Genomic DNA, 54,605 nt, shown 5'->3' with positions numbered 1-54,605 from the left:
CCATGGGGCCACAAACAGGATCACCTGACCCAAGAGCGGGGCCACCACTGGCACGGCCATGAACACCATAAGCGTCAGGGACATGACCCGCGCCATCTGCCGCCCGTCATAGCAGTCTCTGACCGTGGCGGTCGCGACCACGCGAGGTGCGGCAGACGCCAATCCTTGCGCCAGACGCGCGGCCAGCAACAACTCGAAGCTCGGCGCGACGATGCAGATCACGGTGCAGATCATATAGACCGCCACACCAGACAGCAGCACCGGGCGCCGCCCGAACCGGTCCGCCAACAACCCCATGAAAAACTGACCCACTCCAAAGCCGATCAGATAGGCCGTGATCACCACCTGTGCCCGGTTTGGATCATCAAGCATGAACCACGCGCCAAGTTGCGGCAGCCCCGGCAGCATGATGTCAATCGCCAGCGCATTCAGCCCCATGAGAGACGCAATAACGGCAACAAAGGCAGTAAAGCTCAACGGAGCGTGTTTCGGTGAAGTCGTGTGTTCGGCCATGCCCTAGCGGTATCAGGCAAAAACGACGCCGACCATAATCTTGCTGTGAGAGGAGCGTGAATAATGCGCTGTCGCGACCCGGGGCGCTGTTAATCCGGCGAGATCAGGCCAAGCCCGCGCAGATAGACCAACGTTCCCGTCTCCAGCAATTCCTCGGGGGAGAAGGGCGCGCGCTGGCCCGGCTCCCCACGCGCGAACAGCTCCACAATCCCGTGAGACAGCGCCCAGATATGATGGGAAATCATCGAGCTTGGCGGGCGGCGGTCGAGGGGCAGATGCGCGCTCAGAGCCTCTGCCGCGCCGGTCAGAACGCTCATTGCGCGATCTGCCGCCATTGACAGGTCCGCATTGCGGGAGATCGCGACGCCACTCTCAAACATGGCGATGTAATGTCCTGGATGCTGACGGGCAAAGGCGAGATAGGCGCGGCCCACCGCCTCGAATGCCGACAGGGGGGAGGGGTTGCCCGCGTCATGCGCGGCCTCCATCACGTCCGCGAACATGTCAAAGCCCTGCCGGGCAACCTCCTCGATCAAGTCCTCGCGGCCTTTGAAATGGCGATAGGGTGCGGCGGGGCTGACACCGGCAATCCGGGCGGCTTCCGCAAGGGTGAAACCCTGCGGACCCTTCTCCTCGATCAGGCTGAGGGTTGCATCCACCAGCGCCTGTCGAAGATTTCCGTGATGATACCCCTTGCGAGGTTTCTTGGTGTCCTGTCCCATAGGGGTGATATAAGCGGTCTAGAGCGAAATGCCCATGATCTCCGGCCCGCCGGTGATCTTGGGGTCAATCTGGCCAAGCGCTTTTTCGTCTTTCCCGTCATAGGGCAGCCCCAATAGGATCGTGCGGATCGCATCGAGCCGCGCACGGCGTTTGTCGTCAGAGCGGATCACGGTCCATGGGGCCGTGTCACGATGCGACGCGGCGAAGGTTTCGCTGATCGCGCGGGTGTAGTCGTCCCATTTGCCAAGGCCCTTCGCGTCAATCCAACTCAGTTTCCACTGTTTGAGCGGATCGGCCTCCCGCGCGAGGAACCGGCGCAATTGCTCCGCCCGCCCGACATTGAGCCAAATCTTGAAGAAATGGATGCCTTCATCCGCGATCATGTCCTCAAATTCCGGCACTTGGCGAAAGAAATGCGCGCGCTGTGTGGGGGTGCAAAAGCCGAACACATCCTCCACCACGCCGCGATTATACCACGAGCGGTCAAAAAGCGTGATCTGACCGGCGGTCGGCAGATGCTCGATATAGCGCTGGAAATACCATTGGCCCTGCTCGGTCTCGGTCGGTTTGGCAAGCGCCACGGTTTTGACAACACGCGGGTTCAGGTTTTCGCGGAAGCGTTTGATGGTGCCGCCCTTACCCGCCGCGTCCCGGCCCTCAAACACCACGACAACGCGCGATCCGCTGTCGCGCACCCAAGCCTGCATCTTGACCAACTCACGTTGCAGCGCGTCATAGGCCGCGTCGTAATCATCCCCATCCATCCGCTTGTCATAGGGATAGCCGGGGTCGAGCACGTCTTTCTTGCCGCCCTCGTCGATCTGGTCGCGGATATCCTTGGGGGCGTCATTGGTGAAATAGGCGCTGATGGCCCCGTCAAGCGGTTTGGTCACGGGTTCCTCCCAAGCTTTTGTCATAGAGTGGCGCGGCAGCCGGACAGGCGCAAGCGTTCAAGCGGCGCGCAATCGGGCAAAAGCGTCGAGCACGGTTTCAGGATGGGTGTGATGCGGCATGTGTCCCACCCCGTCCAGCCGCGTGAGAGTGCCGTGTGGCACCGCGCGGATCAGATGGTCGGCGTGGATGTCACAGGGCACGATGGTGTCCGCGGTGCCATGGATCATCTCGATCGGCATCGGCAGCTCGGCATAGCGCGGGATCATGCGGCGGATCACGTCTTTCAGGCGGGAGATATCGGCGGCGGTCGCGCGCACGGTCTCCCGACGCAGGGCCAGCGGTGCGCCAAGGTGGGCTGGGTATCCGTCGGGCATCGCTTGCGGGGTGAAGATGCAAGGCAGGCGCGTGCGCACGATGCGCGGGCCGATCAGCGGCGGCAGGGTCGCGGCCAGCGCGGCGCCGATGATCGGTGTGTCGAGGATTTCGTAAAGGCGGCCCGCCGATCCCTCCCATTCGTGGCTGGGGGCCGCGATCAGGCAAAGCCCCGCCACATCCTTGGGCGCATCGACCGCCCATGCCAGCGCAACCGCGCCGCCATAGCTGTGCCCCGCGATCAGGGGGCGCGACACACCGAGTGCCGCCAGTGCCGCCCGCAGCAGCGCAGCCTGCCCATGGGGATCGCCCCGCTTCGCGATGCCATCGGTATAGCCATGGGAGGGGCGGTCAAAGGCGATGACGTCATGATGCTGCGCCAAAGCGCCGGCAAGGTGAAAGGTCCAGTCCCGCAGGTTCCCATTCGCCCCGTGGATCAACACCACGGGTTGCCCGGCCCCTTGCCGCCAGTAATGCACACGCCGCCCGCCAATGGTCACAAATTGCCCTTGCGGCGGCCAGATGGCCTCCGCTCGTGTCATGTGTCGAGCCAATGGAAATCTGTGGTCTGGTAAATCTGGTTGATCCAGTTGCCATAAAGAAGATGCGCATGGCTCCGCCAGCGGTTTTCCGGCGTCTGTGCTGGATCGTCGCCGGGGTAGTAATTGCGCGGCAGGGCGATGGCAGTGCCATCGCGCACGTCACGGTCATATTCGCCCTTCAGGGTGTCGCTGTCATATTCCAGATGGTTGAACATATAGAGCGCCCGGTGCGCCTGATCCTCGACAAGGCAGGGGCCTGCGTCCTCACTCGAGACCAGAATGTCGAGGGGTCGTGTGGCGAGGTCTTCGGCACGGGTTTCCGTCCAGCGGCTGACGGGCACCACGAAATTGTCCGAAAAGCCGCGCAGATAGGGGCTTGCGGGGACGTTCACCTCATGGCGGAAGCAACCGAATTTCTTTTCCGGCAATTCGTGTTTCGGAACACCGTGGAAGTGATGCAGCATCGCCTGCGCGCCCCAACATACCGCGAATGTCGAATGCACATGGGTCTGGGTCCAGTCAAAGATCTGGCGCAACTCGTCCCAATAGCTGACCTCGGTGAAGGGCAGCAATTCGATGGGTGCACCGGTGATGATCAGCCCGTCAAATTTCTGCTCCCGCACGTCGCGCCACGGCTTATAGAACGCCTCCATATGCTCGGGGGGGGTGTGGCGGCTTTCATGTTCGCTCATGCGGATCAGTTGGAATTCGATCTGCAAGGGCGTTGCCCCGATCAGGCGGGCAAACTGTGTCTCCGTCTGGATCTTCATCGGCATCAGGTTCAAAAGCCCGATGCGCAAGGGCCGGATATCCTGCACCTGAGCACGGCTCTGCCCCATCACCATCACGCCTTCCGTTTGCAAAACGGAATAAGCGGGAAGCTGTTCGGGGATGGTGATGGGCATACGTCTGATCCTTATTTGCGGGACGCAAGAAATAGGGCGAACGGGGCAAGCGTGCAAGTCACGCGCGCGCGATGGCCTCCCCGATCAGGGCGACGAAATCCTGCTCGGTGCGCACGCTGCGCACTTCATCGGCCTCAAGCGTGATGCCATGGCGGGCCATGGCGGCATAGCGCGCCTGACGGGAGGTCAACAGCCGCCTGTACGACCAGCGGATGAACTCATCCGGGTCCACCTCAAGCTCGGTCGCGCCTGTCTCATCCTGATAGGCCTGCCAATTGGCCAGCAACTCTTGCGGTTGGTAATACATCGGCTTGGGCGCGCGATCGAAACGGCGGGCAAGTTCGTCGGCATGCGCCGCGCTTCCCTTGATCCACACTGGCAAAAGGTGTGTGGACAGCGCGCTGAGCACCGGATCATCAGGATTGTCCGGGTCCACCACCTCACAGATCGAGCCGCCCGTGTCACAGACGAAATGCTGATAGCCATAGATCGTTTGCGCCTTGTCGATGAATCTGACGGTATCGAGAAGGGCCGCGATCTCAGCCTCGCGGTGCTGATCCTGACGGTGGCAATATTCTTCAAACGGAATGCCGCCTCGCGCCGGATCACCGGGCTTGCCCAGATAGGTCGACAGCGGTGCAAGATTGTCGAACGTGATGTTGGACGCGATATAGATCGAGTCCGTCATCAGAAGTTCCCGCAGGAACGGGCTTTTCATCGCCTCCCGCTTGAAATTATCGACGATATGTTCGCCCATATAACGGGTGCCGATGCGGTAATCGACGGAGTAATGGAACCAGCCGCCCGTGTCGCGCAGCATCTGCGACAGGAACGTCTTGCCCAAGCCGGACATGCCAAACAGCGCCACGCGCCGGTGGGGCGCGGCGTGCCACGCGTCTGCGGTTGGATAGAGCATGTGTCACCTCGGACCAGATCAGCGCCCCAAGGGTTAGCGCGCGTGGCCGCGTTTGAAAAGGGACAGCACGCGCCCGTTCAACACCAAAAGCCCCAGCGCGATCACGCCAAAGCCGAGAAACGCGTTGGCTGTCAGCGCCTCACCCAGCACCAGCGCCCCAAGGGTGATCGCAATCGGCGGCATTATCAGCGTGACAAGCATCAGATTGCCCGATCCGACCCGCGCGATGATCCGGTAATAGAGCAGATACGCCCCCGCCGTGGCCGCAAGCGCATAATAGAGGATCGCGCCCCATGTCTGCGGCATCAGATCAAAGGAGGGCGTCCCGTCGAGGATGAAGGCCGCAGGCAGGGCAATCAGGCTTGAGCCGGTCAGCATCCCAGCGGCCGCCACGATGGGGGGCAGGCCGCCCAGCCGTTTGCGCGCCCAAACCCCGGCAAAAGCATAGGACAATGTCCCAAGCAGCACGGCAATCTGCCCCAGCGACGTAAGATCGAAGCCAGACAGGGCTTCCGGCCCGATCACGATGACAACCCCGCCAAAACCGATCACGACGCCCGCACCTCGGCGCAGGGTCAGGCGCTCGTCGGGCAACAGCATCGCAGCCACGGTCACGCCGAACAGGGCGGTGGTCGCATTCAGGATCGAGGTCAGGCCGCTTTCGATATGAAGCTGACCCCAGGCCATGAGGGAGAAGGGAATCACATTGTTCAATAAACCCATGACCAGCAACGCAGCCCAGATACGCCAGCCGCGCGGCACGGCCTCGCCCCGAATGAGGACGATGATCCACAAAGCAAGGGTCGCCCAGCCGACCCGGTGCGCCACCGAGGTGACGAATGGCACCTCGTCGAGCGCGACCCGGACGGCCAGAAACACTGCCCCCCAGATCAGCGCCAGAAGGCTGAGTTCAAGCCATGCGATGGTGGGGATGCGGGATGAAGCGTTCATTGGCGGACCCTAGCGGCGATTGCTGTCCGCTCACCACCCGAATCCTGCGCCGCAATGAAAAAAGCCCGCCGGGATGGGCGGGCTTTCTCCAGTTCAAATGAGACGCGGATCAGAGTTTGATCCCAACCCGGACGCCCACGGACAGCGCGCTGTTGCCGCTGAAGTTCCCGAGGCCCGCACGGTTCGCGTCGCCCAGATCGGTGTATTGAATGCCAGTGCCGATCTCGAGGTTGTCCTTGGAGTATTCCACACCGATTGCATACCCGGTCCGCCCGTTCGCCGGTGCAAAGACGCTGCCGCCGGTTGCCCCGTTTTCTTCCGGCTGCCAACTCACGCGGAAAGAGCCTGCCCAGTTATCATTGAACCGGCGGCCAACGCCGATTGCATAATCCAGACCGTCATTGGCATAGCTGACGATCGGGTTGCGGGTCGCTTGGTTATAGATCGTCGGGCGCAGTTCGTATTCCGACCAGTTGGCCCAGCGAACGGAACCGAACAGGAGCGTGTCAGCCATGATCCCGGTCTGGAACTCAAGGTTCACGGCCTCGGGATATTTGGCCTTGGCTTTGTTGGTCCCGGCAAGGTTGACGACCGCACCACCAGCACCGGCGGGCAGGACAGTCACGGCTTCGGTTGCGTCGACCTCGTGGTCAACGGAGCTGTGATAGGTAAGAGACACGCGCAGGGCGATTTCCGGCTTCTCGAACGCCGCACCCAGAACATAGCCGGCGCCTTGGCTGGTATCCGTGTCAATCGTGTAGTTGCTCGCATAGCGTGTCGCCACACCCGCACCAACAGCCGCCGCGTTCAGCGCGTTGCGGGAGATCGTGGCATCCGCACTGATTTGCTGAAGCGAAACGCCGCCATGAACGGAGAAGCCGCCGTCCATCTTATAGCGCAGAAGGCCGGTCAGGGCGAAGCTGTCGATATTGGCCTGCGTGCCGGAATAGATGGAGCCGGACGGACCATAAAGCGGGTTCGCGCCATAAGGCTCGTCAAGGATCACGGCATAGGACAGGTTCTCGTTGAAATCTGCCTTATAGCCCGCGCCGATTGCGATATAGCTGTCAGCCGCACTTCCGGTTGCCTGATTGGTCGGGTCGATCCCCGTCACATCCGGGTTGGTAAAGCTGCCGCTGAACTGCAGATACCGACCTTCTTCAAAGATGATGCTGATCGGCTGCCCGGAGCGATCCTGCCCGCCTGCGATTGCTGCTGTTGTCGTGACCGCAAGGGCCGCAACCATTGCGGTTGTCCGCTTCATCAAGTTGGGTCCCATGACCTCCCCCTATGTAAGATGCGCGCATTATTATTGCGCCTGTTTCCGTTTCTCACGCTATTTCGGGGGAGGGTCACCGGTCAACGATTGACGTAGCGTTATTGGCACTTGAACTGCGCCGTTACGTTGCGTGCAACCGCGAAAATGCGATTTGCACTTGCTAATCAATGTCTTTGAACAACTTCAGGTAGAAAAAAGCGCGCCCCGCCGATATGGGCGGGGCGCGCGAAAATCAGTCGGATCAGATCGCTAATTTTATTTCGCGACAGCGTCGATGGAGGTTTGCAGAATGCTTTCCGCTTCGGCCTTATCACCCCATCCGATGACCTTGACCCATTTGCCGTCTTCCAGATCCTTGTAGTGCTCGAAGAAATGCTTGATCCGGTCACGGGTTTTCTGCGGGATGTCCGTCAGATCCTGGATATGGGCCTGGAACGGATCAACCTTCACCACCGGCACGGCGATGAGCTTGTCATCCATGCCGCCGTCATCTTCCATCTTGAGCACACCAACGGGGCGGCAGCGGATCACGACACCGGGCTGAAGCGGGAAATCGACGATCACCAGCACATCGGTCGGATCGCCATCCGCGTGCAGCGTGTTCGGCACAAAGCCGTAGTTGCAGGGATAGAACATGGGCGTGTTGACCACCCGGTCCACGAAAACCGCGCCGCTGTCCTTGTCGATCTCGTATTTCACCGGCGCGCCGCCAGAGGCACCGCCGGTGATTTCGATCACCACATTAATGTCATGGGGCGGATTTTTGCCAGCCGGGATTGCGTCGATATTCATGGGTCTCTCCAATCATTGAGCGTTGGAGGGGCAATAGCATGCAGGTTTCAGCGGGGGAAGGTATTACGCGCGGACATTCTGTCGCCGTTGCTCGGCGCGCAGGTTCACCAGATTGGCGCTCAGGATCAGAACAGCACCAATCACCATCACCAGATTGATCGTCTCATTGTAAAAGAGATAGCCAACCAACCCGATCAGCGGCAGGCGGATAAAATCAAGCGGGGCCACGAACGTCGCGGGGGCCAGCGACAGCGCGGTCGTGATACAGAAATGCGCCGAAAGCCCCGCAACCGACACGATAACGACAAAGGGCAATCCATTGAGCGAGGGCAGCGCGATATCCCCATCATAGCCCGCGCAGACCAACGCAAAGATGGACTGCGTGACCGTCAGCCAAAACAGGATATTGAGCACAGAATGGCCGCGCTGTGTCAGCCGCTTGGTCACCATCAGGCTGACCGCGAACCCAATCGCGGAACCTGCCGCTGCGATCACGCCGCCACTGATCTCGATCTGGCCGGGTTGCGCCACCAAAAGGATGCCCAGAAAACCAATGGCCACGGCGAGGAGTCGCGCGCGAGTATACTTTTCGCCCAGAAAGATCGGGGCCAGCAGGGCGATCCAGAGCGGCGTCGTGAACTCAAGCGCAAACAATTGCGCCAAGGGGATCACGGCGACGGCGAAAAACCATAGGTTCTGTCCGGTAAAATGCCCGATATTGCGGAACAGATGCAGCGGCATGTCCCGGCGTTCAATCTCCGCCGTGCGTTTCATAGCGACCGCAATCGTCGTGATGATGACCACCCCGATAAGGGAACGGAACAGCATCAATTCAAACGTATCAAGCTCGACGGCAATCGCCCGCCCGGCCAACGCCATGGAACTGAAAGACAGCGTGGCCCCGATCATCCACAGGGCAGCACGCAAGGGGGCGGTTTTGGGCATCGGGCACTTCCCTTTCGGGCTGTGCCCGGATCACGACTTAGCTGCGCGCGCCGAGGATGCGCGCCGTCTCGATCGTCAGGATGCTCGAATCCAGACCATTTTCAAGCTGATACGCCCGGATCGCGGCACGGGTGCCGGGGCCGTTGATCCCGTCGATTTCGCCCGTATAGAGCCCACGCTCCCGCAGCGACCGCTGCACATTCGCGATGAGCGTGCCGGTTTGGTCGGTGTCGCAGACGACATTGCTCCAGACCACACGCTCGGGCCGCACTTCGACGCGCCGCTCAACCGTGCGGAAGCGGGCGGGCAGGGTGGTGGCCTCGATCCGCTCGGGCGTGTCGATCACCTCGCGCTCCACGGTTTCGATCCGTGCGGGCACGACGACTTCTTCGGTCCGGGCGGGCTGTACGACCACGCGGCGCGGCACCTGCTTGGTCACGGCGGGAATGGTCTCAACACGGGTGGTTTCTGGCGCGACCAGCTCCTCGCGGGTGATCGTTTCGAATTCCGCTGGGAATTCGATCAAGCATTGAAGCCCGCCATCCGCCGTCACCCGATTGCCAAGGAATGTCCCGCCAAGTGCCTCTGACCCGACCGGGAACACCCGGTTACAATCGCGCCAACTGCGGAACGCAGGGCGGACAGGGCGGCGCTCAACCACTGTGCGGAACTCCGCCGGGACGGTCACGGTCCGCTCGCGCGCGGGCTCCACAATCACCGTTTCCATGATGGTTTCATAGACCGGCGGGATGACGCGGAATTCGGTATAGGCTTCTTCGACGACGACCGGGATTTCCTCGGTCCGGGTGGTGGCCGGGATCACCTCAAAGGTCTGGGTGGGCGGCACGTCCACGACGCGCTCCTGCACGGTCTCGAATTGCGGTGGTTCGGTGACTTGCGCATAGCATTGGCCGGGCACCGGATCGGGCGGGCCGATCGTGTCATCGGTCACGGCCACCCGCACATCCAATTCTGGTGTTTGTGGCGTCACGCCAACGGCAAAGCCGGTGCCAGTCGGGGCTGCTGCTGCCGCGCGCGTATTGGCGAGGGCGCTGGCGGCCGCTGCTGCTGCTGCCGCGATGGACGCATCCCCACCGCCAACATTGATCGGTGCCGCCGGAGCACTGGCGGGGGTGGACGCGGCTGCTGCCGCTGCCGCTGCGGTCGCCGCTTCATTCTGGGGCGTGCCGGTTACGGCAGCAAGCGCCGCATTCGGGCCGGTTGCCACAGCGGCCGTGGGACGGGTGATCGTGCCATCCGCGTTCAGCGTGCCCTGCGCTGCTGCAAGTGCTGCGGCCGCTGCCGCGATATCCTGCTGGTTAACGGCACCGACGGTCTGATCCGCCTGCACATTCGCCAAAAGCGTAGAGAAGAAGCCGGGCCGCTCCGCCGCACGGCTGGAGGTGCGCTGGGCGCTCACAATCACGGAGACCGCCTGATCGGTCGTCAGCGGATCAAGCCCGCGTTCCTGACGCGCGGCATTCTGCTGCTCGATCAGGGCATTGAGATCGTCGATGGGGCGGGACGCATCCGGGTGCGGCTGGGCGCGCACCAATTCCGATTGGTTGAGGTTGTCCCGCTCCGGCAACACATAGTCACCGCATCCCACAAGGACACCGGCACAAACACTCGCCATCAGAATCGTTTTTATCTGCATCAGTTCTGCCCGTTACCCGCGCCGCCCGTCGACTGACATGCGCATACCTGCCCAAGCCCTGATAAGGCTTTTTCACGTCTATACGTCAACGCGGGGCGCGTATCAACAAAATGCGTCCCGAATCCAATGGGTTTCGTGTCGTTATGCTGGATTTGGCGCAACGTTCCCGCATGACGTGTATTCGGGATGGGTTACTCCCACTCGATGGTGCCGGGCGGTTTGGACGTGATGTCATAGGTCACGCGATTGATCCCGCGCACCTCATTGATGATCCGGCTCGCCGTTTCGCCAAGGAATTCATGGGAGAACGGATAGTAATCCGCTGTCATCCCATCCACGGACGTTACGGCCCGCAGCGCACAGACGAAATCATAGGTCCGCCCATCGCCCATTACACCCACGGTGCGCACCGGCAACAGAACGGCAAAGGCCTGCCAAATCTCGTCATAAAGCCCATGCTTGCGGATCTGATCGAGGTAGACCGCATCCGCCTTGCGCAGGATATCGAGCTTTTCACGGGTGATCCCACCGGGGCAACGGATGGCAAGGCCCGGTCCGGGGAAGGGGTGCCGCCCGACAAACGCCTCAGGCAGGCCCAATTCGCGGCCAAGCGCGCGGACCTCATCCTTGAACAATTCGCGCAGCGGCTCCACGAGTTTCATGTCCATCCGCTCGGGCAGGCCGCCGACATTATGGTGGCTCTTGATCGTGACGGATGGCCCGCCGGAAAAGCTGACGCTTTCGATCACATCAGGATAGAGGGTGCCTTGTGCGAGGAACTTGGCCCCGCCGATGGATTTGGCATGTTTCTCAAACACTTCGATAAAAAGACGCCCAATAATTTTGCGCTTTTTCTCTGGATCGTCCTGCCCCTCAAGCGCGTCTATGAACAGATCGGCCTCATCCGCGTGAATGAGCGGGATGTTGTAGTGATCGCGGAACAGCGTCACGACCTCATCCGCCTCATTCGCGCGCATCAGGCCGTGGTCCACAAACACGCAAGTAAGCTGATCGCCAATGGCCTCATGAATCAGAACGGCAGCAACAGAACTGTCCACGCCGCCCGACAAGCCACAGATCACCTGCTCATCGCCAACCTGTTCGCGGATCAGGCGGATCGCCTCTTCCTTATAGGCGGCCATGGTCCAGTCGCCAGTGAACCCGGCAAGCTGGGTGAATTTGCGGAACAGGCCCGCGCCGTTTGGGGTGTGATGCACTTCAGGGTGGAACTGCACCGCATAAAAATGCCGCGACGGATCCGCCACAATGGCAAAGGGCGCGTTGGGCGAGGTGCCATAGACCTCAAAACCGGGGGCAAGGGCTGTCACGCGGTCGCCGTGGGACATCCAGACCTGCTCCGGCCCGGTGGCAAACCAGCCATCCAGAAGGTCGAGATCATTTGACTGGGTGACAAAGGCGCGGCCAAATTCGGCGTGGTGGCCTGCCTCAACCTTACCGCCCAACTGCTCCATCATCACCTGCTGGCCATAGCAGATGCCAAGCACCGGCACGCCGAGCGTAAACACCTCTTGCGGGGCGCGCGGGCTGTCCGGGTCGGTCACGCTGGCAGGGCCGCCCGACAGGATCACGGCCTTGGGGCCGAATTCGGTCAGGAAAGCCGCGGTGACGTTCTGAAACGGGTGGATTTCGCAGTAGATATTGGCCTCCCGCAAACGGCGCGCGATCAACTGCGTCACCTGGGAGCCGAAATCAACGATGAGGAGGCGGTCATGGTCATGTATCTGCATGGCCGGGCTTTACCCCCACTGGTGGATTCGTGCAATGGCCGAGGCAGCGTTGTCCCCCGCATGTCGTATTTCGCTGGCAATAGTCGCAATCCTCTCCGGTTTCGCGCCGCCCGGCGCTATTGTCGGCGCCAACAAGAATACTGCACGGAGTGGCGGCAATGGATGCGATGGAACCAAGGGCAGAACGGCGCGGTCGGCGCAGCGGGGGTGGGGCTGCGCGGCGCGCGGAGCGCACGACGCACCGCATTGATTGTGCACCGGTGATCCAACGGAACATTCCCAATTACGACATGCTCTCCGACGCAGCGCTGGAGATCATCGAGGCCAACGCCGAAACGGTGTTGGAGGAGGTGGGCGTTGCCTTTGTCGACAATCCCGAGGCGCTGGATCGCTGGCGCGCGGCGGGTGCCACCGTGCTGGGGGAGCGGGTGCATATCCCGCGCGGTCTGGCGCGCAAACTATGTGAAACCGCGCCCGCGTCCTTTACCCAATATGCGCGCAACCCGGACCGGAACGTGGAGATTGGCGGCAAGTCGCTCGTGCTCGCCCCGGTCTATGGCCCGCCTTTCGTGCGCGACCTTGATGGGGGCCGCCGCTATGCCACGATGGAAGATTTCCGCAAATTCGTGAAGCTCGGCTATATGTCGAAATGGCTGCACCATTCAGGCGGCACCGTCTGCGAGCCGACGGATGTGGCGGTGAACAAACGGCACCTCGACATGCTTGAGGCGCATATGACCCTGTCGGACAAGCCGTTCATGGGCTCTGTCACCGATCCGGTGCGCGCGCGGGATTCGGTCGAGATGTGCAAGATCCTCTTTCAGGAAGAGGAGTTGAGCCGCCCCTATATGATCTCGCTGATCAACGTGAACTCTCCGTTGACGTTCGATTCCGTGATGATGGGTGCGCTTGAGGTCTATGCAGAGGCCGGGCAGGCCTGCATCGTGTCGCCCTTTATCGTGGGCGGCGCGATGGCGCCGGTGTCCGTCACCGGCACGCTGACACAAGTGCTGGCAGAGGCGATGGCGGGTATCGCCTATTCTCAATTGGTCAAGCCGGGCGCGCCGGTTGTGTTCGGGGCTTTCGTGACCTCCATCGACATGAACTCTGGCGCGCCGACATTCGGTACGCCCGAAGCGTCCAAAATCCTTTATGGCGCGGGGCAGCTTGCGCGGCGGATGAACCTGCCGTTCCGGTCCGGTGGCGGGTTGTGCGGCTCCAAATTGCTGGATGCGCAGGCGGCCTATGAAACCTCCAACACGCTGAACGCGGCATTGCTGGGGGGCGTGAATTTCATGCTCCATGCCTGCGGCTGGCTGGAAGGGGGGCTTGTCGCCTCCTTCGAGAAATTCGTGATGGATGCCGATCAGTTGGGCGTGCTGCATTCGATTGCAGCTGGCGTCGATATCTCTGAAAACGGTCAGGCGATGGACGCGATCCGCGAGGTTGGCCCGGGGGGCCATTACCTTGGCTGCGCCCATACCCAAGCGAATTTCAAGGATGCGTTCTGGCGCACCGAAGTGCTTGATTACAAACCGTTCGAGACATGGGCCGATGAGGGATCACGGTCCTCCGCCGATCTGGCGGCGGCGCGGGTCCAGCATCTGCTGGAGCAATATATCGAACCAACCCTCGACCCGGCCATTGCCGGGGCGCTCGCTGAATATGTGGCGCGGCGCAAGGGCGAGGAACCCGACGCGTTCGGTTGATCAACCGGGGGCATTGGCCCCTTTGATCGCGAGGATCAGGGCGGCAAGGGCGCGGATATGCGTCTCTGCGCGATACCCTGCATTCTTGCGCTGGCGGGCCTGTTCCAAATCAGCCTCATTTGCCACGATCCGCGCAAGCGAGTGTTTTTGCGCGGCGGGCCGTTGCGCCTGAACAAGGCTGCGGGCCGCCATCACCAACAGACGGGGGCGGCGCAGGGCGGCGGGGGACTGCTCGGTTTGGGGAAGGGCGGGGATGTAGTGCTTCATGAACAATGGCTCCTCGGGTCAGGGTGAACGGGTCCGAGTGTGCCCCGCGCGCTGGGGGTGTTGCGTGATTTCGGTCTGCTGCGCGCGGTGTCAATTCGATTTGACAGGTGTCAACTTTGCTTAAGTTATTCGTAACGATTGGCTACTAAAACAATTTTACTAAATTTGTTTTTGTGAAAGCCTGACGTGTGACGACCCCTGCTTCCCCCCACCTTCCGTCCTCCCTTGCGCAAGCAACCGAGTGCTATATCGCCCATGTTTTATTGGGCATTCCGATCCGGGGGCTGGCGCGCGCGATTGGCGTGCATGCCTCCACGATCTCCCGCCGAATCCAGCGGATCGAAGCAGAGCGTGATGATCATCTCATTGATGGCGGCCTCAGCCGCTATGGCGCGCAAACCCCTCTCAACAAGACCGACCTTTCCCATCAGGAGATCTGTGACATGGTGACCAAGACCCGGACGAAATCGACCCCCGACGAAACGCTGGTCCGTAAGGAAGCCAAGCGGATCCTGCGGCGTCTGTCGGAAACAGGCGCCTTTCTAGCGGTCTCACCGGGTATGGAAAATGCCGTGGTGCTGAAGGCCGCGGGGCAGGCGCGCCCGTTGCGGATCGGGGTGCTGGAGACCCGCATCGCGGAGGCTTTCGCGCTCAATGAATGGATTTCCTGCACCAGCAAGGGTCGCGTTCTGCAATACAAGATCACCTCGGTCGGGCGCGCGGCGCTCAAGCGGATGTTGGCAGAGGATGACCGCGCCCGTGTGGCGCGCAAGGATGATGCCTTCACCGCGCAACACAGCACCCTGTCGGATGTGGTGATGAAGGACGCGGCGGGCCATGATCAGAAACACCGCATCAATCTGACCGAAAGCCCCCTTGGCGCGCTTGCTCGCCGGGTGGGTAAAGCAGGTGATCCGTTCCTCAGCATGGAGGAGGTCGCCGCCGGGGAGATGCTGCGTGATGACTTCGAGCGGGCGCAGATGGGTCCGCGTGTGGCGCAGAATTGGGAACGGTTCCTAACCGTCGCCACGCCGGGCAGTGCGGCGCAGGGCGGCAACACGCTCTCTGGCCCCGTCGCCGCGCGGGAGGCTGTGGGCAACGCCCTGTCCGCGCTTGGGCCGGGGCTGTCGGATATTGCGCTGCGCTGCTGCTGCTTTCTGGAAGGGATGGAGACAGCTGAAAAGCGCCTCGGTTGGTCCGCCCGGTCCGGCAAAGTGGTGCTGAAATCGCGCTCGGCCGTTTGGCCACCCATTACGGCAACCGTATGCCGGGCTAGGCCTGCGACAAAGGGAAATGTTGCGGCGCACAACTTTGCGCGTTATATTGGTGCATCGCAACATTTCCGATTGGACGGACCCATGATGCACATGATGACTTTCGACGCGGCCGCCCTGTTGCCGCAAAAGGACGAAACCCTGCTGGAATACTGGCTGAGCTTTGCGCCAGTGGCCCCGCTGATGGGTGTGGCCTATCGCCCGGCGAAACTCTGGTCGCTCCAGTCCGACGCGCCCGCCGTGAGCGCCCCGATGCCAGCAGCCACCACGCGGGTGAAAGACCCGGTGGAAGAAGCCGAAGTCGTGGCGAAGGAGACGGCTGAAGCCGTCGCGGAAACCGTCGCCGCACCCGCACCCGCCCCCGACGCTGCGCCAGAAGCAGCGCCCGCACCAACCGCCGCTGACAGCGACCTGACCCGGATCAAGGGGATCGGGGCGAAGCTTCAGGCGGAATTGAACACGCTTGGCCTGTTCACCGTCGCCCAGCTTGCCGAATATACGGACGCACAGATCGCGGCGCTGAGCGAAGGGATGACCTCCTTCAAGGATCGCCCCCTTCGTGACGCATGGGTTGCGCAGGCAAAAGAGCTGATTGGCTGATCTAAAGGCCCGAAGCAGTGCTCCGCTTCGGGCGACACGCGATCACGCTGCGGCGATGATCGCCCCGAAATCGGCGGCCTTCAGTGATGCGCCGCCGACCAAACCGCCATTTACGGTCTCAATGGCGAGAATCTCCGCCGCATTGCCCGGCTTCATCGACCCGCCATACAGCAGGCGCATCGCGTCCGACCCGGTCAGTTCTGCCGTTTTGGCGCGTAGGGCGTCGTGCATCTCCGCAATATCGTCGAGCGTTGGGGTGCGGCCGGTGCCGATGGCCCAAACAGGCTCATAGGCGATAACGGTGTTCTCCGCCGTGGCCCCGTCGGGCATGGACGCTGCGGTCTGGCCCAACACGACGTCAAGTGCGCGGCCCGCGTCACGCTCCGCCTCTGTCTCTCCCACGCAGACGATTGCGATGAGGCCCGCGCGGTGGGCGGCTTCCGCCTTTGCCTTGACCTGAGCGTCGGTTTCAGCGTGATCGGTGCGCCGCTCGGAATGGCCGACGATGACAGCAGCACCCCCGGCATCCGCGATCATTTCAGCAGCGATATCACCAGTATGCGCGCCCGAGGCAGCAGCATGGCAATCCTGCCCACCGACCATAATGGGCCCCGCGACCTCCGCCATGGCGGCGATCAGGGTTGCGGGCGGGCACAAAAGGATGTCGCAATTTGGTGCGGACAAACCGTCACGCAGGGCCGTCACCTCGGCAAGGGCCGCGTTCAGCCCGTTCATTTTCCAGTTTCCAGCGATCAGCGTGCGGGGCGCGGCCATGATGCGTCCTTTCGGTAGGGTGGGTTTGCCCTGTTAAACCGAGTGCCGCGGATAAGCGCAAGCCCGTCAGGGTCGCAGCTTGACCGCTGTGCCGGAGGCCACGAGGAAGAGCATCCCGCCACCGCCCTGAAACTCCGAATAATCAAGATCAACACCGACCACCGCATCCGCGCCCATCGCGGCGGCCCGTTGGCGCAATTCGCGCAGGCAATCCTGCCGCGCCTCGATCAACACATTCTCGGTCGTGGTCGACCGCCCGCCAAAAATATCGGTGATGGAGGCAAAGGTGTCGCGGATGATGTTCATCCCCTGCACGCTTTCGGCAGTGACGATGTCAATCACCCGCTCAATCTCACGCCCGGGGATGGTGGGCGTGGTGGTCAGAATGATGTCATGCATCCTGATCGGCAAACTTGATCGATTCGCCGCAGCCGCAGGCATCGACGACATTGGGATTGCGGAACTCGAACCCGCTTTCCAGAAGCGTGGTTTTATAGTCGATCTCTGTTCCGAACAGGAACATCTGCGCCATGGGGGCGATCATGACGCGCGCGCCATCCTGCTCCACCACCTCATCCAGCGGGTCGATGCTGTCCACATAATCCATGGTGTATTCCATGCCCGCGCAGCCGCCCTTTTTCACGCCGATGCGCAGGCCGGATTTGCCGCCATGCTCCATGAGCTTGCGAATCTGCGTCGCCGCCTTGTCCGTCATGGTGACGGCCTGTTTGCCGGGGATGGAGAACATGTCTCGCCTCATTCCTATTTCCTGACAAAAAGATAAGGCTTTTACCCCGAAAGGACAAGAGAAGCTCCGTTGCGCGGAACGAAACACTGCGGCATCATTGGGCGCAGAATGACATTGGCCAATCAAATCGCTGACCTGATCGACGCGCTTGCTCCGATCCCGCCCACGCCAGATGGCTGGGCGCAGGCGATGGAGGTTCTCGCGCGCTATGGCGTGACGGCGGTCAATCTGGGGGATGCGGTCACACAAACCGGTGAAATCCTTTGGATGCGCAGTTCAATGCAGGACCAGTGGCTTTCCGATTATGTGGGAGAGGGCTTTTACGAGGTGGACCCGGTCGTGGCCGGCCTGCGGGAGGGTGCATCCTCGATGGAGATGGCGCTCGGTCAGATGGCGCGGGACACGGCGGAGGATCGGCGCGCTTGGGAATTGGATCACGGGATGCGGGCCGCTGGATATGCCACGATCTTTTGCCAACCATTTGCCGGCCCGAAAGAGGGCGTCGGGCGGCTGGTGAACCTGACCTCGGACCTGTCGCGCGATGACTTCCTTGCGGGCGATCAGGACGTGATTTTGCGCACGGCAATGGCGCTTCTTGCCGGAAAGTTTGGCCCTGGGCATCTGGGGGACGCGGGTGCGGCCGATACGCTGCTTTACGCCACGCAGGACGGTTTGGCGAAAGTGGAGCGGTTGTCGGATCGGGAGCGTGATGTGCTGCGCCTGCTGGCGCTGGGTCACATGAATGCGCGGATTGCTGACCTTTTGCAGATTGCGGAGGTGACCGTCCGGGCGCATCTGAAATCCGCGCGGCGCAAACTGGGTGCTGCCACACGGGAGCAGGCTTTGGCCATCGCGATGGCGCGGGGGCTGATCACGCTTTAGCGATCACCCGCGCGGGATTGCCCACCGCCGTGGCCCCTGCGGGCACGTCGCGCGTGACCACGGCCCCGGCACCGATCACCGCATCATCGCCAATGGTCACACCGGGCAGGAGGATCGCGCCGCCCCCGATCCAGACATTGCAGCCAATGGTGACCGGTTTGCCATTCTCCAACCCCTTGTCGCGGCTGTCCGCATCGCGCGGGTGGTCGGCGGCATAGATCTGCACCTGCGGCCCGATCTGTGTTTTGTCGCCAATCGTGATCGGACACACATCCAAAAGCACACAGCCATAGTTGAAAAACACCTCAGTCCCGAGGTGTATATTATAGCCATAATCCACAAAGAACGGCGCGCGGATCGCGCAATCTGGCCCGCGACTGCCCAAAAGCGCGTCGAGGATGGGTGCGCGCAGAGCGCCGTCGCTGACAATCGTAGCGTTATAGTCCCGCATCAAAGATTGCGCACGCGCCCGATCCGCGACGAGTTCAGGATCGCCGGGGCGATACAGCGCGCCCGCGATCATCTTCTCTTTTTCGGTCATGGCGGGTTGGCTCACATGAAGCCGAGTTCGAGACGGGCCTCATCGCTGAGCATTTCCATGCCCCAGGGCGGCTCCCAAACGAGTTCTACGTTCACGGTTTTGACGCCGGGAAGCGGCTCGATCGCGTCAGCGACCCAGCCGGGCATTTCCCCTGCCACAGGGCAGCCGGGTGCAGTCAGTGTCATGATCACGCCGACATTGCTTTCGGCATCAATATCAATGGTATAGACCAGCCCAAGGTCATAGATGTTTACAGGAATTTCGGGGTCATGCACCGTCCGACAGGCCGCAACCACATCCTCATAAAGCGGATGATCGGTGCTGGATGGTTGGATGAGGGGCGCGCCCTCCATCGGGCTGTCTGCGGTCATGGCTTTGCTCCGGCTCGTATTCCTGAGTGAACATATAGGTTTTATGTCGCCAGCCGTAAAGAGAGGCTGGGCAATCCTCTCATCCGTGTTGAGAGATGCGTGCTGCCGCACGGGCGAGGTATTTATAGAAAGAAGACTGCACGGGGCTGCACCTTGTGACAGATCGGACGAGCGGATATGCCCCGGTTGAGATCAGCGAGGGCATGGAATGATAAAACGGTTTTCATTCAGCATTCACGGCAAAGATGGCGCGGCGCGCACCGGCGTGGTGCACACAGCGCGGGGCGATATCCGCACACCCGCTTTCATGCCCGTGGGCACGGCGGCAACCGTCAAGGCGATGATGCCCGAAAGCGTGCGCGCGACCGGGGCCGATATCCTCTTGGGCAACACCTATCATCTGATGTTGCGCCCCGGGGCGGAGCGGATGGCGCGGTTGGGCGGATTGCACGCCTTCATGAACTGGGACCGCCCGATCCTCACCGATTCCGGCGGCTTTCAGGTGATGAGCCTGACATCCTTGCGCAAGCTCACCGAAAAAGGGGTCGAGTTTCGCTCCCATGTGGATGGCTCGAAACATATGCTTAGCCCGGAACGGTCGATGGAGATACAGCGGCTTTTGGGCTCTGACATCGTGATGTGTTTTGACGAATGTCCGGCCCTGCCCGCGGATCGCACCCGGATCGAGGAGAGCATGCAGCTTTCCATGCGCTGGGCCGAACGGTCGAAAGAGGCGTTCGGAGATCGGCCCGGGCATGCGCTTTTTGGGATCCAGCAGGGCGGGCTGGAGCAGGATTTGCGCGGTGAAAGTGCAGCGACCCTGCAAAAGATCGGCTTTGACGGTTACGCGATTGGCGGGCTTGCTGTGGGGGAGGGGCAAGAGGCGATGTTCGGCGTGCTGGATTATGCGCCCGGCCAACTGCCCCAAGACAAGCCGCGCTATCTGATGGGTGTGGGCAAACCGGATGACATCGTGGGCGCGGTGCAACGCGGGGTCGATATGTTTGACTGCGTTCTGCCCAGCCGGTCCGGCCGGACCGGGCAGGCGCTGACCCGGCGGGGTGCGATCAACATCAAGAACGCGCGCCACGCGGAGGATCCGCGCCCGCTTGATCCCGATTGCACCTGCCCGGCCTGCACGAATTATTCCCGCGCCTATCTGCACCATGTGTTCAAAGCGCAGGAGATCATCTCCTCCATGCTGCTGACATGGCACAATCTGCACTATTATCAGGAATTGATGGCTGGTCTGCGGGGCGCGATTGCGGCGGGCGCGCTGGATGCCTTCGTCGCGGAGTTCCACGCGCAGCGGGCGGCGGGGGATTTCGAGCCGGTTTAGGGCCTATCTGCTTGCAGGCCTCTTGATCCTTCGCCACCATGCGAGGTGACGTCGCTTGACACCCCGGACGGGCGACCCCACCTGATACCTCCATGATGAGGGGATGCGGGGCTGCCGATTGCGGGGCCGGGCATCCTGCTAGGATAAGGACCAAATACATGAGTGAGAGCAGTCAAACCTTCCCCGTGCTGCCATTGCGCGACATTGTCGTGTTTCCCCAGATGGTCGTGCCGCTGTTTGTCGGGCGCGAGAAATCTGTGAAGGCGCTGGAGGAAGTGATGCGCGCGGACAAGCAGATCCTGCTTGCCTCCCAACGCGATCCGGGCGCGGATGATCCCAAGGTTGATGAGATTTACCATTTCGGCGTGCTGGCCAATGTGCTGCAACTGCTGAAATTGCCCGATGGCACCGTGAAAGTGCTGGTGGAGGGCAAACAGCGCGCGCAGATCACCGATTTTGTCGAGAATGACGCCTATTTCGAGGCCCACGCGACCCTGATCGAAGAAGCGCCCGTCGATCCCGCGACGGTGGAGGCTTTGGCGCGCGCCGTGCGCACCGATTTTGAACCCTATGCAAAGCTGAACAGCAGCATCCCCGATGAAGTCATCTCTGCGGTGGCGGAGATTGAGGACGCGGCCAAGCTCGCCGATACGATCGCAGGCCACCTCAATGCCAAGATCGCGGAAAAGCAGCAGATCCTTGAAGAAGCCGACCTCGCGGAGCGGCTGGAGAAAATCTATGGCCTGATGCAGGGCGAAATCTCCGTCCTGCGGGTGGAGAAAAAGATCAAATCCCGCGTCAAGAACCAGATGGAGCGCACCCAGCGCGAATATTACCTGAATGAGCAGATGAAGGCCATTCAGAAGGAGCTTGGCGATGGGGAAGGCGGGGAGGATGTCGCCGCCGAATACGAGGCCAAGATTGCGGAGACGAAATTCTCCAAGGAAGCCCGCGAAAAGGCCGAGGCCGAGCTGAAAAAGCTCAAAAACATGTCGCCCATGTCGGCTGAGGCCACCGTGGTGCGCAACTATCTCGATTGGATGCTGGCGATCCCGTGGGGCACGAAATCGCGCGTGAAGAAAGACCTCAACAAGGCGCAGGCGGTGCTCGATGCCGATCACTATGGCCTTGAAAAGGTGAAGGAACGCATCGTCGAATACCTTGCCGTGCAGCAGCGTTCCACCAAGCTGAAAGGCCCGATCATGTGCCTTGTCGGTCCGCCGGGTGTGGGTAAGACCAGCCTTGGCAAATCCGTGGCGAAAGCGACGGGGCGCGAATTTATCCGCATCTCCCTTGGCGGTGTGCGCGATGAAGCCGAAATTCGGGGTCACCGGCGCACCTATATCGGCTCCATGCCGGGTAAGATCATTCAGGCGCTGAAAAAGGCGAAAACGACCAATCCGCTGATCCTGCTCGATGAGATTGACAAGATGGGGCAGGATTTTCGGGGTGATCCGGCATCCGCGATGTTGGAAGTGCTCGACCCGGAACAGAACGCCACGTTCTCTGACCACTATTTGGAGGTCGAATATGACCTGTCGAACGTGATGTTCCTGACCACGGCGAATTCCTACAACATGCCCGGCCCGCTTCTGGACCGGATGGAGATCATTTCGCTCGCGGGCTACACCGAGGATGAAAAGGCGGAGATCGCCAAACAGCATCTGATCGGCAAACAGCGCAAAAACCACGGCCTGAAGGAAAAGGAATTTTCCATCACCGATGAGGCGCTGACCGCGGTGGTCCGTTTCTATACCCGTGAGGCGGGCGTGCGGAACCTTGAGCGCGAAATCGCAAAACTCGCGCGCAAGGCGGTCACCAAGATCGTCAAGAAAGAGGCGACAGCCGTGACGGTGACCGAGGACAGCCTGCCCGATATGCTCGGCGTCAAGCGGTTCAAATACGGTCTCGCGGAGGACGAGGATCAGGTCGGCGTGACGACCGGCTTGGCATGGACGGAAGTGGGCGGCGATCTGTTGTCCATCGAAGCGCTGCGCCTGCCGGGCAAGGGCCGGATGAAAACCACAGGAAAGCTCGGCGATGTGATGAAGGAATCCATCGACGCGGCAAGCTCCTATGTCCGCTCCAAGGCCCCGGAATTGGGCGTGACACCGCCCACATTCGAGAAGGTGGATATCCACGTCCACGTCCCCGAAGGGGCGACGCCAAAGGATGGCCCGAGTGCCGGGATCGCGATGGTCACCTCTATCGTGTCGGTGCTGACCCAAATTCCGGTGCGCCGCGATGTGGCTATGACCGGTGAGGTCACGCTGCGCGGCAACGTGCTGCCCATAGGCGGGTTGAAGGAAAAGCTGCTTGCGGCCTTGCGCGGCGGGATCAAGACGGTGTTGATCCCTAAGGATAACGTCAAGGATCTGGCGGATATCCCCGACAATGTGAAGGACGGGCTGGACCTGATCCCGGTCGCGTCGGTCACGGAGGTGCTGAAGGTCGCGCTGACCCGCGCACCGGAACCCGTAGACTGGACCGAGGAAATGGCGCTGGCTGCCGCCCAATCCGAGCCGGGCGCCCCGTCAGGGCAAATTGCACACTAACGTGACCGTCACGAAGACTCGCATCTCACGCGCCCCCGGTGTAAAACCCACTGGGGGCGTGATTTCATTTGCAAGAGGCAGAGTGTGACCGAAGCAGAACAGGACATCGTTGCAGATATCGAAGCCGACGCGGGGGAGGAGTCTTCTGTCCGTCGCAAGAAGGATATCGTCGATCATGTGTCGCAGGCCACGGGCCTGAAAAAGCGCGACGTGCGTGAGGCGCTTGATGCCGCGTTTGGGTATCTCCACAGCAGCCTGTTGGATGGGAAAGAGATTGCCTATCCCACCTTGGGCAAGATCAAGGTGCAGGTTCAGCGCGCCGATAGCGAGAACCCCAAAATGGTTTACCGCGTGGCTCTGAACAAAAACACCGTTCATGAGGATGATGGCGAAACGGCGCTTGATCCCGCTGAAAAGGACGCGTAAACGTCCCGCTCAGGGGCGGTTAGCTCAGCTGGTAGAGCAATTCGTTTACACCGAATGGGTCGGGGGTTCGAGCCCCTCACCGCCCACCATTTAACGCACTGAAAAATAGGCGTTTTATTTTGAAGCCAAACGCATGTACGAATTGGTTTCTGGTTCACTGAACCTATCGAAGTTCAAGATGTCTGCCGCGCCCTGTAAATGGCTCGGCATGAACCTGGCATAGGTCTTGTACGTGATGGCCGTGTTGGAGTGTCCGAGGAACTGCGACACCATCTCAATCGGGTGTCCTGCAGAGAGTAGGCGAACAGCAACCGTGTGCCTGATCTGGTGGATGTTTACTGCGTCCAGTTTCGCTCGCTTCAGGGCGCTGCGATATCCGGTTTTGATCGAATGGACCCGCTTGCCGGACCATTCCACGACGTGGCTGGTGAGGCGCGCGGGATAGGCCGTCTGCAGGGCTGCGCGGGCCATTTGGTTCATGGGAACCACGGCTCGGCCTTTTCGGGTGACGCCGTCTGGGAGCCGCAGATCAATCACGCCGCGCTCCATATCAACCCTGTCCCAAGTCAGATCTAGAATCGCGCTGACCCGTGCGCCGGTCGCCAAAAGCAGAATCACGGCCAGTTTGATGTGAGGCGAATTACATCCCTCGATCAGAGCACGCATCTGCGCATCGGTCATGGGCCTAACATCGCTGTCCGGTTTCGGGGGCATTTCTATGTGAGGTGCGAATGGGATCAGCCGTGTTTTCACAGCCCACCGCAGGGCACTCCGAAGATGCCCGAGTTCGGTATGGACGGTCCCGAGCTTTCGGCCCGATGAAACCCTTTCATGCCGATATCCTCGGCAGTCGTCGGTTGTGATTTGTTCTGGGTGGAATAGTCCAAATGTCGCCAGAACCGGCTTACCCGTTTGGCGCATTGTTCGGGCGGTGGGCTTGTCGCCCAAGTGCTCGACATAGGCCCACCAAATTGCCGCAACAGTGAGACCTTTCGGCCCGCCTGTTTCTTTCAGGTAGCGCGCACGGGCTTCTGGTTCTGCTTCCGCTCTGGTGCGTGCCTCAAGCTGATAACGCCGTCGTCTTCCTGATGGATCTGTCCAATAGACGCAGAATCCACCGCGCAGTCGTCCAATGTTGATTTGCATCGTTCATGCTCCATGACTTCGATGTACGGGATCCGAAACATGCGCCCGACTCGGAAGCCCCGTAAATCCCCGCGCTTCACCATTTGCCGGATCGTCTCAGAGGAGCAATGCCAGCGGCGCGCCAGGGTATCTGGTGTAAATGGCAGGTTTTCAGACATCACGAGAGCGCTCCTTCTCCTGTTGTGGCAGCAATTTCCATGCAGTTCTCCCGCACCAGCGCCTCGGCCAATTGTGGGCATACACTGTTGCCGCACATGCGGATTTGTTCGGTTTTAGTCAGGCACCGACCATCCGCGCCGCGTTCGATGATGTAGCTGTCGGGGAAGCCTTGGGCGCGGAACAGTTCGCGCGGTGTCAACATGCGCATTCCGATATTTACGATGGCAAAGGTCTGACCGTTGATCGTGACCGTCACCAGCCCAAACCGATCCCGCGACGTAACCTTGTGCATCGGTGCGTCCGCGCCACACGCAGGCAGGCCAGCATTACCCATCATCTGGCAGTGAGCCGTGGTTAACACCGTTATGCTCCACACCGTCGAGTAGGCGAAGCCTTTGGTTGGGTGGGTGTCATACATGGGCAAGCTTCACCTTCCACTCCAAGAGGTCGCGGTGGACAGCGACAAAAGGCCAGTCTGAGCCGCTTAGGTTTGCGCGAATGCGAAGCGTCTCAGCCTGATGTAGAAAGCCGATCCACGCCCAATTGACATCCGTGGTCGTGCCCCGCCCGGACATATGTAGCAACTCGCCCGTCTGCATATTGCGGAGGCGCACCTTGTCTCGTGCCAAAAGGTTCTGGATTGCACGGAGCTTAGGGTCAGCAAACTGCGTGGGCATAGCTAGCAACCTCGCTTGCGCCATTTGGCGCAAATCACGGACATCCCGCCGTCGTCGTCTTCGATCACGACGGCAATTCCGATGCAGTCTGGGCAATTGCCTTCATCGACAAGTTGAGGCGCACGCGCGAGGAGCTCGTGACCGCAATCATCAGAAGTTTTGGGTTCGCGCCAGCTGATCATTAGTTCATCCCCAGCGCTTCTTTATAAAGTTGCAGAACGGCTTCTTCTTCGGCGACCTCCTGCGGGTCTTTCTTGCGAAGGGCGATCAGCTTGCGCAGCACCTTGGTGTCGTAGCCACGCCCTTTGGCCTCGGCGAAGACTTCTTTCTGCTGATCGGCGATGTCCTTCTTTTCTGCGTCCAGGCGCTCGATCCGCTCGACAAAGGCGCGCAACTCCCCCGCTGTGACGCGGTATGAGCTGTCGGCGGCAGCATCAAAGTCGGGGTCCGGCTTAAGCGGCGGCTTGCCCTGCTTTCGGCGCAGCTCGTCCGTTGCGGCTTTCATCGCTTCGACCGTCGTATTGATGGAGGTTTCGCCCGCCTGAAGGGTCACAGTGTTGCTGCTCATTCGGACATCGCCTGTCGGGCTGTCCGTGCGATGGTGTCGCGCAGAGTATCGAGTTCGATGAACGCATCCGCCTGACGGCGCAATTCGTCGGATACCATCGGCGTGGCCGTCCGCAGGCTGGATATCAGCGTGATGCCGATCCCAAGATCCTGCAGGTAGTGAAGGAGGGGCAGAAAGTCGCGATTTCCGGTGCACAAAACAGCGTGACGGATCGCCGGGGCCAGTTTCATGGCGCTCACGGCAAGCTGAATGTCGGCACTCCCTCGGAGACGCCGGTTGCCGTCGTCATCCTCAAAAACGCGCGCGGGCGTCGTCGCAACGTGCCAGCCATTGTACTGCATCCAGTCCAGCAGCGGACGGATCGCGATATGGTCGTCGCCCTCGGCCATCTGTGTGAAATAGGAGGCGCGTAGCAGGCGGCCCTTCGCGCGCAAGGTTTCCAGCAGCCGTTTATAGTCGACGTCGAAATGAAGCGCGCGGGCGGTGTGGTGAAAGTTCGGGCCGTCGACAAACACCGCGAAAGGATCGTTCGGAAGAAGCATTGGTGGGGTCCAGTTCTATCGAGGTTGCGCTATGCGCCCGGCCCAAGCGTCGAAATCGGTGCGCATGGCCTGGAACGTCGCGACGGCGGTTGGATTGGAGTTGAGCGAGCGTCGGCTTTCGACGCCGCAGGTCCGGCGGATGTATTCGGCTGCTGCTGTGGCAGAGACCTCGACGTCGCGGCTGCGGGTCAACCCGAGCCGCACGGCGACAAACCGACGAAACTGGCGGTCATTGGGGAGCATCCCGGCCTGCTGAGACGCTGGAAGGCTATCAAAGCTGCGCACGGTGGCAGTGTTCACTTTCACGGTGGAGATGCCCATCAACCGCACTCCGCTTCAAACTGGCGGCGCAGGCCGTAGTCGCGCTTGATCCGATCCAATCGCTCGATGTCTGCACCGATGGGGCGAAGATCCAACTGGATACGCAGAACAGTCACGTTGTGCAGATCATGCTGAGAGGCCAGCGCACAGCGTGCGAGCGTCTGGATATCCGCTTGCAGATTACCGCCGTTTAAGAGGACGACTTTCGTCTCCGTGACGCCGTGCAATGTTGTGAAGGTGATCAACCACGATTGGTCGGGAAAGAGGTTTCGCGGGGCACAGGGTTTCCGGATCATGCTGCACCTGCCTGCGCTGCGTGTCCCAGCACCCGTTTGGCGAGACGCTTCCAATTTCCGATGGCCTCTTCCTCCGTGCCGCCAACCGCTGACACGTCATGGAGGTGCAATTCCCACAAATGGCTGTGTTCGCCGTTTGGCTGTGTGAAGGTGCCACAGCTTTCGATGACCTCGTTGCAGATCGCATCGAACTGGCCGGGTGCGCTGAGGTGATCCAGATTTGCCAGAAAGACGGGCAAGCGTTCGTGCATTCCGTTCATGCCGCGACCTCCCGCATCGAAATCAGGATTTCGGTTGCAGCGGTGCGATCACCGGGGTTCTTGGAATGGCGCAGGATATCACTGCATGCGGAAATGAGCGTGTCGTCGCGGACCGGTTGGCGCGACCGGATGATCTGATTGGCGCGGCGCAGGACGTCTTCGACATGCTTTGCGCGTGAGCGACGGCTTTGCTCCTCCCGCGCGGCGTCCCGCATACGATACTTCAGAAGCTCGGCGCTGATTTCCGGCAGAGCGGTGCCCAAAAGCGAGAGCGTCTCTGGGTCAAAGTTTCCACATTGGGCGGCGAAGTCAGGGGACGCCCACTTGGCCAGCATTTCGTCGCTGATCAGGGGTTTGGGGGTAATCGCGGTCAAGGCAGCCTCCATCGGTTTGATGGAGGTAAATGTGATGGGGGTAAATCCCCATGTCAACATAAAAGGGGGATTTTTCCCCATTTATTGGGGGTGGTGTGATTTATGCTGTATTCAATCTAAGCCAAAACCCCCACACTCGGTGGGGATTAACACGGACCTTGATCAGATATAATTTCTCCAGTGATGCTCCGAGACGATAGATATCGGTATTCCCTGACTTCGCCATTCCGCAGCCTGGATGATCTTGTTTCCGAACGAAGACTGTTTCCATGACGCAGTGGCATATTCTCCAATTACGAGGACGTTGGTCTTCTGTGCAAGGCTCCCTGTAGTGGCACCGTACTTCTGCACCGCTCTCTCGCATTCGGATCGCTTTCCAAAGGTGAAAGTACCTGTAAAACAATACCGTTGACCTTCAAAATCCAAGTTTGGCGCTGGGTCACACAGAGGAAGCGTTGTTGACTTGAATATCTCACCAGTCTCGAAATCGTTGGCTGACAGCGTGATGAGCGTATCTGTCAGGTCGCCACGTTCTTCTTCGTCAACAAATCCATCTGCATAGATATCGCGTATGCGTTCGAGCAGTTGGCCAATCATTGGGTTTGCGTGCGCTGCGTCGCTTGCAACGAGCCATTTGTGTAGAAACTCAATCTCCATATCGTTTAGTTCATTGTCGGCGACTAGTCCTCTCGCTAATCCGATAAGCTCAGTCATTTGCCTATCTGAGATCGCTTTTCCCGAAAACCTGCCGTTCCGCGCCATATCCTCTCTATCCATATCAATCATCCTACTGTTACTGCGAATTCACGTCCTAAATGCATCTTTATTGGTGCGGCCCATTTAAGCGCCATGTCGTATATCGGTGGTGTATCTGCGTGAAATGAGATTAGGTCGAAAAGCCCATCGGGCTGACCGCTGCGGCGGCGGATGAGTTTGACCCAGACCATGCCATTGGCGTCTTCAGTGACGCATCGTTTGCCTATCGCTTCTGTTGGAACACCAAGGGTATCACGGCTATAGAATAGTATATCCCCGTCTTCGTACGCGGGTTCCATGGAATTACCCTCAATCTCTACTGCAACGACACCATTTGGTGAGATTTGGGGTGGGCACGCGATACGGTAGAGGCCGCCACCTTTTGGGTAAGCATCGCAAAGCTCGACCTCTGCGCCAGCGCCAACTTTTCCGGCAACAGCGATGCTGGGTAGCGGTTCGTCATTGCGATGATAATGCCCATTCATACCGATGCGAATTATTTCATCTACAGAGCGGCCAATAGCTTGTGCAATTGAGTAGGCGTTCGAAACCTTTGGTGCGGAATTATTTCGAATAAGATCCCGAATTCCAGACTCGCCCATGCCAGCGGCCAAAGAGGTCGGCTTCATCTTTCGCCCCTCAGTTTCCATGATCATTTTGAGACCGCGCACGAATTCATTGAGCTGTTCATTTTCCATATGGGGATTTTGCCCCATCCAAGTAAGCCGTTCTATCGGGAAGTTTCCCTTGCATAAGTGGGGTAGTTTCCCCATATTGCGTCGCATGGAACAGTTCATCTCAGAAATTAGAGCTTTCTCGTCTCGGGCAGAGCGGTCGCCCCAGTCGGTGTTGCGCGCCGCAATTAATGCGAAATGGTCGACATGGGACGCGTGGGTTGATGGCAGTTCAAGCCCAACAATGGCAGTTGCAGATCGTGTGCGTAGCTACATGGCGGAGAATGAGCCGATGCGGGAAGTCGTCTGATGTCTTGCAGTCCGAAATCAATAACATGCGGGTGTTCTGTCACCCAAATAGGGGTTTGCACAGGAAACGAGGTTGCAGATGCCTGATTTCCGCAAAATCGTCCGTGCGAATATGAAGTCCCTCGTCGGTTGGTTTGGCTGCTATGACGCGGTGGCGGAAACCATCAACGCGCGCTGGGGTGACGGGGCCAGCAAGGGCACCGTGAGCAAGAAAGTCACCGGTATTCTGGATTGGACCGTGGCCGATGTGATCGCGCTCGAGGACGCCTCGAACCGCTATCCCGTGACCCGGCTGCTGGCCCGCCGCCTTGAGGATCGGCCCGCCGTTCAAGGCGGAAGCCTGTTAATGGACGGCAGCAGCATCGCCAAGGAAAGCGGAGAAGCCATCGCGGCCATCCTCGCCGCTGAACAAAGCAGCGGCGCGCACGAACGGGCGCAGGCGATCACGGAGATTGACGAAGCCATGCATGCGCTCCGTCAGGCCCGCACCCGGCTTGAATCGACCGGATCTGCGGAGGCGCATTCATGACCGCCGCGTCCACTCGCCGTTTCCCACGCGAACCAAATTGGGGGTGGTTGACGGCTACGTTTGTCGACGAAGGGGTGTTGCATGTTGAGCAGTCTTTGTCCGAGACGGCGATGCAGATCGGCTCGCGATTGGCCTATCTGGCGACGCCTTACACGCGCCTTGTGGTGGATGTTCGCGGCCAATTTGATCGCTACAAATCCTTGGACGTGGAACTGCGCACAGCGCGGTGGTCGCGGGCATTCGCGCTGCAGGGCGTGACGGTTGCGTCTCCGATTCTGACGGCTTGCTCAATCTGTCATGCGGACACCGAAAACGCCATTGATCCGCTGGATGATCCGTTTTGGGCGCGTTGGTGTCAGCCGATGCTGGAAGCCTGTGGCGCGATCGTCGTGCCGCCGATGGAGGGTTGGGCCGCTTCACGCGGTGTTTGGCGTGAGGTCAGTTGGGCGCTCCAGCATGATGTGCCTGTCTATCTGGTTGCCAAGGAAAACCCCGCCGCAGGAGCGGAAGTGCCGACATGAGGATGCACCCTGTGTTTTCAGCTTCAATCGACCGCGCTGTGCCCAGTCTTGAGCAAATTTGGCCGGAATTCGTGACGGGCAAATTTGCCGCTCTGAGCGCGATGAGAGAGGCGGGTGGGGCATGACCCTAGGCCTGACCCAACTCGACAATGCACTGGCAGTGCATTTCCGACCGGAACCATTTAGCAAAATTGCCCATCGCGAGCTAGAAGCATACCCGCTTTCTACGCCGGGGATTTGTTTCAACCCGAGTTGTTCCTGCTCGTTCGATATGTCGCGGAATTGGTCCCTTTATTGCAGTGACGCCTGCCGAAAAGTCGGTGATGCGGAGATGCGCCGGATCGGGCATAAGGCCGCGCCCGCACTGTTGGCATGGCGCATGGGAAAATATGAGAAAGAGGATGAGGCCCTGCGCGCATTGTCGCGAGCTGGACGGAACTATGTCGCGCGGCTCCAGGGCGAATGGTATCGCGACCGAATGGACCGCGTTCAGCGCAGCGGGTGGTCACGGTGACGGTCTTGCGCGCCATAAGCGGGCCGGTCGATTGGGATCATTTGCCGGAGTATCCCATAGATCCGGATCAGCGCTTGGACTCCCATGGCTTCTTGCAATGGGAGTTCCGTCGCTGGATGTCGTCTGACATGCGCTGGAACGGCACCCATGAGTGCAAATCGATGTGGTTTGAGCTGGTCAACATCGCGCATTCCGAAACACCGGTTGGCACGTTGCCATCCGACACCAAACGGCTGGCGAAGATGATCCAGCCCAATGTGGACCGCGACCATTTCGATACGCTTTGTGGTCTGCCTTATGGCCCATTGCATGGTTGGACCCACTGCCGCGTCGGTGATGCTGAAATCCGGCTGCAGCATCCTGTTGTGACGCGGATCGTCATCTCCGCCTTCGCGTCGCGGGCCAACCACGCGGCACGGGTTGAAGCCGCTTCCCTTGCTCGCCGCCTCAAACGGTTGACCGAAGACATCGCCGTCCTTGCGCCGCATTTGGCGAAGGACAGCCGGAAGGTTCGCTACGTGAACGCGGCTATCGATGAGCGTGTTACCGCGCGCGGTGGGGAGCGGCGCACGTCCGAAGACCTGCACCTCGCCATACAAGCTTGCATCGCACATGACCGGGCTGGGGGGTTCCCAAAAACGGACGATGATTAGTGTCCGCTAATGTCCGCTAACGTCTGGTTAGACACTAATGGACATTAGCGGACACTAACGGACATTCGCTGACGGTACGTTAGTGTCCACATCGATAAGGATAATGAAATTAGATAGATAAAGAAAATTACCGCTTCCGCCCAATAGCCACCGCAACGCCATTTGAGACCGGGCAGACACTGAAAAAAGAAGGCGGCATGCCATGGACAGACAGCAACAGGCAGACGGAGAAAAGCGTGTGAAGGCGGTACTGATCGACCCGCTTATGACCGAACGCGCGTTGAAGCGCCCGGCGGGTGTGACGAAGGCGCAGTTCGATGCGATGATCGAGGGGCTGACCAAACGGTTGGCCTATATGACCGAAACCAACCTTGCGGCTTTGTGCGCGCATGTGGCTGCGCGGGCCGAGGGCAAGGCGAAGAACGTTCTCCCCTCGTCGCGGACTATCTTGGAATGGGCGCGGCAAATCCAGCTGCCGCCCGATGATGGATCGCCGCTTGTTCGTGCGGTGTTTGGCCATCGGTTCGGACAGCGGGCGATAGACGAAGGATTTGCGCCGGAATTGCTTGCCTCCATCCTGCGGCGCGAAGGGTTCCCGAATGAGTTCGGCCTCGGCCAGATCGCGAAGGAAGCTGCGGTCTATGTGGATCGGATGGCGCGATTTGAGGATCATCTCGCGGGCGGTGGCAGTTTGGATCACCTCCAGCGCAAATGGTATGAGGAGCGCCGCGCCACAATCGAGCGGTGCAAGACCTATGCTGCCTTGGCCCATGCCGAAAAACAGGCGCGCATCGCGCTGGCCGCCGAACGGGCCGCGCGCGTGGATGCCGAGGTGGAGGCATGAGCATGATGGGCGAGATAACCGCACAGGACATGCAATGGTTTGCCTGCCGGGTGAAGCGCAAGCAGGTTGGCGGCATCAAAACGATACGGATCGGCGGGGAATTCGAGACCTTTCGGGATCGTCAGGGCCGGATGCGAAAGCGGCGCGTGGACGGAACGGGCAAAGCGGTGTTCCTCCCGGAGCACCTGTTGCGACGGGCGGGGTTCGAGGTGTTTTTGCCGGTGAAGAAGGTGCTTCGGCGCAAGAACCGATTTACCCCTGAGAAGGCATTGGTAGCTCAGCCACTGCTTGTCGATTGGCTGTTTGTTGGATGGCCAATTGGGGGGAGCCGCTGGGATCACCTGATGGACTTGGACGTGGTGACTGGTGTGATGGGCACAGGTGGACGCCCGGTGGAAATACCATCAGCCCGCGTGATGCAGCTGATGCGGCAATGGGGTGGCGGGATGCTTTCGCCGGAATGCGAACGCTACTTGAAGTCTGGGGTTGAGTTCAAACCCAACGACCTCGTTCGCGTTATCGCTGGACCGCTTGATGGTGTCCGCCTCCGGGTTGTTGATGTCAGCGGTCCAACGGTGAAGGCCGCGCTGGATATCTTGGGGGGAGAGATTTGTGCACAAATCCGAAGCGACCTCCTGATCGCCGATACGCCAGATGGTGGTAAATGACCCGCCGAATTGTTAAGGGGATTGACGCGTAAATTAAGAACGAGTTAAGGGTGGAATACCACTAATACCAAGTCCCTGACGGAAGCACAGTAAGTGCGATGCAGTTAAACCGAGTAGGTGGGGCACATGCCGATTGGCATGGCGCATTGTGATTTTGGCATATTGAATGCCATTAGATCGCGTACAGGATTACTCCGTCAATTGGCCCGGCTGCAAAGCGCGGGCCTTTTTTATGTTGTCACTGGCTTGATTGGGCAGAGACATCCTCCCTGTTGGACTTGGGCTGGCCATCGCGTGATTGCGAAGGTCAGCCCTTTTTCTTTGCGAGAGAGGGACAAACCCACTTTTGGACACAGGAGAACGATATGAAGACACTGATCTTTACCGGCATTCTGGCGCTCGGTGCGATGATCGCATCCGTCGCGTCTGCCCACCACGCGGACCCGCTGTTTTTTGAAGCTACCCCGGCCTTCGATCTGAGCGTCGATGCCGATCTGATGATCGAATTGGACGCCAAGCACGCGGTGGCAGCAATCCACGCGCCCAAACTCACGACGCCGGACACCAGTCTGCGCTTGATCGATAAAGGCCACACCGTTCCGGCGACCGTCTGGCGCGTCAGTCATCCCGGTGGCGAGCCGGGTTTGCACTGGCAGATCGCGCAGCCCGATGGCATTGCATTCGCTGACGTCGTCCCGCCTGACATCACGCATTGATCCACCACACTCGATTGAAACTTGGCCAGTCCGGGCAACCCGCGACTGGCCTTTTTTGTGAGTGCGGCGGCGTGGAAAGCAGACACGCAAACCTATAGGTTTGGCGTTTACTCATCAGAGACTGTGGGCAAGTGGCCGTACCTTAGCCATGACCATAAAGAAATCGAGACTAAACCGAGTATTCCGGCAAAACTAATGCGCTTAGCCCATTGAAATACTACCAGAGTGAAATTGCTAACCTCCACCCAGGTGCCTCTGTTCTCCCGGATTTGAACAAAACTTCGTCCATCCTCGATCCGCTCTCCAACAATTACGCCACCCAACCATACATGCTCAATGATCGCCGTGATAATTCCCGCCCCAATAGCCAAGAACATAAAAAACACCAAGAGTTTCTGTTGGTTGGTTCTTTTGCTTGAATTTGGCATCAATTCTTTCCGTCAAAACCTTTGAATCTCAGAGCACTGTAAATCCAGTGAGGGGGGCGCGGCAACATTCACCGTACAGTGCGGCGCTGGAGCCCGTTCATCGTGGCTCCACCGAGCGGCCCGCGCTCAACCGAACTCGGGGATGGGTATGCTCAAGATTGGCGACGTTGATGTGAAGAACTTGGCGCGGTTTGAGAACATGCTCGGAGCATTGGGAACGGACGCACCCAAGGCAATGAACAGCGCGATCAATCGCACGGGCAGTATGGCCCGCACGCAGGTCATTCGCAGCCTGTCCAAACAGACTGGCCTGCCACAAAAGACCATCCGCAAGGCGATCAAGGTCAAGCGATCCAGTTGGGACGATCTTCGGTATTCCCTGTCCGCATCGGGCGGGGATGTATCGCTCAAATACTTCAAGCCGCATGAGACGCGGAAAGGCGTGACCGCTTTCGTGCGGGGGCAGCGGCAGCTCTATGAGAACAGCTTCATGAAGGGCGGCAGTTTCAGCCGTGGGCGCGTTGCTCTGAACATGGGTGGGCATGTGTTCCAGCGGATCGGACCGGAACGGCTTGGTATTGAAAAGCTCAAATCCGGTGTCGTGATCCCAGCGGAGATGGTGGACGGCGCGAGTGCTGCGGTGTTCGAAGAAACGGTGACGGAGCATCTGCCACGCCGCTTGGATCACGAGATTGGACGGCTTTTGGGCCTCTAGATCGCCCGCAAATGACTAGGGACCGTACCCCGGATCGGGCGCACGCGGTGCGGATAGCGCCCGAGGGTTCGCCAGTCAGACGGGTTTTTGAAAGCGTGAACTCGGCGGGGCTTTGTGAACTTGTGTGTGAACTCCGGGAAGGGCTGTGAACATGGATGGGGTGCTGGTCACCAAATCGAAGTTTGCCGAGACGCTTGGCGTTGGAAAGTCTGCGGTCAGCAACTGGATTGAGCGGGGGATCATCTCGCCGGACGCTATCGTTGGGGAAGGTCGGAACGCGAAGATCAACCTTGAGGCTGCGCGCGAACAGGTTCGGCGCAACCGGGATATCGGGCAGTCGCTTGGCAATGGGATCGCAACGCGAACCACCGTCAGTCCGGTACACACGACTGCGCCGACGCAGCCAATGGGAAGCGCGGTTTCGACCGAACGCGGCGACGCGGATCCCGATAGGCCGTCGGTAAATCCGGTGCTGCCGCTCGCTGATACTATTGAGGACCAGCTGAAGCGGGCCAAGCTCGAGGAGCAGCTGCGCCGCAACAGGTTGCAAGCGGCAGAAGAAGCGTTGCGCGGTGGCAAGCTGATGTCCGCTGATGACGCCCGCGAACAGATGACGCGCGTGGCAGGCATGATGATGCAGATTTTTGAAGGCGCATTGACGGATTTTGCGGCGGCGCTGGCCTCGCAATTCGATATCCCGCAGCGCGATGCCCTGCATATGCTGAAGAACGAATTTCGCACTGTGCGCAAGACGGCCACGATGAAGCAGCGCGCGCTGGCCAAACAAACACCGACGGAGGTGACCACAGAACTGGAGTTTGATGCCTGATGTTGGATGTCGCGGTGACAAATGCGGAATGGATGCTGCACGACGTGCTGGCGGAGGTGTTCGACCCGCCGCCGCCGGTCGATTATCTGAGCTGGGCGGAGGAGAATATCGAGTTCTCCGAGCGGGAAAGCGAATTCTCCGGGCCGTATAACCGGCAGCGGTTTCGCTATTTTGATGAAATCCTCCGCGCACTCTCCCCCGATGATCAGTGTCGGGTGGTGACCTTGTCGAAGTCGGCGCAGCTCGGCGGGACGGTGCTGGCCAATATCTTCACCGGCGGGTCGATGGACATGGACCCCGGCGATTTCCTCTATGTCCACCCGACAGAGGAGAACGCCCGGCGCTGGTCGAAGATGAAGCTGCAGCCGATGCTGAAAGGCACCTCGGCACTGCGCCGCATCTTCCCGATGAAGGCGCGGGATGGACAGGACTCGGTTTTCTACAAGGAGCGCCGGGACGGGCGCGGGGCCATTCTGATCTCCGGCGCGAATTCGCCAGCCTCGCTCAGTCAGGTGTCGATGTCCCGGCAGGTTCAGGATGACCTTGCCAAATGGGACATGAACAGCGCGGGCGATCCGGAAAACCAAGCGGATAGCCGCAGCCAAGGGCGCGAGTTCGCCAAGATATTTAAGATATCGACGCCCATGGTCATTCCGGGGTGCCGGATCACCAACAACTTTGAGGCAGGATCGCAGGAGTTCCCCTACATCCCCTGTCCGCATTGCGGATACATGCAGGTGCTGGACTGGGAGAATATGCTGCAAAATCTGGATGAGGAGCATCCGGAGCGCGCGCATTTCATATGCCAAGGTCCGGACTGCGGCTGCGCGATTGAGGATCATCACCGGATGGAGATCATTCCGCGTGTGGAATGGCGAGCCTCCAACCCGAAACAGAAGCGGTATCACCGCTCCTTCTATCTGTGGTCTGCCTATTCGCCACTGCAATCCTTTGAGCGGATTGCCCGGTCATGGCTGGCCGCGAAAGGTGATCCGCCGAAAGAGCAGACCTTCTGGAATGACGTGGTCGGCAAAGCCTATCGCGTCTTGGGCGAAGCGCCGCCTTGGGAGGACATCCGGGATCGCGCAGCGGACTCGGATTATGCCCATGGCACGATCCCGGCAGGCTTTCCGATGCTGACCTGCGGCGTTGATTGCCAAGGGGATAGGGTGGAATGGCAGCTGGTCGCATGGGGGCAGAACAAGCGCCGGGCGATTGTCGAATATGGCGTGTTCAACGGACATATCTCCGATGAGCAATGCCAGGCGAAGCTGAATGGCCTGATGAAACAGGGCTTTCGCAACGCCTATGGCCGCAAGATCGAGATCGACATGCTGGCCATCGACGGCAACGCGTATACCGAAGACGTCTGGGATTGGGCGCGCAAGCATCCGTCCTCGCGAGTGATCATGGTGCGCGGGGTGCATCCGGAAGGGGCACCGCTGCTGGCGCAGGTGAAGAAAGAGCGCAACCGGCGCGGCAAGATCGTGCGTTACTCCAAGCGGTTCTTCAACTTCGCCTCATCGGTGTTGAAGATGGGCCTTTATCGGAACCTGAAGAAAACAGATCCCGAAGAGCGCGGCTTTATCGCGCTGCCAAAGGGGCTCGATGATGAGTTCTATCGCCAGCTCACAGCGGAAAGCCGCAAGGCGCAGAAAGCGAAATCCGGCTTCACCCGGTATCTGTGGGTCAAAGACCCCAACCAGAACAACGAAGGCTTGGACACGCATCTTCAGGCGGAAGCCGCGGCCATTCGGCTTGGGGTCAGGAACCTGCCCGATAGTGAGTGGGACCGCCTGATGGCGGAGCGCGAATGTCCGCCCGAAGATGTGCAGGCCGATTTTGAAGACCTGCTGATGGCAACGCGGCCAACCGAAACCAGCGCAGGCGACGCGGAACAAAGCAATGGCGCGTCAGCACCCTCGACCCGGTCACCGTCGCGGTCAAAGTGGAGAAACAGAACACGATGAGCGGGCTGATCAAACCGGACGGAACGCCTTTGCGGGCTGCAAGTCCCACGCGCGGGATGACGGCGCGCTATCTGCGGGACACGCCGAGCGGCGTCGTCGCCTCGCGGATCGCGCCGCTGACCAGCCATCGGGATGACATTCGTTATTCGTGGCGGCGGGCGGCGGGACTGGCGATGGACCTGATCCAGAATTCCGGGCGACTGAAAGGGGCGACGGATCAGGTGGTCGCGGACACGGTCGGGGTCGGATTGACGTTGTCGCCCGATCCCGACCTGACGGGCCTATCCTATGATGAGAAGGAAAAGGCGGACTGGATCAGGATCGTGAAACGGCGCTGGACGGCCTATTCCCGGAACGCTCGCGAATGCGACATGCGAGGCAAGCTCACGATCCCGCAGATGGTCGATATCGGGCTGCGGTGGTACATCGCCTATGGGGAAGTGACGGGGGTTTTTGACTTTTTTGCTGCGGATCGGCGCGCAAAATACGGGCTGGGCACGGGCACGAAACTGCGGCTCTATCCGCCCAGCCGGTTGGTGCAGGATACAAGCCAGCATGAAGGTTTGTTCCAAGGCGTGCGGCATGACGAGAATGGCCGCGCCGTATCTTATCGGTTTGAAACTGCGGTCAGCGGGCTGAAGCAGAAGCGGGATTATGCAGCTTTTGATGCCGATGGGCGGCCCTTGGTGATGCATATCTTCGATCCCATCGACTCGGAGGATGTGCGGGGGATTTCGCAATTGGCCCCTGCGTTTCGCAAACATATTCAGGCAGAGATGCTGGATGATGCGACGCTGCAAATGGCGATCTTGCAAACGGTCTTTGCCATCACCCTGACCAGCGATGCGCCCAGTCAGGATGCCTATGAGGCGCTGGAAGTGTTGCGCGATGTCGGCGGTGAGGACGGCATCGGTTACGGAAAGGAGTATCTCGATTTTCTGGGCGCGAAACTGGATCGCGCGGCGGCGACCCGGATTTCCGTGGGTGGAGATCCGCAAGTGTCCCATCTTGGCCCTGGCGAAAAGCTCACGCTGGAAACCGCCAACGTGCCGGGCAAGGATTTCGTGCCTTTCTCCAACAGTCTGGCGCGGGACACGGCGCGGGCGATTGGATGTTCTTATGGGGGGCTGACGATGGACTACACGGACGCCACCTATGCCAGCGTGCGGATGGAGGGCGCATCGCTTTGGCCCGTGGTCACCCGCCGTCGGGAGCGGATCGCGGCCCCGATGTGCCAGATGATCTATGCCAATTGGCTCGATGAGGAGATCGGCGAGGGCCGCATCCCCTTCAAGGGTGGCTACCGCGCGTTTCGGGCCAATCGGGCGAGCGTGTGCCTTGCCAATTGGCAGGGACCAGCGAAGCCCACGGCGGATGACCAAAAGTCCGCCCGCGCCTCGACGGAGCGGCTGCAGAACGGCACCAGCTCGATTGCCATTGAGACGGGCGATCTGGGCGTGGATGCGGATGCGCTGTTTGAAGAGCGCCACCGCGAACACCAGCGCTATGTGGAGGCTGGGATGCAATCGCCCTACGCGCCACGTTCAGAGCCGCAGGTGATTGAGACGGAGCCAGCGCCATGACCACGATGAAGGTTGGGCAGGACATCGTCCAAATGGATGATCCCTTTGCGATGGCGGCGGCGCTGCAAAAGGTCCGCATTCGTCTGAGCGCGGGTCAGCTTCGGGAAACCGTGCGGATGGACGGCGAAGAAGTGACCTTCCAGCGGGCGCGGCTTGATGACCTGAAGGCCCTGATTGCCGAATACGAAGGGAAGTGCCGCCGCAAAACCGGCGGCGCGTCCCGCACACGATACGCGAAGCGGTTCCGCTTCACCGGATAATTCCAAAAATCAGGAGACACCGATGGCAGTGATTGTCGAGGACGGTCGGCTCACGCTGACCGGGTATGTTGGCGAGTCCACGCTGGAGATTGACGGCTGGGTCATCTTTGACGGGTTCACCCATGCCGAGGTTGTTGCGGCCTTGGGCGAGATCGGACCGGATGCCGATGTGACCGTTCATATCAACAGCGGTGGCGGGATCGCAACCGAGGGCACGGCAATCCGCTCGGCGCTGGCGGATCGGGACGGGCGCACGGATGTGGTCGTGGACGGGATCGCGGCATCGGCAGCGTCCCTGATTGCGATGGCGGGCGACACGGTCAGCATGTCGCTTGGCTCGCTTTTGATGATCCATGACCCATCGGGCTTCACCTGGGGCACGGTCGAGGATCACGAAAAGACGATCAAGGGCCTCAACAGCCTCGGCAACACCTATGCCCGCGTCTATGCGCGCAAGTCCGGCAAGACCGATGAAGACTGCCGCGCAATCATGCGCGCCGAGACGTGGTTCACGCCCGATGAGGCGGTGGCGGCGGGCTTCGCCGATGAAGAGCTGGATGGCGAGGCTGTCGCCGTCTCCGCCTTCCCCTACCAGCAATATGAGCGCGCACCGGGTGAACTGGTGGCACTTGCCAAGAACAGCGGCTGGCGCTCCCCGGTGCCGGTCGCGGCACTGACCAAACCCCCGACACCCCCTCAAGCCATCCAGAAGGAGACACCCAAAATGGCTCAAAACCCAAAAGCGACGGGGGCCACGACATCCCCCGCCGCCCCCGAACAACCCGAGGCCGCGATCACGGCTGCGGACGTGAAAGCGCGGATCAAGGCGATCACAGGCGATGAGGCTGCGAAAGGGTTTGAGACCCTTGCAAATCATTTCGCCTTTGACACCGAGATGCCTGCTGAAGAGGCCATCGCTGCGCTGAAGGCCGCAGCGGCAGACGCGCCCGGCGCAGGCCAGACCGATGTCGCTGATCCCGCTGGGTATCAGGCCAGCCGGTCGGCAGCGGCGGATCTCGCGAACCCCGCGACGGGCGGCACCGCGAAGCCCAAAGCATCCATCAACACGGCAGGCATCTACGCCGCGCGCCGCACATCGCAGGAGGGCTAAGACATGGACCGCACCACCATGCCGACCCGCAACCTCTCGTTTCTTCTGTCCGAAGCCTCCGGTCGGCGCTCGCGCAGCACGGTCACCATCGCGAGTGGCGCGGGCAAGCTTGCCGCCGGAACGGTTCTCGGGCGGATCACCGCGACGGGTGAATTTGTGCCCGCACCCCATGCCGAGGTGATCGACAAGGAAGGGGCCGAAACCGCCACCGCGATCCTTGGCTATTTCGTGGACGCGACCGATCAGGCGGTCGAAGTCACCGTGGTTGACCGCGATGCGGAAGCCAAGCTGCCGATGCTGTCTTTCGATGCCTCGGTTGATGATCAGGCCAAAACCAACGCGAAGCTCGCACAGCTTGACGCTGTCGGCATCCGCGTCCGCTAAGGAGACCGAACCCATGTGGGAAACTGAATTTTCCGTCATCGCGCTGACCGCTGCGCTGAACGATCAGCCTTTCGTCCCCGGCCAGCTGGGCGAGCTTGGCATTTTCGAGGAGGATGGCGTCAACGTCACCACGGTCGATATCGAGGAAGAGAACGGCGTTCTGGACCTCATTGAGCCGACCGAGCGCGGCGCGCCGGGTGTCACCGTCGGCGATGGCAAGCGGACCAAAATCCCGTTCAACCTCGATCACTTTGAGATCAATGACAGCGTCAACGCCGATGAAGTGCAGGGCGTGCGCGCCTTTGGCAGCGAAGATGAATTGGAACCTTTGCAAGCGCGGGTGGATGCAAAGCTTGCCCAACATGCCCGCGCCATCGACAACACGCTGGAGCATGCCCGGATCGGCGCGATCAAGGGGCTTGTGATCTCGAAATCCGGGCGGGTGCTGCACAACCTCTATGACCGGTTCGACATCGCCGTGCCCGCCCCGGTGAACCTCGGGATCGGCGCGGGGGATGTGGCAAATCTGGGGGAGGTGCTCGATGGCGTGACCCATTCCGTCGAAGACGATCTCGACATGGATTATGACCATCTGCATGTCCTGACGGGGCGCAGCTTCCATTCAAAGATGTGGATGCAAAAGGTCGTCCGGGAAACCTTCCTCAATACCAATGCTGCCGAGGTGCTGCGGCGCGGTGTGCCGCGTATCTTTGAATTTGGCGACATGGTGTTTGAACGCTACCGGACGGGTCGCCGGGCAAAGGCTGCGAACGGGGCCTCGGCTTATATCGCGGATGATGAGGCGCGGCTTTTCCCGGTGGGTGTGCCGGGCATGTATCTGACGCGGTTTGGCCCTGCCGATTATGAGGAGACCGTCAACACTATCGGTCTGCCGCGCTATGCAAGGCAATATCCCATGGCCAATGGCAAGGGGCGGCACCTCGACTCGCAATCGAACTGGATCAACCTCGCGACCCGCCCGGCGGCGTTGCGGCGTCTGACCATCGCCAACCCGTAAGGCGGCGCAATGACGTGACGGCCCGGCACAGCCTGCCGGGCCGGTAATGGCATCGCCAAGCGCCCGGATCGGCGTCTTGGAGCTCAATCAAGCATGGAGCCGCATATGGCACAGAAGAAAAAGAAATGGGTCGCCTTTCGCACGAACACGACCGTCCCGGCGGAGGTGATCGGCAAAACATCCAACGAAAAAATGCAAGCCGGACAGCCCGTCCTGTTGCCCGAGACATATGCGGATCATGTGATCCATGAAGGCTTTGCGGTCGCCTGTGATGCGCCAAAGAAAGCCGAGGTGGCGGACAAGGTGGTAGAGCCGCAGATAACGCCGCCCGCACAGGAGGAGCCGTCTGGTCAGACGACAACGCCCGGCACCGATGCAGCGGATAAGGAGCCGACAGCGGCACTTGATCTCGCACCGCCCGCCGCGTCCGCCACCTGATGGACCGTGCGTTGCGAGACGAGCTGGTCGGCGAGGTGGATGAGATTTGGGCTGAGCAGGTCCGCCATTTGCCGATGCGAGGGGCCGCACCAGACCCGGAGCGCGCGCCATTGGAACTGGTGGCACTGATCCGGACCGGCGTGCGGGACATTGAGCAGGTCAGCTTTGGGCGGTCCAATGCCGCCCGCTCCGGCCTCGCGTCCTCGGGCGGGTTTCTGCGCTTGGACCGCACCGCCTATCCCGACCTCGCGCTTCGAAAGGGCGACAAGGTTGTTGCGTTGGATCGCGAGGGCGCGCCGGTTTTTGAAATCATGCAGGTCGATGATCGCTCTCACCTGCGCCTGATCTGCGATCTGGGAGATGCAAACTGATGTCGCTGACAATGATGGCATTGCGGATCGCGGCTGTTCAGGCGCTGAAGGCTGGTGGCACGCTGGTTGGGGAGAATGTGCTCGACAGCCAAATCTCCGCCATCGATCAGACCACGAACGGCCAGCTGCGCAGCGATCAGCAAAAGCCGTTCATCGCGGTCTATACCGATGCGGCGCGGGCACAGGATTTGAGCCAGACCGGGCTGCGCACCAATGGGCGGGTGGAGATCGTGTTCAATTGCGGTGTGGCGCTCACCATGGCGCAGACGAACAAAAACACTGGGGCTGCTGAGATCATCGAAGGCTTCCCGGCCACCGATGCCAATTTTGAAGCGATCTTGGATGTGCTGGAGGTGCAGATCGGGCGCACGCTCACGGACCCGGATAATGCGTGGTCTCAGGTCTTTGCCGGGTTCATCAAGGGCTATGTGTCAAAAGATCATGTGCGCTCCAGCAGTGCTGCGGAGAATGTGCGCCTTGCCGCTGGTCAAACGAAGCTGACCGTGGATGTGTTCGCCGATCCCATTCAGGATCAGGCCTTGAGTGAGACCGGTCCGTGGCGGCGCTTTCTGGCGTTGCTGTCGGATCAGGACGCGGCGAAGGCGGAGCGTTTCAGCGCGCTTCTGGGGCAACCCGGCGCGAGCCTTTATCCCGCGTTCGAGCGTCTCATGGGCATGGCCTCCTCTGACGCACGGGCGCTGAAACTCTATTCCTTTGACGGCCTGCCGCTCGATCTGTCGGTGACAGGCGTCACGCTTGACGGGGCATGAGCATGTCGCTGGAGCAAATCATCGACGCGCTGCAATACCGGATCGCCGAGTTGGAACGGCGCGCTGCTGCAAGCATTCGGATCGGGGTCGTTAGGGAGGTCGATGCCAGCCGGGGTTTGGCGCGGGTGAAACTCTCCGGGGGGGCGGCGGCGTTCCTGACCGGACCGATCCCATGGGTTGAGCAATCGGCAGGGGCCAACCGGACCCATATCCCTTTGTCGGTCGGACAGCAGGTCGTGATCGTCTCAGAGACCGGGGATCTGCATGACGCGGTGATCATCGGCAGCCTCAATTCGGCAGCGAACGCCCGCCCGTCGCAAGCGCCGGATGCCTATGTGATCGCCTCTGTTGGACCTGCCTCGGTGACGGTGAAGGATGGAGGGAATGAGATGGAGTTTCGGGTGGGCACGACCTCCCTCACGCTGCGGGGGGATCACGCGCACCTCGTGGCGGACCGGATCGACCTGAACTGATGCCCGCCGTCACGCGCGCAGGCGATGCCTGCACCGGCCACGGGCCATGGCCGCCACGGGCGAGCACCGGGGGGAGCGGCGATGTGTTCGTCAACGCCATGCCTGCCCACCGGTTGGGCGATGCTTGGGCGGTGCATTGCGATCCGACACCCATTTGCCACGGGGGCGCGCTCGCCAGCGGTTCGGCCACCGTCTTTGTCAACGGGCGCGCGCTTGGGCGTGTCGGTGACCCGGTGAGTTGTGGATCCAGCGTGGCAGGCGGGTCCGGCGATGTGTTCGCCGGGGGATAATCAAAATCGAATGGAGAATGAGATGAGCAAATCGACCGAAACTCAGGACTATGAAGTCATCATCGCGCGTGAAATCGGCGGGGTGTCGCGGCCCGTGGGGGCGTGCCTTGCGATGACCCCGGCCCAGGCGAAATACTACCTGCCACCCTACGGGACGGGCCTAAAGTTGAAACCTTCCGGTGGCCAACGGGCGGCGAAGGTGCCTGCCTCCGACACCACCGCAGAAGACTGATCCGCGATGGACCTCGATCCCGAAACCGGTGCGGCCATCGAGGGCTGGCCGCATGTCGCGCAAAGCCTCCAGACCATTTTGGGCACACGGATCAACACCCGCGTCTTTCGGCGGGAGTTCGGGTCCGATGTGCCAGCCTTGGTCGATGCGCCGATGAATGATGAGAACCTGCTCGCGCTCTATGTTGCAGTGGCTGAGGCGATTGATCGCTGGGAGCCGCGCTTTGATGTGACCAATGTCGGGATCTCGGGCTCGGCATCGGGCGCGATCACTATGACCCTTCAGGGCAGCTATCGCCCCGATGCCCATCTGACCGACACGACCCATGTTTCGGACAGCGTCCAAACCATCCGCGTCACGCGTGACCGGGTCGACAATTGGAGCCTCGCCGCATGACCCGATTTGCAGCTCTTGATTTGGCAGCGCTTCCCGACTTGCCGGTCCTCCGCCCGTTGGATTTCGATGCGGTGCTCGAAGCCCGGCTCGCGGAACTTGAGGCCCACCTGTCGGACGTGTTCAATCCGGAAAAGGCCGCCTCCATCATGGCGCTCGCCCGAAACATCGCATCAAGCCCGACGCGGTATCTCTCTGAAGCGGCTGCCGCCCGCGAGCTATACATGGAGAACCGGATCAACGAAGCGGTCCGGTCTGTTTTCCTGTCGATGGCGCGGGGCGCGGCGCTTGATCACATCGGGGCGGGGCGCGGGGTGGTGCGCAAGGTGCTTGATCACAGCGATCCCGACGCGCCGGTCTATGAGGCGGATGACGCGTTTCGCGCGCGGATCCAGCTGGTGATCGAAGCGTGGTCGCCCCATGGGACCGAAGGCTCCTATGTCTATTGGGCGCTCGATGCGGATGACCTTGTGGTCGATGTGGCGGTCTATGGTCCAAATCACGGGATCGACCCTCCGATCCCGCCTGCCGAGCCGAAGATGGTGATCCTGTCGCGCGAAGGCGACGGGACGGCCAGCGAATACCTGCTCGCGCGGGTCTTTCAGCATTGCGCGGCGGACACGCGCCGCCCGGTGGCCGACAAGCTGTCTGTCGTCTCTGCGGTCCCGGTAGCCTACAGCATCGAAGCGGTTTTGCATGTGACCTCCCCCGAGGCCGCATCGGCAGTGCTGGCGGCGGCAGAAGCCTCCGCTGCGGCCTTCATCAACAGCCGCATCCGGATCGGGCGGAAGCTCTATCGCACGTCAATCGCGGCGGCGCTGAATGTGCAGGGTGTTGTCGATGTCGAGTTGATATCGCCCGCTGCCGATCTCGACATCGGACCTTTTGAAGCGGCCCATTGCACGGACATGACCCTATCCATCCAGACCATCACCGGAGGCTGGCGTGACATTTGATCCGCATAAATCACTGCTCCCGGTGACCGCACCCCCCTTGGCCAAGGCGCTGGATATTCTGGAAGAGCGGCTCTTTGCGCTGCCGGTCGAGATGATCTCGAAAGACCCGGAGACGGCGGATGTTGCACTTCTGGATCATCTGGCGTGGGAGAACTCGGTTGATGTGTGGGATGCCAATTGGCCGGAGGAGATCAAGCGCAACGTGATCGCGGCCTCCGCCGAGTTGCACCGCCATAAGGGCACGCCTTTCGCGATCAAGCGTGCGCTCGCGGCGCTCGATGTGCGGGCAGAGCTTCTTGAATGGTTCGATGATCCGGCGTCGCTGGCCCCCGGCACGTTTCGCGTGACGGCCTACGTGGGCCGGTCGCTGTCGGGGGCGCAGGAGATCTTCATTGATGACCTGATGGTTCGCACCATCCTCGCAGTGATCGAGCGATCCGCACCTGTGTCGCGGGGTTTTGACCTGACGGTGGGGGCCGCGCTGAAATCCACGACGCGCTTGGGCCTGCATGCGAGCACGATCCAATCGCGGACGGCGCGCATGTCGGTCGTGCAAGCGGATGCGACCTTGCCGGTCACAACGGGCCTCGGCCTTGGCGCATCGGCGCTGACGATCACCACAACGCGATTGACCTAGTTCGGAGGGCGCTATGCCAGACATCTTCACCCCAGTCGTCACCGAGGCTGGGTTCAACGCCGCCTTGGCCGCTGAAACCGGAGGGTTTTCCGTCGATGTCACCCATGTGGCGGTTGGCAGTTCAGGCTATGCTGTGGCCACCAATCAGGTGGGCCGCGCCACGCAACTCGGGTTGGTGGCCGAAGAACAGCGGGTCGCCATTCAGGATGCGCGCGACATTGGCAATGGGCAGACCGACATCTCCTTCGTGATCGATGGGCCGGGCAGTTACTACATCCGCGAAATCGGCTTCTTCCTCGCCGATGGTACGCTCTTCGCCGTGGCCTCGGATCCGGTGACGGCGCTGATGTGGAAATCGGACGTCTCGCGCGCGGCCATCGCCTTGGAACTGGTGTTTGAGGCGGTCAATTCGAGTGCCATCCAGATCGTCGCGGCGGGCCCGGACCTCACACTTTTGATGACGCGCGAGATCGCGACCGTCTCAGCAATCGCGATGCGCAACGCATTGGAAAACCTGCGACTTGCCGACCGCATTCGCACAATCACGGGAGAGTATTGATGGCGGAAACAACTCACGACGCGCTCTTGCGGCAAACGGCGGCTGCCGAAGAGCTGCTGGCGTATTTTCAAGGGCAGCGCGCTGACCTGCAGGCCGATATCGCCACCGCGCAGGCGGGCTATGGGGCGCTCACTTCGGACCTGGAAGCGGTTGTCACTGCACGTATGTCCGTGTCGATCACCTTCGATCCCGCAGCACCCGCCGCCGATTTGGTGGATGGCGGAGTGTTTCGGACATGGGCTGAGTTCCTGACGTTTGTGAACGCGCTTCCGGAACTGAGCTATATCGAATGCCGTCTGGCAGATGGCGAAACGCTCGATATCACGTCGCAATATCATGGTCACATCTATGGCCCGCGCCGCTTTTATTTCCGTGCCGTCACGGGTGGCCTTGCTGCGGTGGATCGACCGACGCTTCGTTCCATGTGCTATGACGGGGTGGGCTTCAATCAATGGTACAGCATTGCTTGGGGGCGTGGCGGATCGTTTGCTTTTGATGGGGTGAACCTCTCCTTTGCGCCGGAGTTGAACGGGGCACTCTCCGCGAGCACGTCGAATGTGTTCTTCAACAGCCAATGGGCACCGATTTCCCTGATCAACTCGAAAGTGAGCGGGGCTGCTGACAACATCCTCGTGCGCGCGGTCGGGGGCGCAATGGTGGACCTGAGCCTGCAAAACGTTGAGTTGGACGGCCTGATTGGCGTTGAGCATTACAACGGTTCGGAGGGGCTGGCGCTGATCACCGAACGTATCACGACGCTGTCGAATGGCGCAGTCCTCCATTCCCCATCGTTCACTCTCGGCACCAACCTCCTGAAAGGATAAATCATGCGATTGGACCTCGATCTTGGGGGCGGCACGCGCGTCACCTCAATCACCCGGCAGGAAGCCGAAGCGCGTGGGATCGCCGAGGCAACGATTGCCTCCGCCGAAACTGCCATTCATGCGGCACAAGTGTCCGCTGAGTGCCGTCGGCGCATCTATGCTGTGGCATCTGCCGAGACGCAGATGAACATGGCCGCCGCTGCCGCCGTGATCTCCGCCAAGACTGCATCGCAACGGTCAGCGGCAGAGGCTGACATCCTGACCGGGCTTGAGGTGGCCATCGGATGGGTGGCGGCGATGCGTGCGAATGTTGTCACTCTCGCCGCCGATCCAGCGCTCAACATCACCGATGACGCCAATTGGCCATCCGTTCCGCCCGCCGCTGTGGCGGTCGCGGAACAGTTCTAGCCGACCCCACCACATCATCTGCCTGCCACATCTGGCGCGCAACCGACGGGCGTAAGCCTCACATCTCTCCCGGCAGTGTCTGCCGGGTTTTCTTTTGGCAAAGGAGAAAGCCATGAGTTTTGCAAGTTTCCACCACGGCACGCGTCTGGCGGAGTCCAATGAAACGCCCGTCCTCGTTCAGGTGGCCCAGACCGCCGTTGTGGGGCTTTTGGGCACCGCGCCCGATGCGGACCCGGCCAAGTTTCCGATCAACACGCCGGTGCTGCTGCAAGGCACGCCGACCGATGCGGCGGGCCTCGGCGACACGGGCACGCTGAAAGACGCGGTCGATGATGTGTTCGATCAGATCGGGGCATACACCATCGTCATCCGCGTCGAAGAAGGGGCTAACGCCGCCGCGACCCTGTCCAACCTCGTGGGCGATGCCACCTTGCTGACCGGCGTGCACGCGCTGAAAAAGGCCGAAGCGCAGCTTGGTATCAAGCCCCGGCTGATCGCCATTCCCGGCTTTACGAGCGGTGACGGTGTGACCGCCAACCCGGTGGTGGCGGAACTGATCGGGGTGCTGGACCAGCTGAAGGCCGTGGCCTTTGTTGATGGCCCGGACACGAGCGATGCAGATGCCATTGCCTATCGTGACCTGATTGGCTCGCAGCGTGTCTATGTCGTGGACCCCAAGGTGCTGGTCTGGGATACCGCCACCAGCGCCTATGTCGCGCGTCCGGCCTCGGCGCGCTTTGCGGGCGTGCAGGCCCGTGTCGATACCGAGTTGGGCTTCTGGCATTCGCTGTCGAACAAGGTGATCAACGGCATCGGTGGCGCGTCGCGCACCGTCACCTATGGGCTGCAAGCGAACTACCTCAACGAAAACCATGTGGGCACGATCATCAATATCGGCTCCGGCTTCATCACCTGGGGCAACCGGGCCGCGACCACGGATGACCTTTGGGTGTTTTTGTCGGTGCGCCGGACGGCGGATTTCATCAACGAGGCGATTGAGAAGGCGTATCTTGAGTTTGTCGACAAACCCTTCTCGGCGGGCAATCTGAAGCTGATGCTGGAAAGCGGCAATGCCGCAATGCGGACCTTCAAAGCGTCGGGCGCGATCATTGGTGGGCGGGTCTGGATCGATGAGACCTTGAACGAGCCGACCCAGATGGCGGCGGGCAAGATCACCCTATCCATGGAATTCGAGCCGCCCGCGCCGATGGAGGACATCCGCTTCATCGCGCATCGCAACATCCAGTATTATCTGGAATTGACCAAGGACGCGCTCGCCGCCGCCGCATAGGCCCACCCCCCGGACCCCATTGAGAGGCGAATGCACGGGCAGTGCATTCGGACCCTGATCCTGCGCTGACAAGGAGATACAGCCATGAAATCCACACCCGCCTATATCCTGCGCAATTGCGCCCTGTGGGCTGCCGAAGATCTGAAGGTCGGCCAGTTTTCCGAGGTGACCATCTCGCTGCCGAAAGAGAAGACGGAGAGCTTTCGCAACGGGGGCATGATCAAGGACCGCAAGGCCGCGATGGGCTATGAGCATGATGACCTCGAGTTCACCATGACCGCGCTCGATCCGGCCACGCTGAAACTGATGACCGGTAAGCCCGGTGTTGAGCACGCGTTCATGATCACTGGCGCGTTGGTCGATGAAGACGGGGAGACCCACAGCGCTGTCCATTATGTGCGCGGTCGGCTGATCAGCGCTGATGCCGGAAATTGGAAGCCGGGCGACAAGGCCGAGATGAAATGCACCGTGGTGCAGCACTACGCCAAGTTGGAGATCGACGGCACCGAAGTGTTCGAGATCGACGATTTCGAGTTCTCCGTTGGCGGCGTCAGCCAGACCGGCGACATCCGCTCCGCGCTCTTGCTCTGAGGACAGACCCCATGGATTTGCCGATCACGATTTCCCTCAAACGCCCGATCACCGTCGATGGCAAGACCATCGACAGCCTCACCTTCGATGAGCCGACAATTGGCGCGCAGATCGACTACGCCGAATTGGAGGATGAATTGGGGCTGGCGGAGATGCGCCATGCCCTGGCGAACGCGGGTGCCAGCGATACCGGGCCGGACGGGATCCCCGCCAGTGTCAGCATGCGCGTCACGCAATTCTGGATCGAGGCGCTCGCGGGTCTTCCCAAAGGGGCCGCGCGCGGGATCAAAGCCTCTGATCAGATGGCGGTGAACACCGCGGTGGATGCCGTGCTGTCCGTTCAGGCTGCTGGATCTGATGAGGCCCCAGAGGTGGGAAACGAAAGCCCGGCGCTCTAGCGCAAAACTTGCGCTTTGCGGTCGGGTTCGTCGCGAAGGTGTTGTCGACGCCGGTGCCCGTGGTGCTTGCCATGCGGTGCCGGGAGTTTCAGCGCTGGCATAAGACGGCTTTGGAGATTTGGGAGGCAACGCGCCTCAAATTTGACGAGGGTTAGTCGTCCGCGAGTGGGCGCTGAAACGCGTTCAACGCCTCACGGCGCAACGCTCGGCTTGGCCCGCTCTGATGGGTCGCGGCCCGATAGGCGAGCCACAGCACAGCAGCAAACAGAACCCCGCCCCACATGCCACCCGCGACAAACCCAACAAGGATCGCCGCTGCCACGGCTGCGGTGAGCATCACAATCGCAAAGATCATCGAGAAAATGTCCATGCGCAAAACATAGGCATTTTTGACCCCAAAAACAATGTGAGCGCCCCGCCCATGGCAACCAAACGCATCGAAACGCAACTGATCATCAAGGCGGTCGATCAGTATTCGCGGACCCTCAACAGCATGCGGGCTGTGACCGGGCGATTTGCGGAGACTGTCCGGGGGCAGATGGGCCAGCTTCAGAGCCTGCGCGGGCCGCTTCGTCTGATCGAGGATTTCAACCGACAGCGGCAGGTCGTCACCAGATCGGGTCATGCGCTCGAGGCCAGCCGGGAGCGGGTCCGCCAGCTTATGGCGACCATCCGGGCAACCCGAAACCCGACCGCGCAAATGCGCGCTGAATTGGAGCGCGCCCGCGCCGCGTCCGACCGGTTGGAGCAGCAACACCGGCGCAATCGCAGCGCGCTTCATGGGATGCAGGTCGGCCTGCGCGATGCGGGCGTGAACACTGGTGATCTTGCCGGGGAGCAGCGGCGGCTGGCCGCTGCACTCAACACCGCGACCGCGTCCTTTGATCGCCAGATGGAGCGGATGCGGCGCGTGGAGCAGATGCAGGACCGGATCGCGCAGGGCCGTGCGAGAATGGACCAGACCCTCGCGCGGGCGGCAAACCTCAATTTTGTCGGTCAAGCCTCGATCCAGACCGGGCGGCGTCTGCTGGGGGCGATGGCCGCACCCGTGCGGCAGGCGGTCGAATTTGAAAGCGCGATGTCCGATGTGCGCAAGGTGGTGGATTTCGACACGCCGGAAGGTTTTGCACAAATGTCTGAGGACATTCTCGCAATGTCGACGCGCATTCCCATCGCGGCAAGTGGTCTGGCACAGATCGTAGCAGCTGGCGGGCAGTCTGGGATCGCGCGGGAGGAGCTGGCGCATTTTGCCGAGATGGCCGCGAAAATCGGCGTGGCCTTTGACATCTCCGCCGATCACGCGGGCAATTCGATGGCCCGCATCAAGACGGCCATGGGCCTGACCCTTGAAGAGACCGGCGCGCTTTTTGATGCGATGAACCATTTGTCGAACAACTCGGCGGCGCGGGCGGAGCAGACCTTGGACTTCATCAACCGTGCCGGGGCGTCGGGCGCGCAGTTTGGCTTCTCTGAGACCGAAACGCTTGCGATGGGTGCCGCGATGATCGCAGCGGGTGCCGGGGCGGACACGGCAGCGACGTCGTTCCGGAATATGGGGCGTGCGCTCACGCGCGGCGAAAGTGCCACGGACCGGCAGCGCGATGCGCTGGAGCGGCTCGGTTTGGATGCAGCCGAGGTCGCGCGGTCAATGCAGGTGGACGCTGTTGAGACAACGACGGATGTCTTGGCTCGTCTGCGAGCATTGCCCGATCACCTGCGCGCATCGACCATGACCGATCTTTTTGGCGACGAGGCGCGTGAGCTGACAAAGCTCATCAACAACGCGGAGCTTCTGCCGAAGCTGCTTTCGATGGTCGCGGATGAGCGCGACTACCTTGGCAGTGCCGAAGCCGAATACGCCACGCGGTCGGAAACCACGGCAAACAATATCCAGCTGATGCGCAATCAAATGGAGCGGCTTGGTGTCAGCATCGGCGCAGTGGTTTTGCCGCCGCTCAATGATCTTTTGGAACGGTCGCAGGGCATCATTGACCGAATGGTGACATGGACCAAAGAGCACCCGAAGCTGACCAAAGGGTTGCTGGTGGGTGCGGCGGCGGTTGGGGCCTTGGCTGTGGCGGGCGGTGTGCTCCTGACCGCAGCGGCAGGACTGATCGGCACCATGGCCGTGCTGCGCTTTGGGATGGTGGGGCTGGGCGCGCGGGCAGTGTTTGCGGCAGGCGATCTTGCCATGGTGGCAACACGGTTCCGGGCGCTTGGGGCATTGCGCCGGTTCCGGCTTGCGAGGCTGATCACGCCGCTGGCTTGGACCGCCACCTTGCTTCCGCCCATTCGCTGGCGGGCCATGGCCGGGGGCTTGCGCTGGACGTCGCTGATCCGTCCGCTCGCGTGGATCGGCATGGGGGCCTTGCGCTTTATCCCGGTGATCGGATGGGCCGCACTGGCTGGGGAATTGGCCTGGCATCTGCTGATCAAACCGCTTGGCTGGGACAAGTATCTCAGCCTCGACGCTCTGGGTGGCTATATCGATCAAATCAAGCAGTGGTTCACCTTCGATCTGGGGGAGTTGATCAGCTGGCCGGAGCCGCCGCGATGGTTGTCCAACCTGATCTCCGGTGAGGGGGGTGCTATGCCGTCGAGCGCCGGTCGGCTTGAGCGGCGCGCCGGGGGCGGAACCGTCCGGGCCGGGCAACCCTATCTGGTGAATGAGAACACGCCCCGCTCCGAATGGTTCGTGCCGTCGCAATCGGGCGGCATCCTGAATGTGTCGCAGGCGCAGGCTGCGTTCCGGTCGCATCTCTCGCATGGCATGCGCAAGGGTACGGACGCGGCACGGCTGCGCAATGGCGCGCGGGGCGTGCGCGCGGCAAGCGTTGCGGTCCTCGCCGGGTCACTGGCTGCAACACCGGCTGCCGCGCAGGCGGCTTCTGGCCCCGCGTCGGTGAGCATTCAGATCGAGAACTTCTCCGTCCAGGTGCCGTCGGGCGTGTCGGATCCCGATGCCATTGCCGAATTGGTTGCTGACCGGATCGGCGCGCGGGTGGCCGCGACACTTTCGGCCAGCTTTTCGAAATAGGAGGCGATATGTCCGGACCGGTCACATTGGCGCTTGGCCCCTTCATGTTCCGTGCGCACGGGTTTGGCTTTGCGGGCATGGCGCGCAAGCTCGACACCAGCTGGGCGGAAGTTGAGACGGTCGGCCAACTCAATGATCTGCAATGGACTGGCCCCCGGTCTGAGATCGTCACCATCAACGGCGTCTTGTTCCCCAAGGAATTTGGCGGGGCGACCACGTTGGAGGGTGTTCGGCTGGCCGCGAAAAACGGCGTGCCGCTGATGCTGGTCTCTTTGGGCGGCATGGTGATGGGGCGGCATGCGATCCAGAAACTTGATGAGGATCGCAGCTTTCACGACCGGTTCGGCGCGCCCGGACGGAATGCATACACGCTCGAACTCAAACGGATG

At 60.9% G+C, this 54,605-nt stretch carries 67 protein-coding genes and 1 tRNA gene (2 of these 68 running past the window's edge); 38 read left to right on the top strand and 30 right to left on the bottom strand.

Features of this window, described 5'->3' with window-relative positions:
* The 12 genes from FHS89_RS09155 to guaA all read right to left on the bottom strand — a co-directional run.
* Positions 1-477, bottom strand: the 5' end (the start) of a protein-coding gene (locus tag FHS89_RS09155) for a multidrug effflux MFS transporter (protein WP_221229355.1). The gene continues 726 nt to the left of window position 1, outside the view; only the first 477 of its 1,203 coding nucleotides appear in the window; its start codon is at positions 475-477; the stop codon falls past the left edge of the window.
* 125 nt (positions 478-602) lie between these two features.
* Positions 603-1,235 (bottom strand): TetR/AcrR family transcriptional regulator, encoded by a 633-nt coding sequence (locus tag FHS89_RS09150; RefSeq protein WP_184010876.1) that lies wholly within the window; start codon positions 1,233-1,235, stop codon positions 603-605.
* 18 nt (positions 1,236-1,253) lie between these two features.
* Entirely contained in the window at positions 1,254-2,129 is an 876-nt protein-coding gene (gene ppk2 / locus FHS89_RS09145) for a polyphosphate kinase 2 (RefSeq protein ID WP_184010874.1), read from the bottom strand.
* Positions 2,130-2,186: 57 nt separating this feature from the next.
* Complete coding sequence (locus FHS89_RS09140) at positions 2,187-3,044, bottom strand: alpha/beta fold hydrolase (protein ID WP_184010872.1); 858 nt, start codon at positions 3,042-3,044, stop codon at positions 2,187-2,189.
* On the bottom strand, positions 3,041-3,949 hold the full coding sequence (gene metA / locus FHS89_RS09135; RefSeq protein WP_184010870.1) for a homoserine O-acetyltransferase MetA: 909 nt from the start codon (positions 3,947-3,949) through the stop codon (positions 3,041-3,043). Before metA ends, FHS89_RS09140 begins: the two co-directional genes overlap by 4 nt.
* Positions 3,950-4,007: 58 nt before the next feature.
* The gene (locus FHS89_RS09130; protein WP_184010868.1) at positions 4,008-4,865 is read right to left on the bottom strand and encodes an ATPase; all 858 of its coding nucleotides are present in this window, start codon (positions 4,863-4,865) and stop codon (positions 4,008-4,010) included.
* A gap of 33 nt (positions 4,866-4,898) precedes the next feature.
* Positions 4,899-5,816: a DMT family transporter gene (locus FHS89_RS09125; protein WP_184010866.1), complete on the bottom strand. Its 918-nt coding sequence runs from the start codon at positions 5,814-5,816 to the stop codon at positions 4,899-4,901.
* 109 nt (positions 5,817-5,925) lie between these two features.
* Complete coding sequence (locus FHS89_RS09120) at positions 5,926-7,080, bottom strand: OmpP1/FadL family transporter (RefSeq protein WP_184010864.1); 1,155 nt, start codon at positions 7,078-7,080, stop codon at positions 5,926-5,928.
* A gap of 270 nt (positions 7,081-7,350) precedes the next feature.
* Positions 7,351-7,887 (bottom strand): inorganic diphosphatase, encoded by a 537-nt coding sequence (gene ppa, locus FHS89_RS09115; protein WP_184010862.1) that lies wholly within the window; start codon positions 7,885-7,887, stop codon positions 7,351-7,353.
* A gap of 63 nt (positions 7,888-7,950) precedes the next feature.
* Entirely contained in the window at positions 7,951-8,832 is an 882-nt protein-coding gene (locus FHS89_RS09110; protein WP_184010860.1) for a DMT family transporter, read from the bottom strand.
* A 37-nt stretch (positions 8,833-8,869) separates the two neighbouring features.
* Positions 8,870-10,489: a peptidoglycan-binding domain-containing protein gene (locus FHS89_RS09105; RefSeq protein WP_184010858.1), complete on the bottom strand. Its 1,620-nt coding sequence runs from the start codon at positions 10,487-10,489 to the stop codon at positions 8,870-8,872.
* A 191-nt stretch (positions 10,490-10,680) separates the two neighbouring features.
* A complete protein-coding gene (guaA, locus tag FHS89_RS09100) occupies positions 10,681-12,237 on the bottom strand; it encodes a glutamine-hydrolyzing GMP synthase (protein ID WP_184010856.1) in 1,557 nt (518 codons plus the stop codon).
* Positions 12,238-12,404: 167 nt separating this feature from the next.
* Between guaA and FHS89_RS09095 the strand changes: the two genes are divergently transcribed.
* Positions 12,405-13,946: a trimethylamine methyltransferase family protein gene (locus FHS89_RS09095; protein WP_184011290.1), complete on the top strand. Its 1,542-nt coding sequence runs from the start codon at positions 12,405-12,407 to the stop codon at positions 13,944-13,946.
* Here the strand turns inward: FHS89_RS09095 and FHS89_RS09090 are convergent, their stop codons facing one another.
* Positions 13,947-14,213, bottom strand: coding sequence for a DUF6477 family protein (locus tag FHS89_RS09090; RefSeq protein ID WP_184010854.1), 267 nt, complete (start codon positions 14,211-14,213; stop codon positions 13,947-13,949).
* A gap of 188 nt (positions 14,214-14,401) precedes the next feature.
* On the opposite strand from FHS89_RS09090, the gene FHS89_RS16435 reads away from it, so the two are divergent.
* Complete coding sequence (locus tag FHS89_RS16435) at positions 14,402-16,087, top strand: DUF6456 domain-containing protein (RefSeq protein ID WP_343051397.1); 1,686 nt, start codon at positions 14,402-14,404, stop codon at positions 16,085-16,087.
* Between the two features lie 42 nt (positions 16,088-16,129).
* On the opposite strand, the gene tpiA is transcribed toward FHS89_RS16435, so the two are convergent.
* From tpiA to FHS89_RS09065, 3 genes are all read right to left on the bottom strand, one after another.
* Positions 16,130-16,861, bottom strand: coding sequence for a triose-phosphate isomerase (gene tpiA / locus FHS89_RS09075; RefSeq protein ID WP_184010850.1), 732 nt, complete (start codon positions 16,859-16,861; stop codon positions 16,130-16,132).
* Positions 16,862-16,927: 66 nt separating this feature from the next.
* Complete coding sequence (locus tag FHS89_RS09070) at positions 16,928-17,260, bottom strand: YbjQ family protein (protein WP_221229353.1); 333 nt, start codon at positions 17,258-17,260, stop codon at positions 16,928-16,930.
* Positions 17,253-17,609, bottom strand: a complete 357-nt coding sequence (locus FHS89_RS09065; RefSeq protein ID WP_184011287.1) for a HesB/IscA family protein — start codon at positions 17,607-17,609, stop codon at positions 17,253-17,255. Before FHS89_RS09065 ends, FHS89_RS09070 begins: the two co-directional genes overlap by 8 nt.
* Before the next feature lie 108 nt (positions 17,610-17,717).
* Here FHS89_RS09065 and FHS89_RS09060 point away from each other — a divergent pair, with 108 nt between their 5' ends.
* Positions 17,718-18,491, top strand: a complete 774-nt coding sequence (locus FHS89_RS09060) for a helix-turn-helix transcriptional regulator (RefSeq protein ID WP_184010848.1) — start codon at positions 17,718-17,720, stop codon at positions 18,489-18,491.
* Here FHS89_RS09060 and FHS89_RS09055 read toward each other — a convergent pair.
* Both FHS89_RS09055 and FHS89_RS09050 read right to left on the bottom strand, forming a co-directional pair.
* On the bottom strand, positions 18,481-19,032 hold the full coding sequence (locus tag FHS89_RS09055; RefSeq protein WP_184010846.1) for a sugar O-acetyltransferase: 552 nt from the start codon (positions 19,030-19,032) through the stop codon (positions 18,481-18,483). The two genes, FHS89_RS09060 and FHS89_RS09055, sit on opposite strands and share 11 nt — an antisense overlap.
* Before the next feature lie 11 nt (positions 19,033-19,043).
* Positions 19,044-19,403: an SUF system Fe-S cluster assembly protein gene (locus FHS89_RS09050; protein WP_184010844.1), complete on the bottom strand. Its 360-nt coding sequence runs from the start codon at positions 19,401-19,403 to the stop codon at positions 19,044-19,046.
* Positions 19,404-19,611: 208 nt separating this feature from the next.
* On the opposite strand from FHS89_RS09050, the gene tgt reads away from it, so the two are divergent.
* The 4 genes from tgt to FHS89_RS09030 all read left to right on the top strand — a co-directional run bounded on the left by tgt (position 19,612) and on the right by FHS89_RS09030 (position 23,812).
* Positions 19,612-20,742, top strand: a complete 1,131-nt coding sequence (tgt, locus tag FHS89_RS09045) for a tRNA guanosine(34) transglycosylase Tgt (protein ID WP_184010842.1) — start codon at positions 19,612-19,614, stop codon at positions 20,740-20,742.
* 158 nt (positions 20,743-20,900) lie between these two features.
* Positions 20,901-23,297 carry an endopeptidase La gene (gene lon, locus FHS89_RS09040; protein ID WP_184010840.1) on the top strand — a complete coding sequence of 799 codons (2,397 nt, stop codon included), beginning with the start codon at positions 20,901-20,903 and terminating at the stop codon, positions 23,295-23,297.
* Between the two features lie 84 nt (positions 23,298-23,381).
* Entirely contained in the window at positions 23,382-23,723 is a 342-nt protein-coding gene (locus tag FHS89_RS09035) for an HU family DNA-binding protein (RefSeq protein ID WP_184010838.1), read from the top strand.
* 13 nt (positions 23,724-23,736) lie between these two features.
* A tRNA-Val gene (locus tag FHS89_RS09030) sits at positions 23,737-23,812 on the top strand.
* Between the two features lie 25 nt (positions 23,813-23,837).
* Here the strand turns inward: FHS89_RS09030 and FHS89_RS16260 are convergent.
* From FHS89_RS16260 to FHS89_RS08980, 11 genes are all read right to left on the bottom strand, one after another.
* Positions 23,838-24,404: a site-specific integrase gene (locus FHS89_RS16260; protein ID WP_246413724.1), complete on the bottom strand. Its 567-nt coding sequence runs from the start codon at positions 24,402-24,404 to the stop codon at positions 23,838-23,840.
* A 329-nt stretch (positions 24,405-24,733) separates the two neighbouring features.
* Positions 24,734-25,027, bottom strand: coding sequence for an excisionase family DNA-binding protein (locus FHS89_RS16255; protein ID WP_246413722.1), 294 nt, complete (start codon positions 25,025-25,027; stop codon positions 24,734-24,736).
* Positions 25,027-25,446 (bottom strand): DNA cytosine methyltransferase, encoded by a 420-nt coding sequence (locus FHS89_RS09020; RefSeq protein ID WP_184010834.1) that lies wholly within the window; start codon positions 25,444-25,446, stop codon positions 25,027-25,029. The genes FHS89_RS16255 and FHS89_RS09020 overlap by 1 nt, the downstream gene beginning before the upstream one ends.
* A 440-nt stretch (positions 25,447-25,886) precedes the next feature.
* Positions 25,887-26,189 (bottom strand): DUF2312 domain-containing protein, encoded by a 303-nt coding sequence (locus FHS89_RS09015; protein ID WP_281376683.1) that lies wholly within the window; start codon positions 26,187-26,189, stop codon positions 25,887-25,889.
* Positions 26,190-26,269: 80 nt separating this feature from the next.
* Positions 26,270-26,815: a LabA-like NYN domain-containing protein gene (locus FHS89_RS09010; RefSeq protein WP_184010832.1), complete on the bottom strand. Its 546-nt coding sequence runs from the start codon at positions 26,813-26,815 to the stop codon at positions 26,270-26,272.
* Between the two features lie 15 nt (positions 26,816-26,830).
* Entirely contained in the window at positions 26,831-27,145 is a 315-nt protein-coding gene (locus FHS89_RS09005) for a hypothetical protein (RefSeq protein ID WP_425502785.1), read from the bottom strand.
* Complete coding sequence (locus tag FHS89_RS09000) at positions 27,136-27,432, bottom strand: hypothetical protein (protein ID WP_184010830.1); 297 nt, start codon at positions 27,430-27,432, stop codon at positions 27,136-27,138. The genes FHS89_RS09005 and FHS89_RS09000 overlap by 10 nt, the downstream gene beginning before the upstream one ends.
* On the bottom strand, positions 27,429-27,692 hold the full coding sequence (locus FHS89_RS08995) for a hypothetical protein (protein ID WP_184010828.1): 264 nt from the start codon (positions 27,690-27,692) through the stop codon (positions 27,429-27,431). Before FHS89_RS08995 ends, FHS89_RS09000 begins: the two co-directional genes overlap by 4 nt.
* Positions 27,689-28,066: a hypothetical protein gene (locus FHS89_RS08990; RefSeq protein ID WP_184010826.1), complete on the bottom strand. Its 378-nt coding sequence runs from the start codon at positions 28,064-28,066 to the stop codon at positions 27,689-27,691. The genes FHS89_RS08995 and FHS89_RS08990 overlap by 4 nt, the downstream gene beginning before the upstream one ends.
* Before the next feature lie 162 nt (positions 28,067-28,228).
* Complete coding sequence (locus tag FHS89_RS08985) at positions 28,229-28,852, bottom strand: BRCT domain-containing protein (RefSeq protein WP_246413720.1); 624 nt, start codon at positions 28,850-28,852, stop codon at positions 28,229-28,231.
* Positions 28,849-29,520 carry a S24 family peptidase gene (locus tag FHS89_RS08980; protein WP_246413718.1) on the bottom strand — a complete coding sequence of 224 codons (672 nt, stop codon included), beginning with the start codon at positions 29,518-29,520 and terminating at the stop codon, positions 28,849-28,851. The genes FHS89_RS08985 and FHS89_RS08980 overlap by 4 nt, the downstream gene beginning before the upstream one ends.
* A gap of 364 nt (positions 29,521-29,884) precedes the next feature.
* Here FHS89_RS08980 and FHS89_RS08975 point away from each other — a divergent pair, with 364 nt between their 5' ends.
* The 29 genes from FHS89_RS08975 to FHS89_RS08835 all read left to right on the top strand — a co-directional run bounded on the left by FHS89_RS08975 (position 29,885) and on the right by FHS89_RS08835 (position 51,179).
* A complete protein-coding gene (locus FHS89_RS08975) occupies positions 29,885-30,334 on the top strand; it encodes a hypothetical protein (protein ID WP_184010822.1) in 450 nt (149 codons plus the stop codon).
* Between the two features lie 47 nt (positions 30,335-30,381).
* Positions 30,382-30,855: a DUF1937 family protein gene (locus tag FHS89_RS08970; protein WP_184010820.1), complete on the top strand. Its 474-nt coding sequence runs from the start codon at positions 30,382-30,384 to the stop codon at positions 30,853-30,855.
* 501 nt (positions 30,856-31,356) lie between these two features.
* On the top strand, positions 31,357-32,022 hold the full coding sequence (locus FHS89_RS08965) for a hypothetical protein (protein WP_343051390.1): 666 nt from the start codon (positions 31,357-31,359) through the stop codon (positions 32,020-32,022).
* A gap of 202 nt (positions 32,023-32,224) precedes the next feature.
* Positions 32,225-32,866: a hypothetical protein gene (locus tag FHS89_RS08960; protein WP_184010817.1), complete on the top strand. Its 642-nt coding sequence runs from the start codon at positions 32,225-32,227 to the stop codon at positions 32,864-32,866.
* Positions 32,863-33,534: a transcription termination/antitermination protein NusG gene (nusG, locus tag FHS89_RS08955; RefSeq protein WP_184010815.1), complete on the top strand. Its 672-nt coding sequence runs from the start codon at positions 32,863-32,865 to the stop codon at positions 33,532-33,534. The genes FHS89_RS08960 and nusG overlap by 4 nt, the downstream gene beginning before the upstream one ends.
* Positions 33,535-33,899: 365 nt before the next feature.
* Positions 33,900-34,250 (top strand): hypothetical protein, encoded by a 351-nt coding sequence (locus tag FHS89_RS08950; RefSeq protein ID WP_184010813.1) that lies wholly within the window; start codon positions 33,900-33,902, stop codon positions 34,248-34,250.
* Between the two features lie 576 nt (positions 34,251-34,826).
* A complete protein-coding gene (locus tag FHS89_RS08945; RefSeq protein WP_184010811.1) occupies positions 34,827-35,393 on the top strand; it encodes a phage tail protein in 567 nt (188 codons plus the stop codon).
* A gap of 151 nt (positions 35,394-35,544) precedes the next feature.
* Positions 35,545-36,222 (top strand): hypothetical protein, encoded by a 678-nt coding sequence (locus FHS89_RS08940; RefSeq protein ID WP_184010809.1) that lies wholly within the window; start codon positions 35,545-35,547, stop codon positions 36,220-36,222.
* Positions 36,222-38,192: a phage terminase large subunit family protein gene (locus tag FHS89_RS08935; RefSeq protein WP_184010806.1), complete on the top strand. Its 1,971-nt coding sequence runs from the start codon at positions 36,222-36,224 to the stop codon at positions 38,190-38,192. Before FHS89_RS08940 ends, FHS89_RS08935 begins: the two co-directional genes overlap by 1 nt.
* Positions 38,189-39,775: a phage portal protein gene (locus FHS89_RS08930; protein WP_184010804.1), complete on the top strand. Its 1,587-nt coding sequence runs from the start codon at positions 38,189-38,191 to the stop codon at positions 39,773-39,775. The genes FHS89_RS08935 and FHS89_RS08930 overlap by 4 nt, the downstream gene beginning before the upstream one ends.
* Complete coding sequence (locus FHS89_RS08925) at positions 39,772-40,035, top strand: hypothetical protein (protein WP_184010803.1); 264 nt, start codon at positions 39,772-39,774, stop codon at positions 40,033-40,035. The genes FHS89_RS08930 and FHS89_RS08925 overlap by 4 nt, the downstream gene beginning before the upstream one ends.
* A 22-nt stretch (positions 40,036-40,057) precedes the next feature.
* Positions 40,058-41,146 carry a head maturation protease, ClpP-related gene (locus tag FHS89_RS08920; protein WP_184010801.1) on the top strand — a complete coding sequence of 363 codons (1,089 nt, stop codon included), beginning with the start codon at positions 40,058-40,060 and terminating at the stop codon, positions 41,144-41,146.
* A 3-nt stretch (positions 41,147-41,149) separates the two neighbouring features.
* Positions 41,150-41,530: a head decoration protein gene (locus FHS89_RS08915; RefSeq protein WP_184010799.1), complete on the top strand. Its 381-nt coding sequence runs from the start codon at positions 41,150-41,152 to the stop codon at positions 41,528-41,530.
* 13 nt (positions 41,531-41,543) lie between these two features.
* Entirely contained in the window at positions 41,544-42,548 is a 1,005-nt protein-coding gene (locus FHS89_RS08910; RefSeq protein ID WP_184010797.1) for a major capsid protein, read from the top strand.
* Positions 42,549-42,653: 105 nt separating this feature from the next.
* The gene (locus tag FHS89_RS08905; protein WP_184010796.1) at positions 42,654-42,986 is read left to right on the top strand and encodes a hypothetical protein; all 333 of its coding nucleotides are present in this window, start codon (positions 42,654-42,656) and stop codon (positions 42,984-42,986) included.
* 11 nt (positions 42,987-42,997) lie between these two features.
* Positions 42,998-43,357, top strand: coding sequence for a hypothetical protein (locus tag FHS89_RS08900; protein WP_184010794.1), 360 nt, complete (start codon positions 42,998-43,000; stop codon positions 43,355-43,357).
* Positions 43,357-44,127, top strand: coding sequence for a hypothetical protein (locus FHS89_RS08895; protein WP_184010792.1), 771 nt, complete (start codon positions 43,357-43,359; stop codon positions 44,125-44,127). The genes FHS89_RS08900 and FHS89_RS08895 overlap by 1 nt, the downstream gene beginning before the upstream one ends.
* Positions 44,124-44,600, top strand: coding sequence for a phage baseplate assembly protein V (locus tag FHS89_RS08890; RefSeq protein WP_184010790.1), 477 nt, complete (start codon positions 44,124-44,126; stop codon positions 44,598-44,600). Before FHS89_RS08895 ends, FHS89_RS08890 begins: the two co-directional genes overlap by 4 nt.
* Positions 44,600-44,890 (top strand): PAAR domain-containing protein, encoded by a 291-nt coding sequence (locus tag FHS89_RS08885; RefSeq protein WP_184010788.1) that lies wholly within the window; start codon positions 44,600-44,602, stop codon positions 44,888-44,890. The genes FHS89_RS08890 and FHS89_RS08885 overlap by 1 nt, the downstream gene beginning before the upstream one ends.
* Before the next feature lie 22 nt (positions 44,891-44,912).
* Positions 44,913-45,122, top strand: a complete 210-nt coding sequence (locus tag FHS89_RS08880) for a hypothetical protein (RefSeq protein WP_184010786.1) — start codon at positions 44,913-44,915, stop codon at positions 45,120-45,122.
* A 6-nt stretch (positions 45,123-45,128) separates the two neighbouring features.
* Positions 45,129-45,518, top strand: a complete 390-nt coding sequence (locus FHS89_RS08875; protein WP_184010784.1) for a GPW/gp25 family protein — start codon at positions 45,129-45,131, stop codon at positions 45,516-45,518.
* A complete protein-coding gene (locus FHS89_RS08870; protein WP_184010782.1) occupies positions 45,515-46,471 on the top strand; it encodes a baseplate assembly protein in 957 nt (318 codons plus the stop codon). Before FHS89_RS08875 ends, FHS89_RS08870 begins: the two co-directional genes overlap by 4 nt.
* The gene (locus FHS89_RS08865) at positions 46,461-47,108 is read left to right on the top strand and encodes a phage tail protein I (RefSeq protein ID WP_184010780.1); all 648 of its coding nucleotides are present in this window, start codon (positions 46,461-46,463) and stop codon (positions 47,106-47,108) included. The genes FHS89_RS08870 and FHS89_RS08865 overlap by 11 nt, the downstream gene beginning before the upstream one ends.
* Positions 47,109-47,121: 13 nt before the next feature.
* Positions 47,122-47,667, top strand: coding sequence for a phage tail-collar fiber domain-containing protein (locus FHS89_RS08860; protein WP_184010778.1), 546 nt, complete (start codon positions 47,122-47,124; stop codon positions 47,665-47,667).
* Positions 47,667-48,491, top strand: coding sequence for a hypothetical protein (locus tag FHS89_RS08855; RefSeq protein ID WP_184010776.1), 825 nt, complete (start codon positions 47,667-47,669; stop codon positions 48,489-48,491). Before FHS89_RS08860 ends, FHS89_RS08855 begins: the two co-directional genes overlap by 1 nt.
* A 3-nt stretch (positions 48,492-48,494) precedes the next feature.
* Positions 48,495-48,899: a hypothetical protein gene (locus FHS89_RS08850; RefSeq protein ID WP_184010774.1), complete on the top strand. Its 405-nt coding sequence runs from the start codon at positions 48,495-48,497 to the stop codon at positions 48,897-48,899.
* Between the two features lie 112 nt (positions 48,900-49,011).
* A complete protein-coding gene (locus FHS89_RS08845) occupies positions 49,012-50,190 on the top strand; it encodes a phage tail sheath subtilisin-like domain-containing protein (protein ID WP_184010772.1) in 1,179 nt (392 codons plus the stop codon).
* Between the two features lie 84 nt (positions 50,191-50,274).
* Positions 50,275-50,781 (top strand): phage major tail tube protein, encoded by a 507-nt coding sequence (locus FHS89_RS08840; protein ID WP_184010770.1) that lies wholly within the window; start codon positions 50,275-50,277, stop codon positions 50,779-50,781.
* Between the two features lie 11 nt (positions 50,782-50,792).
* On the top strand, positions 50,793-51,179 hold the full coding sequence (locus FHS89_RS08835; protein WP_184010768.1) for a phage tail assembly protein: 387 nt from the start codon (positions 50,793-50,795) through the stop codon (positions 51,177-51,179).
* A gap of 151 nt (positions 51,180-51,330) precedes the next feature.
* Here FHS89_RS08835 and FHS89_RS08830 read toward each other — a convergent pair whose 3' ends face one another.
* Positions 51,331-51,549, bottom strand: a complete 219-nt coding sequence (locus FHS89_RS08830) for a hypothetical protein (protein WP_184010766.1) — start codon at positions 51,547-51,549, stop codon at positions 51,331-51,333.
* A 51-nt stretch (positions 51,550-51,600) separates the two neighbouring features.
* Between FHS89_RS08830 and FHS89_RS08825 the strand changes: the two genes are divergently transcribed.
* Complete coding sequence (locus tag FHS89_RS08825) at positions 51,601-54,216, top strand: phage tail tape measure protein (protein ID WP_184010764.1); 2,616 nt, start codon at positions 51,601-51,603, stop codon at positions 54,214-54,216.
* Between the two features lie 8 nt (positions 54,217-54,224).
* A protein-coding gene (locus FHS89_RS08820; protein WP_184010762.1) for a phage tail protein crosses the window boundary here: on the top strand, positions 54,225-54,605 show its 5' portion. 42 nt of this gene lie beyond the right edge of the window; only the first 381 of its 423 coding nucleotides appear in the window; it begins with the start codon at positions 54,225-54,227; its stop codon lies off the right edge, out of view.

It is taken from the genome of Rubricella aquisinus (assembly GCF_014199445.1).
Classification (GTDB): domain Bacteria; phylum Pseudomonadota; class Alphaproteobacteria; order Rhodobacterales; family Rhodobacteraceae; genus Rubricella; species Rubricella aquisinus.
The sequence above is the reverse complement of the archived record's forward strand: the minus strand, read 5'-3'. Positions and strand labels throughout refer to the sequence as shown.

What these genes read in the sequence shown, in the direction of transcription:
- FHS89_RS09150 (WP_184010876.1), bottom strand. Translation starts at nt 1,235, where the DNA reads ATGGGACAGGACACCAAGAAACCTCGCAAGGGGTATCATCACGGAAAT.
- FHS89_RS09140 (WP_184010872.1), bottom strand. Translation starts at nt 3,044, where the DNA reads ATGACACGAGCGGAGGCCATCTGGCCGCCGCAAGGGCAATTTGTGACC.
- metA (WP_184010870.1), bottom strand. Translation starts at nt 3,949, where the DNA reads ATGCCCATCACCATCCCCGAACAGCTTCCCGCTTATTCCGTTTTGCAA.
- FHS89_RS09130 (WP_184010868.1), bottom strand. Translation starts at nt 4,865, where the DNA reads ATGCTCTATCCAACCGCAGACGCGTGGCACGCCGCGCCCCACCGGCGC.
- FHS89_RS09125 (WP_184010866.1), bottom strand. Translation starts at nt 5,816, where the DNA reads ATGAACGCTTCATCCCGCATCCCCACCATCGCATGGCTTGAACTCAGC.
- FHS89_RS09120 (WP_184010864.1), bottom strand. Translation starts at nt 7,080, where the DNA reads ATGAAGCGGACAACCGCAATGGTTGCGGCCCTTGCGGTCACGACAACA.
- ppa (WP_184010862.1), bottom strand. Translation starts at nt 7,887, where the DNA reads ATGAATATCGACGCAATCCCGGCTGGCAAAAATCCGCCCCATGACATT.
- FHS89_RS09110 (WP_184010860.1), bottom strand. Translation starts at nt 8,832, where the DNA reads ATGCCCAAAACCGCCCCCTTGCGTGCTGCCCTGTGGATGATCGGGGCC.
- FHS89_RS09105 (WP_184010858.1), bottom strand. Translation starts at nt 10,489, where the DNA reads ATGCAGATAAAAACGATTCTGATGGCGAGTGTTTGTGCCGGTGTCCTT.
- guaA (WP_184010856.1), bottom strand. Translation starts at nt 12,237, where the DNA reads ATGCAGATACATGACCATGACCGCCTCCTCATCGTTGATTTCGGCTCC.
- FHS89_RS09095 (WP_184011290.1), top strand. Translation starts at nt 12,405, where the DNA reads ATGGAACCAAGGGCAGAACGGCGCGGTCGGCGCAGCGGGGGTGGGGCT.
- FHS89_RS09090 (WP_184010854.1), bottom strand. Translation starts at nt 14,213, where the DNA reads ATGAAGCACTACATCCCCGCCCTTCCCCAAACCGAGCAGTCCCCCGCC.
- tpiA (WP_184010850.1), bottom strand. Translation starts at nt 16,861, where the DNA reads ATGGCCGCGCCCCGCACGCTGATCGCTGGAAACTGGAAAATGAACGGG.
- FHS89_RS09070 (WP_221229353.1), bottom strand. Translation starts at nt 17,260, where the DNA reads ATGCATGACATCATTCTGACCACCACGCCCACCATCCCCGGGCGTGAG.
- FHS89_RS09065 (WP_184011287.1), bottom strand. Translation starts at nt 17,609, where the DNA reads ATGTTCTCCATCCCCGGCAAACAGGCCGTCACCATGACGGACAAGGCG.
- FHS89_RS09060 (WP_184010848.1), top strand. Translation starts at nt 17,718, where the DNA reads ATGACATTGGCCAATCAAATCGCTGACCTGATCGACGCGCTTGCTCCG.
- FHS89_RS09055 (WP_184010846.1), bottom strand. Translation starts at nt 19,032, where the DNA reads ATGACCGAAAAAGAGAAGATGATCGCGGGCGCGCTGTATCGCCCCGGC.
- FHS89_RS09050 (WP_184010844.1), bottom strand. Translation starts at nt 19,403, where the DNA reads ATGACCGCAGACAGCCCGATGGAGGGCGCGCCCCTCATCCAACCATCC.
- tgt (WP_184010842.1), top strand. Translation starts at nt 19,612, where the DNA reads ATGATAAAACGGTTTTCATTCAGCATTCACGGCAAAGATGGCGCGGCG.
- lon (WP_184010840.1), top strand. Translation starts at nt 20,901, where the DNA reads ATGAGTGAGAGCAGTCAAACCTTCCCCGTGCTGCCATTGCGCGACATT.
- FHS89_RS16260 (WP_246413724.1), bottom strand. Translation starts at nt 24,404, where the DNA reads ATGACCGATGCGCAGATGCGTGCTCTGATCGAGGGATGTAATTCGCCT.
- FHS89_RS16255 (WP_246413722.1), bottom strand. Translation starts at nt 25,027, where the DNA reads ATGTCTGAAAACCTGCCATTTACACCAGATACCCTGGCGCGCCGCTGG.
- FHS89_RS09020 (WP_184010834.1), bottom strand. Translation starts at nt 25,446, where the DNA reads ATGTATGACACCCACCCAACCAAAGGCTTCGCCTACTCGACGGTGTGG.
- FHS89_RS09010 (WP_184010832.1), bottom strand. Translation starts at nt 26,815, where the DNA reads ATGCTTCTTCCGAACGATCCTTTCGCGGTGTTTGTCGACGGCCCGAAC.
- FHS89_RS09000 (WP_184010830.1), bottom strand. Translation starts at nt 27,432, where the DNA reads ATGATCCGGAAACCCTGTGCCCCGCGAAACCTCTTTCCCGACCAATCG.
- FHS89_RS08995 (WP_184010828.1), bottom strand. Translation starts at nt 27,692, where the DNA reads ATGAACGGAATGCACGAACGCTTGCCCGTCTTTCTGGCAAATCTGGAT.
- FHS89_RS08985 (WP_246413720.1), bottom strand. Translation starts at nt 28,852, where the DNA reads ATGATTGATATGGATAGAGAGGATATGGCGCGGAACGGCAGGTTTTCG.
- FHS89_RS08980 (WP_246413718.1), bottom strand. Translation starts at nt 29,520, where the DNA reads ATGGAAAATGAACAGCTCAATGAATTCGTGCGCGGTCTCAAAATGATC.
- FHS89_RS08975 (WP_184010822.1), top strand. Translation starts at nt 29,885, where the DNA reads ATGCCTGATTTCCGCAAAATCGTCCGTGCGAATATGAAGTCCCTCGTC.
- FHS89_RS08960 (WP_184010817.1), top strand. Translation starts at nt 32,225, where the DNA reads ATGGACAGACAGCAACAGGCAGACGGAGAAAAGCGTGTGAAGGCGGTA.
- nusG (WP_184010815.1), top strand. Translation starts at nt 32,863, where the DNA reads ATGAGCATGATGGGCGAGATAACCGCACAGGACATGCAATGGTTTGCC.
- FHS89_RS08950 (WP_184010813.1), top strand. Translation starts at nt 33,900, where the DNA reads ATGAAGACACTGATCTTTACCGGCATTCTGGCGCTCGGTGCGATGATC.
- FHS89_RS08945 (WP_184010811.1), top strand. Translation starts at nt 34,827, where the DNA reads ATGCTCAAGATTGGCGACGTTGATGTGAAGAACTTGGCGCGGTTTGAG.
- FHS89_RS08940 (WP_184010809.1), top strand. Translation starts at nt 35,545, where the DNA reads ATGGATGGGGTGCTGGTCACCAAATCGAAGTTTGCCGAGACGCTTGGC.
- FHS89_RS08935 (WP_184010806.1), top strand. Translation starts at nt 36,222, where the DNA reads ATGTTGGATGTCGCGGTGACAAATGCGGAATGGATGCTGCACGACGTG.
- FHS89_RS08930 (WP_184010804.1), top strand. Translation starts at nt 38,189, where the DNA reads ATGAGCGGGCTGATCAAACCGGACGGAACGCCTTTGCGGGCTGCAAGT.
- FHS89_RS08925 (WP_184010803.1), top strand. Translation starts at nt 39,772, where the DNA reads ATGACCACGATGAAGGTTGGGCAGGACATCGTCCAAATGGATGATCCC.
- FHS89_RS08920 (WP_184010801.1), top strand. Translation starts at nt 40,058, where the DNA reads ATGGCAGTGATTGTCGAGGACGGTCGGCTCACGCTGACCGGGTATGTT.
- FHS89_RS08915 (WP_184010799.1), top strand. Translation starts at nt 41,150, where the DNA reads ATGGACCGCACCACCATGCCGACCCGCAACCTCTCGTTTCTTCTGTCC.
- FHS89_RS08910 (WP_184010797.1), top strand. Translation starts at nt 41,544, where the DNA reads ATGTGGGAAACTGAATTTTCCGTCATCGCGCTGACCGCTGCGCTGAAC.
- FHS89_RS08905 (WP_184010796.1), top strand. Translation starts at nt 42,654, where the DNA reads ATGGCACAGAAGAAAAAGAAATGGGTCGCCTTTCGCACGAACACGACC.
- FHS89_RS08895 (WP_184010792.1), top strand. Translation starts at nt 43,357, where the DNA reads ATGTCGCTGACAATGATGGCATTGCGGATCGCGGCTGTTCAGGCGCTG.
- FHS89_RS08890 (WP_184010790.1), top strand. Translation starts at nt 44,124, where the DNA reads ATGAGCATGTCGCTGGAGCAAATCATCGACGCGCTGCAATACCGGATC.
- FHS89_RS08885 (WP_184010788.1), top strand. Translation starts at nt 44,600, where the DNA reads ATGCCCGCCGTCACGCGCGCAGGCGATGCCTGCACCGGCCACGGGCCA.
- FHS89_RS08880 (WP_184010786.1), top strand. Translation starts at nt 44,913, where the DNA reads ATGAGCAAATCGACCGAAACTCAGGACTATGAAGTCATCATCGCGCGT.
- FHS89_RS08875 (WP_184010784.1), top strand. Translation starts at nt 45,129, where the DNA reads ATGGACCTCGATCCCGAAACCGGTGCGGCCATCGAGGGCTGGCCGCAT.
- FHS89_RS08870 (WP_184010782.1), top strand. Translation starts at nt 45,515, where the DNA reads ATGACCCGATTTGCAGCTCTTGATTTGGCAGCGCTTCCCGACTTGCCG.
- FHS89_RS08860 (WP_184010778.1), top strand. Translation starts at nt 47,122, where the DNA reads ATGCCAGACATCTTCACCCCAGTCGTCACCGAGGCTGGGTTCAACGCC.
- FHS89_RS08855 (WP_184010776.1), top strand. Translation starts at nt 47,667, where the DNA reads ATGGCGGAAACAACTCACGACGCGCTCTTGCGGCAAACGGCGGCTGCC.
- FHS89_RS08850 (WP_184010774.1), top strand. Translation starts at nt 48,495, where the DNA reads ATGCGATTGGACCTCGATCTTGGGGGCGGCACGCGCGTCACCTCAATC.
- FHS89_RS08845 (WP_184010772.1), top strand. Translation starts at nt 49,012, where the DNA reads ATGAGTTTTGCAAGTTTCCACCACGGCACGCGTCTGGCGGAGTCCAAT.
- FHS89_RS08840 (WP_184010770.1), top strand. Translation starts at nt 50,275, where the DNA reads ATGAAATCCACACCCGCCTATATCCTGCGCAATTGCGCCCTGTGGGCT.
- FHS89_RS08835 (WP_184010768.1), top strand. Translation starts at nt 50,793, where the DNA reads ATGGATTTGCCGATCACGATTTCCCTCAAACGCCCGATCACCGTCGAT.
- FHS89_RS08830 (WP_184010766.1), bottom strand. Translation starts at nt 51,549, where the DNA reads ATGGACATTTTCTCGATGATCTTTGCGATTGTGATGCTCACCGCAGCC.
- FHS89_RS08825 (WP_184010764.1), top strand. Translation starts at nt 51,601, where the DNA reads ATGGCAACCAAACGCATCGAAACGCAACTGATCATCAAGGCGGTCGAT.